Annotated in this window: 32 protein-coding genes and 9 pseudogenes; 14 read left to right on the forward strand and 27 right to left on the reverse strand. The window is 68.3% G+C overall.

Going from position 1 to position 41544, the window contains the following annotated elements:
• Positions 1–164: 164 nt before the first annotated feature.
• The 5 genes from ACFYZJ_RS10905 to ACFYZJ_RS10925 all read right to left on the reverse strand — a co-directional run bounded on the left by ACFYZJ_RS10905 (position 165) and on the right by ACFYZJ_RS10925 (position 5460).
• Positions 165–1166: an SIS domain-containing protein gene (locus ACFYZJ_RS10905; RefSeq protein ID WP_388565414.1), complete on the reverse strand. Its 1002-nt coding sequence runs from the start codon at positions 1164–1166 to the stop codon at positions 165–167.
• A 95-nt stretch (positions 1167–1261) separates the two neighbouring features.
• Positions 1262–2107, reverse strand: coding sequence for an ABC transporter permease (locus tag ACFYZJ_RS10910; protein ID WP_388565417.1), 846 nt, complete (start codon positions 2105–2107; stop codon positions 1262–1264).
• Positions 2104–3015, reverse strand: a complete 912-nt coding sequence (locus ACFYZJ_RS10915; RefSeq protein WP_388565419.1) for an ABC transporter permease — start codon at positions 3013–3015, stop codon at positions 2104–2106. Before ACFYZJ_RS10915 ends, ACFYZJ_RS10910 begins: the two co-directional genes overlap by 4 nt.
• Positions 2979–4250, reverse strand: a complete 1272-nt coding sequence (locus tag ACFYZJ_RS10920; RefSeq protein WP_388565422.1) for a spermidine/putrescine ABC transporter substrate-binding protein — start codon at positions 4248–4250, stop codon at positions 2979–2981. Before ACFYZJ_RS10920 ends, ACFYZJ_RS10915 begins: the two co-directional genes overlap by 37 nt.
• Before the next feature lie 16 nt (positions 4251–4266).
• Complete coding sequence (locus ACFYZJ_RS10925) at positions 4267–5460, reverse strand: ABC transporter ATP-binding protein (RefSeq protein ID WP_388565425.1); 1194 nt, start codon at positions 5458–5460, stop codon at positions 4267–4269.
• Positions 5461–5692: 232 nt separating this feature from the next.
• Here ACFYZJ_RS10925 and ACFYZJ_RS10930 point away from each other — a divergent pair, with 232 nt between their 5' ends.
• Complete coding sequence (locus ACFYZJ_RS10930; RefSeq protein ID WP_388565427.1) at positions 5693–6796, forward strand: LacI family DNA-binding transcriptional regulator; 1104 nt, start codon at positions 5693–5695, stop codon at positions 6794–6796.
• Between the two features lie 169 nt (positions 6797–6965).
• On the opposite strand, the pseudogene ACFYZJ_RS10935 reads toward ACFYZJ_RS10930, so the two are convergent.
• A pseudogene (locus ACFYZJ_RS10935) lies at positions 6966–8058 on the reverse strand (integrase core domain-containing protein).
• Between the two features lie 378 nt (positions 8059–8436).
• Here ACFYZJ_RS10935 and ACFYZJ_RS10940 point away from each other — a divergent pair.
• Positions 8437–9225, forward strand: coding sequence for an SAVMC3_10250 family protein (locus ACFYZJ_RS10940; RefSeq protein ID WP_388565430.1), 789 nt, complete (start codon positions 8437–8439; stop codon positions 9223–9225).
• A 3-nt stretch (positions 9226–9228) separates the two neighbouring features.
• Here ACFYZJ_RS10940 and ACFYZJ_RS10945 read toward each other — a convergent pair whose 3' ends face one another.
• From ACFYZJ_RS10945 to ACFYZJ_RS10965, 5 genes and pseudogenes are all read right to left on the reverse strand, one after another.
• Positions 9229–9861 (reverse strand): hypothetical protein, encoded by a 633-nt coding sequence (locus tag ACFYZJ_RS10945; protein WP_388565432.1) that lies wholly within the window; start codon positions 9859–9861, stop codon positions 9229–9231.
• A 233-nt stretch (positions 9862–10094) separates the two neighbouring features.
• Positions 10095–10421 carry a hypothetical protein gene (locus ACFYZJ_RS10950; protein ID WP_388565435.1) on the reverse strand — a complete coding sequence of 109 codons (327 nt, stop codon included), beginning with the start codon at positions 10419–10421 and terminating at the stop codon, positions 10095–10097.
• Positions 10422–10431: 10 nt separating this feature from the next.
• Positions 10432–10950 (reverse strand): annotated as a pseudogene (locus tag ACFYZJ_RS10955) (transposase); the annotation flags it as partial.
• Positions 10951–11078: 128 nt separating this feature from the next.
• The gene (locus ACFYZJ_RS10960; RefSeq protein WP_388565594.1) at positions 11079–11531 is read right to left on the reverse strand and encodes a transposase domain-containing protein; all 453 of its coding nucleotides are present in this window, start codon (positions 11529–11531) and stop codon (positions 11079–11081) included.
• A pseudogene (locus tag ACFYZJ_RS10965) lies at positions 11517–11844 on the reverse strand (IS110 family transposase); the annotation flags it as partial. The gene ACFYZJ_RS10960 and the pseudogene ACFYZJ_RS10965, both read right to left, overlap by 15 nt.
• A 200-nt stretch (positions 11845–12044) precedes the next feature.
• Here ACFYZJ_RS10965 and ACFYZJ_RS10970 point away from each other — a divergent pair.
• Positions 12045–13661, forward strand: a complete 1617-nt coding sequence (locus tag ACFYZJ_RS10970) for a flavin monoamine oxidase family protein (protein WP_388565438.1) — start codon at positions 12045–12047, stop codon at positions 13659–13661.
• Positions 13662–13861: 200 nt separating this feature from the next.
• On the opposite strand, the gene ACFYZJ_RS10975 is transcribed toward ACFYZJ_RS10970, so the two are convergent.
• The 3 genes from ACFYZJ_RS10975 to ACFYZJ_RS10985 form a co-directional block, all read right to left on the reverse strand.
• Positions 13862–14233, reverse strand: coding sequence for a hypothetical protein (locus ACFYZJ_RS10975; RefSeq protein ID WP_388565440.1), 372 nt, complete (start codon positions 14231–14233; stop codon positions 13862–13864).
• 603 nt (positions 14234–14836) lie between these two features.
• Positions 14837–16780 (reverse strand): ATP-binding cassette domain-containing protein, encoded by a 1944-nt coding sequence (locus ACFYZJ_RS10980; RefSeq protein ID WP_388565442.1) that lies wholly within the window; start codon positions 16778–16780, stop codon positions 14837–14839.
• A complete protein-coding gene (locus ACFYZJ_RS10985) occupies positions 16777–17670 on the reverse strand; it encodes a phosphotransferase enzyme family protein (protein ID WP_388565445.1) in 894 nt (297 codons plus the stop codon). The genes ACFYZJ_RS10980 and ACFYZJ_RS10985 overlap by 4 nt, the downstream gene beginning before the upstream one ends.
• Before the next feature lie 878 nt (positions 17671–18548).
• On the opposite strand from ACFYZJ_RS10985, the pseudogene ACFYZJ_RS10990 reads away from it, so the two are divergent.
• Positions 18549–19211: pseudogene (locus tag ACFYZJ_RS10990) on the forward strand (IS256 family transposase); the annotation flags it as partial.
• Between the two features lie 132 nt (positions 19212–19343).
• Here the strand turns inward: ACFYZJ_RS10990 and ACFYZJ_RS10995 are convergent.
• Positions 19344–19811 (reverse strand): SRPBCC family protein, encoded by a 468-nt coding sequence (locus ACFYZJ_RS10995; RefSeq protein WP_388565448.1) that lies wholly within the window; start codon positions 19809–19811, stop codon positions 19344–19346.
• 124 nt (positions 19812–19935) lie between these two features.
• Between ACFYZJ_RS10995 and ACFYZJ_RS11000 the strand changes: the two are divergent.
• Together ACFYZJ_RS11000 and ACFYZJ_RS11005 are read left to right on the forward strand one after the other, a co-directional pair.
• Positions 19936–21137: pseudogene (locus ACFYZJ_RS11000) on the forward strand (IS3 family transposase).
• Positions 21138–21252: 115 nt separating this feature from the next.
• Positions 21253–21669, forward strand: coding sequence for a hypothetical protein (locus tag ACFYZJ_RS11005; RefSeq protein WP_388565451.1), 417 nt, complete (start codon positions 21253–21255; stop codon positions 21667–21669).
• A 16-nt stretch (positions 21670–21685) separates the two neighbouring features.
• On the opposite strand, the gene ACFYZJ_RS11010 is transcribed toward ACFYZJ_RS11005, so the two are convergent.
• A complete protein-coding gene (locus tag ACFYZJ_RS11010; protein WP_388565454.1) occupies positions 21686–22318 on the reverse strand; it encodes a M15 family metallopeptidase in 633 nt (210 codons plus the stop codon).
• Positions 22319–22475: 157 nt separating this feature from the next.
• A complete protein-coding gene (locus ACFYZJ_RS11015) occupies positions 22476–23366 on the reverse strand; it encodes an aminoglycoside phosphotransferase family protein (RefSeq protein ID WP_388565456.1) in 891 nt (296 codons plus the stop codon).
• A 221-nt stretch (positions 23367–23587) separates the two neighbouring features.
• Between ACFYZJ_RS11015 and ACFYZJ_RS11020 the strand changes: the two genes are divergently transcribed.
• The gene (locus ACFYZJ_RS11020) at positions 23588–23992 is read left to right on the forward strand and encodes a nuclear transport factor 2 family protein (RefSeq protein ID WP_388565459.1); all 405 of its coding nucleotides are present in this window, start codon (positions 23588–23590) and stop codon (positions 23990–23992) included.
• Positions 23993–24056: 64 nt separating this feature from the next.
• Here ACFYZJ_RS11020 and ACFYZJ_RS11025 read toward each other — a convergent pair.
• The 7 genes and pseudogenes from ACFYZJ_RS11025 to ACFYZJ_RS11055 form a co-directional block, all read right to left on the reverse strand.
• A protein-coding gene (locus tag ACFYZJ_RS11025) for an IS5 family transposase (RefSeq protein WP_388565462.1) occupies positions 24057–24891 on the reverse strand; the annotation gives its coding sequence in 2 pieces (ribosomal slippage) (positions 24057–24545 and positions 24547–24891; 834 coding nt in all).
• Between the two features lie 145 nt (positions 24892–25036).
• Positions 25037–26317, reverse strand: a complete 1281-nt coding sequence (locus ACFYZJ_RS11030; protein ID WP_388565464.1) for an IS701 family transposase — start codon at positions 26315–26317, stop codon at positions 25037–25039.
• Positions 26302–26948 (reverse strand): annotated as a pseudogene (locus tag ACFYZJ_RS11035) (transposase family protein); the annotation flags it as partial. The pseudogene ACFYZJ_RS11035 and the gene ACFYZJ_RS11030, both read right to left, overlap by 16 nt.
• A 352-nt stretch (positions 26949–27300) precedes the next feature.
• Positions 27301–27636, reverse strand: a pseudogene (locus tag ACFYZJ_RS11040) (transposase); the annotation flags it as partial.
• A gap of 143 nt (positions 27637–27779) precedes the next feature.
• The gene (locus tag ACFYZJ_RS11045) at positions 27780–29096 is read right to left on the reverse strand and encodes a chaplin (RefSeq protein WP_388565467.1); all 1317 of its coding nucleotides are present in this window, start codon (positions 29094–29096) and stop codon (positions 27780–27782) included.
• Positions 29097–29366: 270 nt separating this feature from the next.
• Positions 29367–30542 carry an integrase core domain-containing protein gene (locus ACFYZJ_RS11050; protein WP_388565470.1) on the reverse strand — a complete coding sequence of 392 codons (1176 nt, stop codon included), beginning with the start codon at positions 30540–30542 and terminating at the stop codon, positions 29367–29369.
• 88 nt (positions 30543–30630) lie between these two features.
• A complete protein-coding gene (locus ACFYZJ_RS11055; RefSeq protein ID WP_388565472.1) occupies positions 30631–31488 on the reverse strand; it encodes an NAD(P)H-binding protein in 858 nt (285 codons plus the stop codon).
• Between the two features lie 281 nt (positions 31489–31769).
• On the opposite strand from ACFYZJ_RS11055, the gene ACFYZJ_RS11060 reads away from it, so the two are divergent.
• On the forward strand, positions 31770–32087 hold the full coding sequence (locus ACFYZJ_RS11060; protein ID WP_388565604.1) for a hypothetical protein: 318 nt from the start codon (positions 31770–31772) through the stop codon (positions 32085–32087).
• Between the two features lie 139 nt (positions 32088–32226).
• Positions 32227–34938 carry a PKD domain-containing protein gene (locus ACFYZJ_RS11065; protein WP_388565475.1) on the forward strand — a complete coding sequence of 904 codons (2712 nt, stop codon included), beginning with the start codon at positions 32227–32229 and terminating at the stop codon, positions 34936–34938.
• 73 nt (positions 34939–35011) lie between these two features.
• Here the strand turns inward: ACFYZJ_RS11065 and ACFYZJ_RS11070 are convergent.
• Positions 35012–35595, reverse strand: a pseudogene (locus ACFYZJ_RS11070) (transposase); the annotation flags it as partial.
• 335 nt (positions 35596–35930) lie between these two features.
• Complete coding sequence (locus tag ACFYZJ_RS11075) at positions 35931–36602, reverse strand: MBL fold metallo-hydrolase (protein ID WP_388565479.1); 672 nt, start codon at positions 36600–36602, stop codon at positions 35931–35933.
• Positions 36603–36678: 76 nt separating this feature from the next.
• On the opposite strand from ACFYZJ_RS11075, the gene ACFYZJ_RS11080 reads away from it, so the two are divergent.
• From ACFYZJ_RS11080 to ACFYZJ_RS11090, 3 genes and pseudogenes are all read left to right on the forward strand, one after another.
• Positions 36679–37104: a MarR family winged helix-turn-helix transcriptional regulator gene (locus tag ACFYZJ_RS11080; RefSeq protein ID WP_388565481.1), complete on the forward strand. Its 426-nt coding sequence runs from the start codon at positions 36679–36681 to the stop codon at positions 37102–37104.
• A gap of 93 nt (positions 37105–37197) precedes the next feature.
• On the forward strand, positions 37198–38271 hold the full coding sequence (locus tag ACFYZJ_RS11085; protein ID WP_388565484.1) for a sensor histidine kinase: 1074 nt from the start codon (positions 37198–37200) through the stop codon (positions 38269–38271).
• A pseudogene (locus tag ACFYZJ_RS11090) lies at positions 38268–38912 on the forward strand (response regulator); the annotation flags it as partial. The gene ACFYZJ_RS11085 and the pseudogene ACFYZJ_RS11090, both read left to right, overlap by 4 nt.
• Positions 38913–39289: 377 nt before the next feature.
• Here ACFYZJ_RS11090 and ACFYZJ_RS11095 read toward each other — a convergent pair.
• Entirely contained in the window at positions 39290–39829 is a 540-nt protein-coding gene (locus ACFYZJ_RS11095; RefSeq protein ID WP_388565487.1) for a CGNR zinc finger domain-containing protein, read from the reverse strand.
• Positions 39830–40013: 184 nt separating this feature from the next.
• Between ACFYZJ_RS11095 and ACFYZJ_RS11100 the strand changes: the two genes are divergently transcribed.
• Positions 40014–40457, forward strand: coding sequence for a VOC family protein (locus ACFYZJ_RS11100; protein WP_388565489.1), 444 nt, complete (start codon positions 40014–40016; stop codon positions 40455–40457).
• Between the two features lie 2 nt (positions 40458–40459).
• Positions 40460–41347, forward strand: coding sequence for a pyridoxamine 5'-phosphate oxidase family protein (locus ACFYZJ_RS11105; protein ID WP_388565491.1), 888 nt, complete (start codon positions 40460–40462; stop codon positions 41345–41347).
• Positions 41348–41544: the final 197 nt, after the last annotated feature.

Raw genomic sequence — 41544 nt, forward strand, 5'->3', positions numbered from 1 at the left:
CACCCCACCCCCGCCCCTGTCGGGCCCCCCCAACCGCGTTATTAAAAACATCCCCCCCGGGGGGGGGCGGGGCGGGGGGGGCCCCCCCCCCCGCGGGGGGGGGGGGGCGGGGCCCGGCCCCCCGCCACGTCGGGGCGGATGGACGGCGGTGGGACGGCGGGCGGTCAGTAGTCCATGACGCGGTAGTAGCGGCGCAGGTCCAGGGAATGGTCGCGCACCCGCGCCAGGTGCTTGCTGACTCGGTCCATCACGGTGTCCATGACCAACGGTGCCAGCAGACCGCGGAACTCGGGGCTGATGCCGTCCAAGGGGTGGTCGCGGGTGTCGAAGACGGTGACGTCCTTGGAGACGCGGCGGGCGAACGCCTCGGCCCGGTCGGTGAGCGCGCGGGTCTCGTCCTCGCCCTGGAAGACGATCACGCTGGTGTCCTCCTCCAGCAGTTCCAGCGAGCCGTGGAAGAACTCGGCGCTGTGCACCCGGGTGGTGCGCAGCCACTGCATCTCCTCGAGGATGCACATGGAGTACAGGTAGGTGAATCCCCAAAGGTTGCCGCCGCCGATGAGGAAGTGGTAGTCGGTGTCCTTGTGGGCCTCGGCGAAGTCGGACGCCGCGGGCTCGGCCCGGCGGGCGACCTCAACCAGGATGCGGGGCAGGCCTGCGAGTTCGTCGGCGAGGCGGTCATAGCCCTCGAACTCGTTCCGCCTGGACAGCAGTCGGCCCATGAACAGCAGCATCTGGACGTCGAACGGCCAGGCCTTGGGTGCGGAGACCAGCGCGGTGTCGACCCGCTGGGCGATGGGGGAATCGGGGTGGCCGGTGAAGCCGATCGTGTGAGCGCCCCGTTCCTTGCAGTAGTCGATGGCCTTGATGCTGTCCTCGGTGGTGCCGGAGACCGAGGTGAAGACGGCGGCAGTGCGCTCGCCCAGGCGGGCGTCGCCGGAGACGACCAGCTCTGCGGCGACGGCCGCTCGCACCGGCAGCACCGAGGTGCGCCGGGCCAGGTGCTCGTAGGGCCACATCTGCGCGTAGGTGCCGCCGGCGCCCACGAGGAGGACGTTGTCGTAGCCCTCGTCCACGAGACGGTCGACGACCTCCTCGATCCGGGGGCGCAGCGCCAGGAGGCTTTCGGTCCGGGCGACGAACTCGGCTTCGTTGAAAGAGAGCACGGTGATGGTTTCCTTTGAAGGGGGCGGTGTCCGCACCGGCCGCGGCGGGCCGGTGTGCTGAGGGGCGCGGGTGCGCGGGAGGCGGGGGTGCGGGGTCAGGCCGCGCGGCGCCGGGAGAACAGGACGTTCGCGCCGGCGACGATCAGGCCACCGACGAAGATCAGTGTTCCCATGACGTTGACCTGCGGGGGCACACCGGTACGGCTGGCGCTGTACACCCACAGCGGGAAGGTGACCGTCCGGCCGGCGTTGAAGCTGGTGACGACGTAGTCGTCGATGGACAGGGCGAAGCACAGCAGGGCGCCCGAAGCCACACCAGGCAGCAGCATCGGCAGGGTGACCAGCCGGAACGCCGTCCACGGCCCGGCCCCCAGGTCCCGGGCCGCCTCCTCCAGAGTCGGGTCGTGCCCCGCCATGCGGGCCCGTACGGTGATGGCCACGTACGGGATGCAGAACGCCACGTGGGCGAGGAGGATGGTCCAGTATCCACGGGGCACGCCGAGGACGATGAACAGCGACAAGAGGGCTGCGCCCAGGGCTATTTCGGGGGCGGCGATGGCGGCGAACAGCAGCAGGTCCACGGAGCCGCGGCCGCGGAAGCGGTGGCGGCCCAGGGCCAGGCCGATCGGGGTGCCCAGCAGGGTGGCGACGACCGTGACGACCAGCGCGAGGGTGAGGCTGTTGACCAGCGCCGAGGTCAGGTTGGGGATGGCGAACAGGTGGCGGTACCAGGTGAGGGTGAAGCCCTGCCAGGTGAAGTTCACCTTGCTGTGGGTGTCGTTGAAGCCGAACAGGACCATGACGGCGATCGGCAGCAGCAGCCAGGCCAGCACCAGCCAGGTGTACACGGTGAGCGTGGGGCGGCGGCGCGGGCTCCGGCCGGCGCGGGGTTGGGGCGCCGCGGCCGTGTCCTGGGCGGGGGTGACGGTTTGCGTGGTCATCGCGCGGCCACCTCCAGCACGTCCTCGGTGCCCAGGGCGCGGGCGTAGGCGAACACGGCCAGCAGCAGGGCGCCCATGAGCACGAAGGACAGGGCGGCGGCGGCCGGGTAGTCGAGGTTGGTGAAGTACTCGGTCTGGATGATGTTCCCGATCATGGTGGTCGAGGGGCCGCCGAGGATGCCGGCGTTGACGTAGTCGGCGGAGGCGGGCACGAAGGTCAGCAGCACGCCCGCGAACACCCCGGGCAGGGACAGCGGCAGCACCACGCGCCAGAAGGTCTGCGCCCGGGAGGCGTACAGGTCGGTGGAGGCCTCGATCACCTTGGCGTCCATCCGCTCCAGGGCCACGTACACGGGCAGCACCATGAAAGGGAGGAAGTTGTAGGTCAGTCCGCCGATCACCGCGTACGGGGTGGCCAGGACGTGGAAGCCGGCGGGCAGCAGCCCCAGGTGCTTGAGCGGGCCGAGCAGGACGCCGTTGTCGGCGAGCACCACGTTCCAGGACTGGGTGCGGATGACGAAGGAGACGAAGAAGGGCAGCAGGAGCAGGAAGAGGAACACCGACTTGTGCCGGCCGGCCCGGAAGGCGATCCAGTAGGCCACCGGGTAGCCCACGAGGGCGCAGGCGGCGGTGGCCGCTGCGCCGTAGAGGAGGGAGCGGACGAGCTGCACGTGGTAGGTCTGCACCACGGTCGCGTAGGTGTGGAAGTGGAAGGTCTGGCGGAAGCCGTCGATGAAGTCGCCGGTCTGCAGGGACAGCGACACCATGACGATCACGGGCGTCACGAAGAAGGCGGCCAGCCACAGCCAGCCGGGCAGCACCATCAGATACGGGGCCAGCGCCGCGCGGGGCCGGCGCCGTCGGCGGCGGGTCAGGACTGGTAGATCGGTTCGAACAGCGCGTTCCACTGCTTCTCCTCCGCTTCGTCGAGCACCCGCAGGTGGCGCAGCTTGGATTCGTCGTCCTTGGTCGGGAAGACCAGGGGGCTGGTGCTCAGGGAGGCGAGCAGAGTTCGGCGCTTGCCGGTGGCGGCGGCCGCGTCGTGCGCGATGGCCGACCGGGCGGCGGGGACGGGGCAGACGAACTGCACCGCCTCGCTGATCCTCGCGGCGACCTCGGGCCGGTAGACGTAGTCCATGTAGGTCAGGGCGTCGACGGGGTGGGCGGCAGTCGAGGGGATGCAGAGGTTGTCGGTCCACAGCAGTCCGCCTTCGTCGGGGATGACGAACTCCAGGTGTGAACCGCTCTGGTTGGCCTGGAAGATGTCACCGGAGTACACCAGCGAGGCGTACAGGTCACCGCGTTGGAGGGAGGACTGGTAGGTGGTGGTGCTGTAGGAGCGCACCAGGCCGGCGTCGCGCTGCTTGCGCAGCCAGGCGGCGGCTTTGCGCCAGTCGGCGTGGGTGGACTTCTCCGGGTCGACGCCGATGGCGAGCAGGGCGATGTTGCCCATCTGCACCGCGTCGTTCCACATGCCGATCTTGCCGCTGAGCTTCGGGTCGAGCAGGTCCTGCCAACTGGTGATCCTCCGGCCCACCTTGGCCGGGTCGTAGCCGATGCCGGTCATGCCGGACTGCCAGGGCACGGTGTAGACGTTGCCGCGGTCGAAGGAGGAGTTCTTGAACGCGGCCCCGCCGTACCTGGCGAAGTGGGGCAGGCGGCTGTGGTCGAGTGGGGCGAGGTAGCCCAGTTCGATGTACTTGGTCAGGTAGCTGTCGCCGCCGACCACCATCAGGTCGTAGCCGATGTCCTGTCCGGAGGCGAACTCCGGCTGGATCTTGCCGAACCAGGAGGCGCTGTCGTCGATCACCTCCTCGTAGGTGACCTTGATGCCGGTCGCGTGGGTGAACGCCGCCAGGGTGGGGTGCCGGCTCTGGTCGGCGGGGTCGGTATCGATGTACTGGGTGTAGTTGGCGAAGCTGAGCCGGTCCTTCTTCTTCCGGCCGGTCCAGAAGTCGCTGACGGCGGCGGCGATCTCGGTGGGCGTGCGGGGCACGGGCTTGCGGGCGCCCGGCACGCTGCACGCGGCGAGCGGGGCCAGGGCGGCGGCGCCGAGTGCGGCGCGCAACAGACCGCGCCGGGAGCAGCGGCGCTCGGTCAGTCCGCGCAGCCAGGGCGCGGGAGGTGTGGGCTGCAGGGGCATGGTGGTCGACCTGTCGTCAGCTCGGGGTGAGGGAACCGGAGTCGGGGGCGATCCGGCCGGCGGCGGACGTGGCCGGTACGGTGGGTGGGGCGCCCAGGGGGTAGGAGTGGGCGGTCGCCCAGGACAGCCAGACGGTGTCGCCGCGGGCCGGTACGACGGACGCCGTGCCGTCGTTGGGCTGGAAGACGGTCATCTCCGCACCGGCGCTCGTGGCCACCGTGTAACTGGTGGAGGTGCCCAGGTAGACCACCTCGCGCACGGTCCCGCGGACGCGGCTGGCGGCGCCTGTCGGGCCGGTGGTCATGGTGATCTTCTCCGGCCGTACCGTGAGCCGGACGTCCGCTCCGGCGCCGGGCGCGGCGGACACCGGGACGGTGATGCGCTGTCCGTCGTCGAGGTCGATCACCCCGCCCTCGGGTCCGGTGCTGGTCAGACGCCCGCTGATCAGGTTCGAGGTGCCGATGAAGCCGGCGACGAACGCGGTGGCGGGCCGCTCGTAGACCTCCTGCGGGGGAGCGACCTGCTCGATCAGCCCGCCGTTCATCACCGCGATCCGGTCCGACATGGTCAGCGCCTCGGCCTGGTCGTGGGTGACGTAGATGAAGGTGAGGCCCACCTCGCGCTGGATCCGCTTGAGCTCCAGCTGCATGGACTGGCGCAGCTTCAGGTCGAGCGCGCCCAGCGGTTCGTCCAGGAGCAGGGCGCGCGGGCGGTTGACCAGAGCCCGCGCCAGGGCCACGCGCTGCTGCTGGCCGCCGGAGAGCTCCCGGGGGCGCCGGTCGGCCTTGTCGGCGAGTTCGACGGTGTTCAGGATGCGGTCGACCCGGTCGTGGATCTCGTCCTTGGGCACACGTCGGCGGCGGAGCCCGAACGCCACGTTGTCCGCGACGCTCAGGTGCGGGAAGAGCGCATAGGACTGGAACACCATATTGATGTCCCGCCTGTTGGCCGCGACACCGACCATGTCCCGGCCGTGCAGCAGGATCTGCCCGCTGCTCGGCTCCTCGAACCCGGCGATCATCCGCAGGGTGGTGGTCTTGCCGCAGCCGGACGGCCCGAGCAGGGAGAAGAACTCTCCGTCGCCGATGGTGAGGTTCACCCCTCGTACCGCCGCTGTGTCGCCCACGCCGCCGAAGTCCTTGACGACGTCGACGAGGGTGATGGCCGGGCCTGCGGTGGCCGGTGGTGGCGAAAGAGTGTCGGTTGCCATCGCGGAGACCTCCGGAGTTCGGATGGGGGAGAAGCGGGCGGCCGTCGGGCGGGGCGCGGGGACGGCCGTCCGGAAGGCGGCGGGCGGATGCGTTCCGGCGAAGATTGATAACGTTACCAACGCGGTCGTACCTTACCCACGGCCCGACGCCTCGCGTCAATGGTTGAATGGCGCTGAATTCCACCGTCCCCTTCCCCCGGAGTTCGCCGGGCCGACATGGAGAGAGCCGGGCATGCCCCCAGAAGCGCACCCGCGGCGACGCGTGACCATCCCGGACGTCGCCCGGCACGCCGGTGTGGGACAGGCGACGGCCGCACGCGTCCTCGGTGGGTACGGATCGGCGAGCGCGGCCACCCGGGAACGGGTGCTGGCCGCCGCCGCCGAGCTCGGCTACAGCACCAACGCCGTGGCCCGCAGCATGATCAGCGGCCGCACCGACACCCTCGGAGTGGTCGTCGCCGACGTGGAGAACGCCTACTTCGCCCGCGCGGTGCGCGGCATCGCCGACGTCGCGGCAAAGGCGGGACTGCAAGCCATCCTCGCCAACAGCGACGAGGACAGCGAGAAGGAGAAGGCCGCGGTCCAGCTGTTCATCGAGCGCCGCGTGGACGGACTCGTGGTGGCACCGGCCGCCACCGACGACGAACACCTCGCCCGGGCCGTCTCCGCCGGCATCCCGGTGGTGCTCCTCGACCGTGTCCTCACCGGAGCCGCACTGGACACCGTGGTCGTCGACAACCGGGGAGCGGTCAAGGCGGCGGTGACCCGGTTCACCGACGCCGGACACACCCGCATCGCGGTGATCACCTCGGCCATGCCCGGCGACGACGGCGCGCGGCTCGCGCCAGGCGCCGACATCTGGACGACCACGGAACGCGTCGCCGGCTACCGCCAGGCCCTGCGCGCGGCCGGCATCCCGCGCTCCGCGGAACTGATCCGGCACACCGGCTACGAGCGAGCCTGGGCACGCTCGGCCGTACTGGAACTGATGACCTCCGACAACCGCCCCACCGCGCTGTTCACCACCGACAACGTGGCCACGCTCGGCACCCTGGACGCCCTGCTCGACCTCGACGCCCGCATCCCCGGCGACGTCTCGGTCATCGGCTTCGACGACGCGGAGTGGACCACCCTCATCCGGCCGCGGCTGAGCGTGGTCAGCCAGCCCGTGCAGGAACTGGGCGGACTGGCCGCGGACATCCTGATCCGCCGCATCAACGGAGCCACCGCCCGCCCCCGCCGACACACCCTGCACACCACCTACATCGACCGCGAGTCGACAGGCGCTGCCCCCACCCACGTACGACGCCTCCGCGCCCCGGCGAACCACCCGTAGAACGACGACGGCGCCCACCGCGCCCGCCGATCGGCCCGCTCTCCCGCGGCCGGCGTCACGCCGCGGGGACGCCCGGTGCGCGGCTCTTTGTACGGGCTGGGTCGGCCTGCCGGTTGGCCGATCGTGGCCATCGGCACAACTGCGGGTGCCGATTAATCATCCGGCCTGGTCAAGCCGCATGTTCGTACTCGCGTAGGGTTCCACCCGGGCCGGTCCCGTCGGCGCACCTCCAAGTGCCCGCTCGTCTCCGGCACGCTGATCGATTCGGGTAGCGGGCGGAGCGGAGCGGCTTGCTTCAGCGTTCGGTGTGGCCGGTGCTGGTTGTAGTGGGCCTCGAACTCCCGGAGTGCGTGCAGCCGGTGGCCCCGGTTCCAGATCAAGGTGCGGTCGAGGAGCTCCCTGCGGCAGGTCTTCATCCACCGCTGAGTGAGCGAGTTCATTCTAGGTATCCGGATGCCGGTGGTGACGACCTTCAGTCCCACGTCGGCGAGCAGGGCGTCGAAGGCGGCCGTGACCTTTGAGTCGCGGTCGCGGATGAGGAGCTCAGCCTTGCTGCCCGCGTCCTCGAGGTCCATGAGGAGATTGCGTCCGAGCTGGACGATCCACTGCGCGGTCGGGTGTGCCGTGGCGCCCAGGATCCGGATGCGCCTCGTGGCGTGCTCGATGACCGCGAAGACGTACAGGCGCGCGCCGGTCAAGGTGCGAATCTCGAAGAGATCGCAGGCGAGCAGTGCGTCGGCCTGGCTGCGGAGGAAGTCGGCCCAGGTCGTGTGCTGTCGTTCGGGTGCGGGCGGGATGCCGTGCTCGCGGAGGATCTCCCAAACAGTGGATGCGGCGACCTTGATGCCGAGAGCCGTGAGTTCACCGTGGATCCGGCGATATCCCCATGAGGGATTCTCCCGGGCGAGGCGCAGGACGAGAATGCGGATCGAGCGGACGGTGGGCGGGCGGCCGCGGCGCTTGGGCACGCAGGCCGCAGCGTGGCGTCGCTTGAGAAGGTCACGGTGCCATCGCAGGATCGTGCCTGGACGTACCAGCAGCAGGAGGTGCCGCAGCTTGTCCATCGGGAGGTGGTGGAGCAGGCCGGCGAGGACGGCGCGGTCGGCGGCGGTGAACGTGGGCTTGCCGACCTGACGCTGCAGGACCAGCAGTTGGTGGCGCAGCGCCAGGATCTCGATGTCCTGGTAGCGGTCGCTCAACGACAGAAGGCGCAGGAGTGCCAGGGTGTTGGTCGCGGCGAGATAGGCCAAGCGCAGCAGCACGAAAGAATCATGATGGTGTACGCGCCTGTGCATGTGAAGAGACCGGGGTTGGCTGGGGCACGGCCACAGACCGGCGGTCAAGGCCGCGATCTGGGCGGATGATTTATCGGCACCCGCAGAGCCCATGGCGTTCCGCCTGGACCTCACCGACGCACTGCGGCCGTCGTCCTGACCGGCCCTGACCCGGCCTCACTGGCCGGCGTACGCGGCCCCGCCCCGGACCGGGGCGTCACCGTCCTGCTGCGAGCATTTTCGAACCGCGTACGGCCGCTACCACGGCAGAGTTCATGGGATGCTCATGCTCTGGCGACCTTGACCGGCGGGGCTCGAAGCCGAGGGGTCCACAGAGCCGCCGGGGCGGAGTGATGGAGGAGTGCTGTGGATCTGGTCTATGTGTCGGAGCGCAAACTCTACGGGCGCCTTGGCCTGCGGCCGCCGACAGTGCAGAAGGGCCTGCAGGCCTCGCTGAAGGTTCCGCCGCTGATCGAGGTATCGGGAAGCCGGAGCTGGGAAGGGGCAGCTGAACCCATCGCCTCGCATGCACTGGTGGAGAAGGCGCAGCGGATCATCGAGCGACGGTTCACCCCGGTGCCGTTCACCACCGAGAACTTGCAGGTGAATCAGTGGGTCAGTTTCGACCTGGACATGGCCCAGGTAGCCGTTCACGAAGACAGTGGTGCACCTCCAGAGGATGTTGCCCTGTTTGTCGGGCAGGTCCCTGCAGGGACGGCCGGCCAACCGCGCGATCTGGGGCTCATACTGTGTGGTTCGGTGCAGCATCTGCGTACGCGGGTGTGTGCACATGGCCGGATGGGCTCGGACACCACATGGCTGCACGATCTGATTCTCGAGGTCGAGCGTCGCGAGGAGAGCGGGCTGAACGTGATCCCGGAGTTCCTCAATGATCTGATGCCGCACCGCCGCAGCGAAGCGCTCATCGAAGACGCAGCGTTCGGGGTGCATGGCTGGATCCAGAGAAAGTACCCGCCGTCCACCCGGGGACGTCTGCAAGGACACGCAATCGTGTTGATGGACATTGACCGTCCGCGGCTGGTTCACCGGCTGGTGGTGGCGACCCCCTTGTACGTGCGGGCCGTGCACGAGTCGGCACCACAGGGGCGCAGGCGGATCCTTCCCAGGATCCGCAGAGGCACCCGTACTCCCTGACCCTCACGAGGATTCGTTCACAGCCGGCGGCGGGGCCATCAGGTCCTTGCGTACCTGGCCCTTAATGTCCGCGACGAGGGAGTGCAGTTCCTGCCAATGCTGCCAGCACCCTTGATCGGACCGGGAAGGCGTCGGGACGACACCGGAATCGCCCTGCAGCATCGTCAGCCGGTGATGTGTAACGAACTGGGCGTATGGCCCGTGCAGTTCGCGGATCTTCCGCAACACATCCGGGCTCCAGTAGAACTCGGCTGCGGCTGTGCCGGCGGGCGGCGAGACGACTTCCCAGGGCCGGACACTGATGAGTGCTTCGGCCTTGTCCCGCATCGGCTGCTTGTCCGACATGGCCCCGAAGTAGATCTCGTCGAGGGTCTGGCCCAGGCGGTGAAGCCAGATGCCAAGCGCTTCGTAGCTGCTCTTCAGCTCCTCGCGCGACCGCCTGTGCGCATCGATCTCCCGCTGAACCTCCTGTTGACGTTCGAAGAGCCGTCGACTGTTCTCGAAGTGCCGGTCCATCAGTTCCAAATGGTGCGTTGCACCTCGAGCAGCGACGATGTAGCCGATACGGGTGCCCATCGCCAAAGCGAGGAACACGGTGATCAGGTTGGCTATCAAAGACACGGAGTGGTCAGTCACTCGGACAGTGTCCACAGCACCTGTGGCGCGCGCAGGAACAATAATAAAGCAGGCGGAATACAGCGCTGTTCTTGCGGCGGGTGGAGGCGGGGGAGCGCCTATCGGGCTGCTGATCTGGGTCAGCGGGTCGCTGTGTGTGCCATAGCGCAGCCGCAACGCGTCGGTGTTAGCGATCCGATGGACCTCTCCCTCGTGGCATGGAATAATTGTCAATACCTGTGGATCAGCGGCTCTCAGCATCGAGATGATCTGAGCCGGGTGAGTCCTTCGACCGCCGAGAGCTCAGTGTTGAGGGGTTCGGTGGAATCCGGTGATGTGACGAGGAGGAGTACGGACGCCTCGGGATACTCGTCCTCGTAGAGATCGTCTTCGCCGTCGTCTCCGGGAACGGCGTTCGGCTGGACGTAGATGCGGGTGGTGTCGGCGAGGGTGGCGAGGAAGTAGATGCCGAGGTAGTCGCTCTCGCGTTCGGTGAAGGCCACCGTGAGTCGGCCGGCGAGCAGGTCGGACAGCTCCCGGGCCGTGTAGGTGTTGGTGCCGTAGATGTCGAAGGCGGTCATCACATTCTCCTCAGGCCGCGGTGCGTTCGAGCAGCTGGCCGTTCTCGAAACGGGCGCCTGCGCGGACGAGTGGCACGAGGTGGGCGCCGGTGATCGCACGCCAGCGCGTCTGGGCAGACTCGACGAGCTTGAACACCATCGCCAGGGCGGCGGCCGGGCTGCCGGAACCACGGGTGACCTTGGTGCGGAGCTTGACCGTGGAGAACGTCGACTCGATCGGGTTCGTGGTCCGCAGATGGATCCGGTGCTCGGCCGGGAAGTCGTAGAACGCCAGAAGCTCCTCCTGATCGTCGGTGATCTTCGCGACGGCCTTGGGCCACTTCGCGCCGTAGGTCTTCGCGAACGCCTCGATCGCCTTCTCGGCCTGCACGCGGTCCTCGGCGTTGTAGATCTCCTGCATCGCCTTCGCCGCGCCCGGCTGTGCGGACTTCGGAAGGCAGTTCGTGACATTGCGGGCCTTGTGGACCCAGCACCGCTGGTGCCGGGCAGCCGGGAACACCTCGGCCAGCGCATTCCACAGCCCCATCGCTGGAAGCAGGTGATCTCGTTGGTCTTCTCGCCCACGTCGAGCTGGGCCAGCGTCACCAGCCTCACCGCCGAACAGACCACCCCCGCCGACCTCGCGAACCTGATCCGCGACCACTTCCGTGAAGACGATCAGTTCCGCGATGCCCAGCAGCAGCCCCAACAGCTGTCCCTGTTCGGCGCGGCCGAGGAACTCACGGACGACCAGATTGACCACAAGAGTTCCGTGCTCCGGCCCAGCGGCCGGGCCACAGCCCGAAACAGCTCTCGCATCACCGGCCAGGCCAGCCGCTGCCTCGCCCGTGTCAGAGAGGACTTGTTCACCCCGGCCCACGGCCGAAGCGTCGGCTCGCCGGCCCTCACCAACCGCAAGACCTCCAGGTAGTCGGCCTGCGGAAACAGGCACAGTGCGAGCACGAAGTACACCGTGAACCGGGCCGACAGCACACGCCGGCGCTTCTCCGCACACCCGACCTCGGCAACGACCCGATCCACCAGCTCAGCAGGACACGACCGAGTCAGGATGCCTAACCCCAGCCGCTCCAGACGCGACACCGACACCGCATGGCCCAACACCACGCACACCGCAAAAGCAACGGCCATTGTCGAGGTCAGGACTGGGAGGGAGGGTGAGGCTCCAGCAACTGTTCCGATCTGTGTTTCCGGGGCTCGTCGCTGATTCTGGACGGCCGCGAGCGAGCGGGCCAGGGACGGGATCACGGCGTCGAGTGTGCCGGTGCCCGGGACCACGACGGTTTGCTCGTCGACCGTGTCGAAGACGTCGTCGATCAGCCGTTGGGCCCTGCGTGGCGCCTGGGCGGGATCACCTCAACCAGCTTGCGGCGCCCGGCTTTACGCAGGGCGGCCGGTGACCGTAGCGTTCCAGCAGGCGGGTCACGAGTGCGCGTTGTCCGTTGTGTGTGCCTTGGTTGTGGTTGCTCGTGCCCACGCGACGGAGTCGCATATCGATACGGCCCCGCGTCTCTTCGGGGCGCGAGCTGGTAGAAACGTGTGGGTTACATCAATAATCCATGGACCGTAACCGGCCATTGGGAGGCTTCCTCGGTCTTCATTCAAGATCGAAAGGGAGGCCCCGTCATGGCACAGTCTCAGGTCGGGCCCGGAACGAGTCGCCGAGCGTTCCTGCGCCGCGTCGGTGTCGCCGGTGGCGCCGGAGCCATGTTCGCTACCATGGGGGCCCTCGGCCTCGCGCCCACGGCCGCCTACGCGGCGGAGAAGGAGGCGTCCTTCCAGGCGCCGCGCCGCAGCGACTTCACCCTTCAGGGACGCGGCGGCAAGCCCGCCAGAGTGGTTGTCATCGGAGGCGGCATCGCGGGTCTCACCTCCGCTTACGAGCTGGGGAAGGCCGGCTACGACTGTACGATCCTCGAGGCTCGGGACCGCGTCGGCGGCCGAAACCTCACCATCCGCGGCGGCGACAGCCTCACGGACATCAACGGCGTCAGCCAGACGGCCCGCTTCAGCGAGGGCCAGTACATGAACGCGGGGCCGGCGCGCCTCGCCCAGTGGATGGTCACCCTCGACTACTGCCGCGAACTCGGCGTACCGATCGAGGTCTTCACCAACACCAATGCCAGCGCGTTCATCTACAACCCGGGCAGGGGCATGACGAAGCCGGTCCGGTACCGGACCGCGAAGGCCGACGTGTACGGCTACGTCTCCGAGCTGCTCTCCAAGGCGACCAACGCGGGTGCCCTCGACGACGAGTTGACGGCCGACGACAAGGAGCGGCTGCTAACCTTCCTCAAGAGCTACGGCTCCCTCGGCGCCGACTACACGTACACCGGCACCGAACACCGCGGATTCACCGTCGACCCCGGCGCCGCCGGCACGCCCGGCGAGGAACTCGGCGGTGTTCCGTCGCTGTCGGACGTCTTCGCCTCCAACGTGGGCCGCTACTTCTCCTTCGAGTTCGGTTACGACCAGGCGATGCTGATGTTCCAGCCGGTCGGCGGCATGGACCAGATACCCAAGGCTTTCGCGCGCGCCATCGGGCACGAGAAGATCCGCACCGGCGCGGCCGTGACCGACATCAAGAACACCACGGAAGGTGTGGTCGTCACCTACACCCAGGACGGCCGTACCCGGGTGGTCGAGGCCGACTACTGCATTGCCACCCTGGCACCGCACATCCTTGCGAAGACCCCGCACAACCTCGGCACCGAGGTGCAGACCGCGCTCCTCGCCGTGAAGCCCTCCAACGCCTCCAAGATCGGCCTCGAGTACAAGAGCCGCTGGTGGGAGAAGGACTTCAAGATCTTCGGCGGTATCACCGAGACCGACATGGACCTGGACCACATCTGGTACCCGTCCTATGGCCACCTCGGCGACCGTGGCCTGATCATCGGCTACTACAACACTGGTGCCCACTCGGACGCGTACTCGGCGCTCACCCCGGTCGAACGGCTGGAGCGTGCCGTCGCGCAGGGCGTCATGATCCACGGCGACAAGTACCGTACCGAGCTGGCTGCTTCCTTCTCCCATCAGTGGAAGCTAGCCCCGTACCTCGAGGGGGCCTGGCACTCGATGCCCGGGGGCCCCGATGCTCCGGCGTACGCACCGCTCAACACGGCGCAGGGCAACGTGTACTTCGCCGGTGACTACCTGAGCTACCTGGACGCCTGGCAGCACGGAGCGATCTCCTCGGCACGCAAGATCGTCACGGAACTCCACGCGCGCGTGCTGGCCTCCTGACACCGCGTGTGACTCCGCCGGTTCACTCCCGCCCGAGTCACACCCGGGCGGTGCCGTGGACGGCCCCCGGGGGAGTGGGAATGACCCGCTCCCCGGGGGGTGATCGAGGGGAACACGAGGAGGAGCGGTCACAGTGCTTGAGCCGCAGCGTGCGCAGGGCGTGTCCCGCGGACCGAGCCCCGGTGGCGTCTGCGCCGCGGTCAGCCGGAGCAGCGGTGGCTGCTCGGCGGAGCGCATGGCGAAGCAGGACGCTCCAGCAGGTCGGCGACCGCCTGGGAGGACTTCCACTCGCGCAGCGACAGCTCGGCGTGCCGCCAGATCTCGTCGCTCAGCTCGGTGATCGAACGGCTGTTGGAGGTGATCCACGTGTCGGCGGTGGACTTCGCGGCGGTTTCGCCCGCGAGACCGGTGGGCGCCTGGTAGTCGACGGGTGAGACACCGGTGCGCTCGTCATGGCCCAGCGTCGCGGCGAGCACGGGGTCGGCCTGCAACACCACGGCCGTCGTCGCGGTCGCGCCGAGACCGAACATCTTCAGCAGGCGCCGACGGCCGACAAGGTTCGGTTCGTTCACCGCCCAGCACCGGGACGCACGCTTCCGTATTTGGTCGATTTCCCTGCCGGGCGGCAGAGTTGACGGGGCATGTGTGGCCTCTGTCCACGCCCGGAGGCATCACTGGCATACATGAGACACGGTGGGGGCTAGACCCCAGTAGGTAAAGTGATCATTAGCGAGGTGGTTCACAAGTGATGTCAGTACGACTGACTCTACAACTCACCTCTCACCCTCGGCTCCTGGGTGACCGCTCCTCTGCGAGCCTTTGCCCGGCGGGTGCGGACCGGCGTCCGATTGCAGCCGCCTCGACGGCGTCGACCACCGCACCGTGCTCGCGTACCAGATAGGCGGCGTGCCTACCCAGGCCAGAGCACAGATCGAGGACCCGCCGGCCGGACAGGTCGCCCAGGACCTCGACGCCGGGGCCACTTGGCCAGAAGCCCCAGGCGATGCGGTCCGCTTCGGGGACGTCGGTGCCTCGCTGGAGATGGTGGTGGCCGTACGCGGTCCATGCCCTGCTGTTCGCTACTTCGTGCTTTGAGCCGTGCATGATGCTCCTGATCAGACGGGAGGGAACGAGGGGCCGTGCCGAGCCGCAGCACGGCCCCGTGGTGCGGACTGTCAGCGGTCTTGTGCGAGCGCGTGCAGCTCGCCGAGCAGACTGCCCTCGGTGGCGATGAGGTCCTCGAATCGACCCTGCTCGCGGATCCGGCCCCGGTCGAGAACAACGACCCGGTCAGTCATTTTCACGTTGTCAAGCCGGTGTGTGACCACGATCGTGATGCGGCCCGGCGCCATCGCGCGCAGCTCATGGAAGATCGCGTGCTCGCCACGGGCGTCCATCTCGCTGGTCGGTTCATCCAGGACCAGAACAGCCGGCTCACGGTACATCGCCCGACCGCACGCCAGGCGCTGCCACTGCCCGCCGGACAGTTCGTGCCCGCCCCACACCGATCGGGCCAGCAGAGTGTCGAGTTGGCCGGGTAGCGCGCGTAGCGCATCACCCATGCCGACCCGCTCCGCAACCGCCCAGACCCGGTCGTCGCTGTGCTCCTGAGGCTGGCCTAAGGTGATGTTCTCCCGTGCCGCCAATGGCCAGTGACCGTTCTTCTGTGGGACGAGACCGACATGCCGCCACACGGATTCCGCGTCCGCGGTGGCCAGATCGGTGTCGTCCCACAGGACCGCTCCCTCGCTGGCCGTGGTCAGCCCGGTAAGCAGCCGGATCAGCGTCGACTTGCCAGCGCCGTTCTCGCCGACCAAGGCGACGACTTCGCCCCGGTTGAGGGTAAGCGTGACCGGATGCAGCGCCGGGGCGTCCTTGGACGGGTAGGTGTAGCCGGCGCCCCGGAGACGGATCTGCTGGGGCGCCTTCACCTGAGCGGCGCCCCGATCCGAGGTCATGGACCGGACCTCGTCGACGAACTCGTAGTAGTCGCTGAGGCAGAGCCCGTGATGGAACATGACCGCGCCATACCGGACGATCGAGTTGAGCGCGCGCCCCGCGGTCTGCGCAGCGACAACAGCGGTGCCCGCGATCGCGGCCGACATTGCGCCCTCCAGGACCAGCGCGGTAAGCGAAGCCCACATGCCGAGCGTGAACAAGCCGGCCAGCGAGGCGGCGAACAGGGTCACGAGCAGGTAGGGGCGAGCGCCCTCGAGTTCCCGTCCCTCCACCCGCTCGCACATCGTCCGGTACCAGAAGTGCAGATACGGCCTCATGGTGTTGGCGCGCAGTTCGTCGGCCAGATCCGCGGTGGTCAGCCACCAGCGCATCATGCCTCTCACATTGCGGGCGGAGATGGTCCGGTCGTGGACGCGGTAGTCGATGCGAGCGGCGATCACCCCGCCCAGGCCCCGCGGGATCACGGAGAGCAGGAGCACGCCCAGGAGCAGCGGATGCAGGGAGGTGAGGACCGTCGCGGCGGAAACCAGCTGAACAAGGCCGTTGGTGAGCGTTTTCGCGTCGTCGGCGAGGTCGACGGCGCGCAAAGCACCGATCTCCGCGGCCTGGCTGCGGTCGGTGAAGCCTTCAGTGTCGTAAGCGGAGAGCTCGGCGCGCATGTGCAGGTCGACCAGGGTGAGGTCGGCGGCCGAGGCGATCTTCGGGTTCAGACGTCGGGTCGCCCAGTCCGCGAGGATCCACATGGTCGCCCCCATAGCCATCGCCACCACCGCGACGGTCAGCGCCGGCAATGCCTGCTCCAGCCCCTTGTGCGGATCGGATGAGGTCAGCTTCGGCAAGGCCCTGGCGACCGCGGTCAGCATCACCGCCGTTCCCACGCCGGACAACAGCTGGCAGACGACGATGGTGATCGCCATTCTCCTGTCGACGGACCAGGCAAGCCGGGCTGTCTGTGCCAGTGCCATGGGGATCCGCCGAGCCATATCCCACAACGTCGCGTCGTCCATGGCCCGCCGGTGCTTGCGCCCGTTGTAGTCCAGTTCCGGAGGCGCGGCCGGCTGCGGAGACCCGGCCCGGGCCGCTGGGACGGCCACCGTCTCACCGGCGTCGGGATCCGCCTCGACCACAGGTGTCACCTCGTTGTCCCGGGGCGACGTCATGCGAACACCCCCGCCATGAGCCGATCCAGGGTGCGCCGTCCACGCGCGGTGACAACGGGATCGTTGTGCGCGGAGCCCCAAGCCATGCAGCTCACCGCGTCCAGCGCCGCCAGCCCCTTCAGCGCGTGCCGCTCCTCGGGCAGCAGGTCACGCCCATAGCCTTGGATCCACGCAGCGCGCAGGGCGGGCCGATCCGCCCAGATCCCGCAGCTCATCAGGACGAAGTCCTGCACCGCCGTCGCGAACCGCGACCGCTCGAAGTCGATCCACCCGGCATGCCCCAGGTGCTGGGACCATAGGAGATTGCGGGGCCAGGCGTCGCCGTGAATGAAAGCCAGCGGCAATGGTGGCAGATCGTGCAGCTGCTCGGCGAGGCCACGCACCAGCTTGTGCTCCGCCGACGTCAGCCGGTCACCGACCTGTCGCAGGTGTTCGTCGGCGCCGTCGGCGGCGGACGGCAGCGCCTGCTCGGCCTCAACGCGACGGGGGCCGGAGAGGTCGCCAGCCGCGTGCAGCAGAGCCAGTAGAGCCCCGCCTTGCCGGTGAGCGCGGAGTTCCTCGGCGGTCGACATGCTCAGCTGCTTGAGCGGAGTTCCGGGGACGGCGGTCAGCAGCAGGGCTAGGTGCTCGGCGCTCGAGGCGCGCAGCTGTGGTGCGCGGCCGGCGCCGAGTGCAGGAACGGCGTGACGCAGGGCGAAGGTCTCCCGCTCGTACATCCGAGGATTCGGCGAGACCTTCAGGTAGAACCGCAGGCCCCCAGCGCGGCTAAGGGCCCAGACACGGGAGTTCTCGCGCTGGTGTGGGGCGTCCTGGGCAACGGACACCTCTGCGCCGAGTTCCTTGGCGGCCCAGGCGAGCAGGGCCGGGGAGGGCATGGTCGAGTCGGTCATGCACCCCACCTCGTAGACGGTCGTGATGCGGATGCGAACAGGGCGCGTCGGGCAGCAACCAGGCGTCGGAGTGCGGTCGGGGAGGCTGCCTGAGCCGGAGGGTTTTCGAACGCAGGCTGAAGGGCGGTGAGTACGAGCACGGGATTCACGGGTTCTCCTCGGTAGGGGAATCGGGCAGAGCACACCGGACAACGTCCCTGATCACGGGACCGATACGGGTGGCATCGAGCGAACGGTCGATTGAAAGTTCGACGCATGACGCGACGGGCAGGCGCTGCGGGCTTGCGTGCATGGCACCGGCGCGTTCGATTCACTCGTCAAGGGGACGGTGGCTGAGTGGTAGCCCGAGCGGGGGATTGCATGACGGCGTCGGCTGCACCGGTCTCCTTCGGCAAGGGGTGGACGTGGACTGCGGACGGCACCCTCGTGCACGCCACTGACAATCAGCGGGGAACGGGACTGTGATCCGGACAATCCGAGCGGGCACTCCGCCGACGGACCGACGGAGGTTGCCCCGTCGCTGGCCTGGGCCGAAGCCGGAAGAAAGGATTCTCGGAGCGCAGGACAGCGTCCCTTAGTTGAGCGGGAGACGAGATGGCTTGATCTGAGCCCACTTGGCCGCGACTTCGTTGCAGACCCGGGTGCCGAGACTGCGCATGGGCGGGCCGGCGGCTAGCATCAGCACCTCCGCCGCCGGACGTCGACGCTTCGGCGGACGCCCTGAGGGCCGCTGCCCGGGCCGCAGCCCTCGGGTCGGGAGGAGCAGCACGACCCATTCCCGCCCCACAGACTCGGCTCGAGGTCAACCGCAGTCCGCGGCCCGCTCCTGGCAGAACCGGCGGGGGCGGTCCCCACCGCCCGCCCGACCACGGCGAGCTGTCCGGCCCATGCGGGAGAAAGTGCTGATCGCCATGAACGACGGCTACCGCGAATCGGCCGACTCCTGGGCCGACCTGCTGCGCGACTGCCAACGCCGCGGGATGCGCTCCCCCGTCCTGGCGGTCGGCGACGGGGCCCTCGGCTTCTGGAACGCCGTGGCCGAGGTGTTCCCCGAAACCCGGCATCAGAGGTGCTGGGTCCACAAGATCGCCAACACTTTCGACGCGCTGCCGAAGTCCGCGTAGCCCGGGGCGAAGAAGGCCCTGGAGGAGATCTACAACGTCGAGGACCGCACCCACGCCCTCAAGGCCGTCGCAGCGTTCGACAAGAGCTACGGCGCAAAGTGGCCCAAGGCGGTCAAGAAGATCACCGACGACGTGGACGAACTGCTGGCGTTCTACGACTTCCCCGCCGAGCACTGGATCCACCTGCGCACCACAAACCCCATCGAGTCGACCTTCGGCACCGTCCGGCTCCGCACGAAGGTCACCAAGGGCGCCGGAAGCGCGGCCGCGGCCTTGGCGATGGTCTTCAAGCTCGTCGAGTGCGCCCAGGCACGCTGGCGGGCCGTGAACGCACCCCTCGTCGTCGCTCTCGTCCGCGCCGGAGCCCGCTTCGAACGCGGCCACCTCGTCGAACGCCCCGAAGCCCACGCAGCCTGAACAACCTCAGCAGTTCCGTCGATTTTGGCAATTACTCAGCCATCGTCTGACGGGATGCGCGCGATGACGGGTGTGAGTGCTCGACCGCTTCCTCTGACGACGTGGCCGGGCCCGGGGCACAGCCGCCCCGAGTCAGTCCACCGCTTCGACGTACGACGCCAGGTTGTCCAGCGAGGAGGCAATCCCGGCCTCGTGGACCGCTTGGTCGATGCCGGGCGGCACGTCCGTGGCGGTAACGGCCACCTCGGTCCCCTCACCAGTGGCAGCGAGGTGCCACGTCATCGTCATGGTGCCCGCGTACGACGGGTCGTCAGCCTGGAACACTGCCCGCTGCACGATACGCTCCGGCGGCACCAGGGCGGCGAACCCGACGTCGACGACATCGGTCGCATCTGACGTCTTGCCGGGGCTGTCAGCGGGGTCGAGGTACGTGAGGACCATCCGGAACCCGCCACCAGGCCGGGGATCCCACCGCTCGACCCGCCCGCGCATGCCATCCGGCGGCAGCCAGACCTCGAGGGACTCCCGGTCGAGGAGGGCGCCGTAGACGGTCTCCGGTGGTGCCGCGATCACCCGGCTGGCGCGGTCTGTCCTACCCATGTCCAGATTCTAGGACTGAGGTTCCGCCAGGCCCATCCTCATCAACCGACCCACTTAGGGGCCTTGACCCTTGATCCTGGACACACGAGACACTGGATCCTGAGGATCAGAGAACGGACATCTCGTGGTCATGAAGAACTATCCGCCGCAGTTCAAGGCGGACGCGGTCGCGCTGTACCAGTCGCGGCCCGAGGCGACGATCAGGCAGGTCGCCGCCGACCTGGGAATCAATCCCGAGACCATTGCGGAACTGGGTCCGGGCAGCCGGCGCGAGCCGGCCGCGGGGACGCCGGGCGGAGGTGCCGACCGAGCCGCCGACGCCGTTGGAGGCGGAGAACGCGGCTCTGCGGAAGAAGGTCCGCGAGCTGGAGGAGGAACGCGAGATCCTGCGGAAGGCGGCGAAGTATTTCGCCGGGGAGACGCGCTGGTGAACCGCTTCCAGTTCGTCGCCGACCATCAGCGCCGTTACGGCGTGAAGCGGCTGTGCACCGTCGTGGGCATCGCCCGCTCCAGCTTCTATTACTGGCGGGCGACGGCCGCGGATCGGGCCGCCCGGCAGGCGGCCGACGCTCGCCTCGCCACCCGGATACAGGCCGTGCACCGCGAATCGGACGGCACCTACGGTGTCCCGAGGATCACCGCCGAGCTCCGCGAGGACGGCGAGCGCGTCCATCACAAGCGGATCGCCCGCGTGATGCGGAGCATCGGCCTGGCGGGCGTGCGACTGCGCGCAGACACCGCACCACGATTCCGGACCCGGCCGCGGCAAAGGCCCCGGATCTGATCGGCCGCGATTTCATCGCCACCGAGCCGAACACGAAGTACGTCGGTGACATCACCTATCTCCCCGTGGACGGCGGGAAGTTCCTCTGTCTGGCCACCGTCATCGACCTTGCCTCACGCCGTCTGGCCGGCTGGGCGATCGCGGACCACATGCGAACCGGTCTCGTCATCGACGCCCTGGCCGCCGCCGAGCGCACTCGCGGCAGCCTCGCCGGAGCAGTCCTGCACACCGATCATGGCGCCCAGTACACCAGCCGGGCCTTCGCCGACGCCTGTCGCAGGGCTGGTGTCCGCCAGTCCATGAGCGCGATCGGCAGCTCGGCGGACAACGCGCTCGCCGAGTTGTTCAACGCGACGTTCAAACGCGAGACTCTTCAGGGCCGAAAGCACTGGTCCAGCGAACGCGAGGCCCGTCTCGACGCGTTCCGCTGGCTCAACCGCTACAACACCCGACGCCGTCATTCCCACCTCGGACAACGGAGTCCCATCGCCTACGAGACAGCACTCGACACGACATCAACTACCCTGCCCCAAGCCGCATAGCTCGTGTCCAAGATTCCGGGTTAAGGCCCCGCCCTTCTGGCAAGGGGGTAAACCGCGGCTCGACCGACTGGCGATCCTGGCCGGGCACTCCAAAGTGCACCTCGCACGATCCCTGGTGGACCCGACGAGCCTGCTGGTCAAGGTCCGGCCCGCCGGCCACGATGAAAACGAAGATCCCCAAGCACAGCTGTTCCTTCAGATCCGACGCTTCGCAGAGGGAAGAGGGCGCCCGCTACGCAGAGTGGCAGCACGCTTTAACGCCTCCCGAGCAACGGTCCGACGCGCCCTCAACGCGCCAGAGCCGTCCCCGGAGAATGTGATCCGGCGCCGACCTCCCACGGTCATCGAACCGATCAAAGTCCTGATCGATCCCATGATCGACGCCGGTCTTCTGCCCAAACAGATCTGGGACCGTCTCTACGACGAACACGGCATAGCGGTGACCACACTGATGCCGATCAGCCGCTACGTCCACAGCCGGAAAGCGTCGGTGTCTGAGGTTCGCGATCACCCGGGGATCATGAGCGAGTGACGTGGCATGGTGGGAGTCAAATGGGTCCGTAGACGGCGGCAGGAGCACCGGTCATGAGGGCCCAATAGCGGTCCCCATATGACCAGTGCCACCACTCGCTCGGATAGTTGACGAAACCCTCCTCGCGCAGGCACTGGGCCAGCAGGTTGCGGTTGTCCCGCGCGGTCGGCGACAGACCCGGAGCGTCGAAGGGACACCACCTCTCATCGCCCGTGCGGTGTCCGTTTACCGCACCGCCCATGTCCAGTTCCACGCCATCCGTGTCGATGAGCGTCAGGTCCACGGCCGCTCCGGCGCAGTGCGGGGCCACCTCGACTGGGGAGACAAAAGCGCTGGCCTGGCGCCGAAGCTCTGCCGGGTCACTGATGCCCGCACGGCGAAGGCGATCCTCATACAGTGCGAACCGACGGGCCTGCTCGGCCGGGCTGCGATGGCCCTCGATCAAAAGAAGCCTGATGCCGGCGGGGAGCCTCTCAGAAGCTGAGCGCAGGCGTTCGAGCACGCCGGTCCTGACTCGTCCGTATGCTCCGCGCTCGTCCCGTTCTCGCGGGTCCAGTGTGACGGCCGGAACGGCGGCGATGTCCGCAAGGGGTTCACCGCAGTCTGCCACCGGGGTGTCGATCACTCGTGGATCACTCAGCAAGATCATGTTGAGCGAGCCTAGCGCCTCGGACCACAGCTACGCGGGCAAATGAGTCGGGCCCCGGACAAAGCCGCGGCATCGCGGTGCGCGCAGCCCCCGCGACGCGCGAGACCGGACGGATGGGAGTCGGTTGGACCACTGAGGCTCACCGCTTCGCGCCACATCAGCCTCTCAGAACACGATCGAGCGCTGCCCGGCCAGCGGGTCCCCACGTCGGCTTGCCGCCAGGAAGGCCCCGGTCTCCGGCCTGGCCCATCAGCATGAGGAACAGGCTCTTCAGGGCGGCCAGCCCGCGGGCGCGCCGGATCGTCCCCGCGTCCGCCTGCGCATATACGTCGAAGAAGCGTGAGGCGGAGCCAGCCGGAAGGATGACCCATGCGGCAGCGAGGTCCCACGCCGGATCGCCAGCGAACATGTCACCGAAATCGATCACGCCCGAGAGTGTCCCGCCCGAGACGACGACGTTGGCCGGATGCAGGTCGCCGTGCACCCAGAGCCGCGGCCCCTCCCACTCGGGCGCCGCGACGGCGTCGTCCCAGACGGCCCGGACATCGTCGGCGAGGTCGTCGGGGACGACGGGGAAGAAGTGGTCGAAGCCGTCCGTGCACTTCTTGGGGTGGTCGCCGCGGTCCTCACTGATCGGCGCGTCAGCGGGCGCCTCCACGTGGAGTGCCTTGAGGAAGCCCGCCAGGGTGTCGGCCGCGTGGTCGCCGCGACTGATCGAGGAGTAGTCCAACGGCTCACCGGGAACCCACGTCATCACGGTCCAGTGCTTGGGGAAGCGCGCGGACGGTTCGCCGAACCGAACCGGGGTCGGCACCGGGAGCGGCAGGCGCGGGGCCAGCACGGGCAGCCACCGCCGCTCCTTGAGCTGGAGCTCCGGGGTGGGGTCCATGCGCTGCATACGCACGGCCAACTCGTCCCCGAGGCGCCACATTTGGTTGCCCCAGCCGCCCGCCACCTCACGGATGGCGAGCCCTGCAAGGTCTGGATGCTGCTCCTGCAGCAGGTCCCGGACCAGGTCTGCGGTGATTTCGATCTCAGCGTCGGTCATGCGAGGCCACAGTACTGGGGCAGGGGGAGCGGCCACTCAACCTTCGCTGAGAATGCTCAACCTTCGGTGCGACAGGTCATCACTCGACGCCGTTGCCACGGTGGACGGCTGCCGCCCTCCGATCCGGCCAAAGGGAGGACCTGGCTGCCCAGGCCCGGCTTGCCCTCAGTCGGCTGTGGCCCGGAGCGCCTAGGCTGTCACCGCTACGGAAGGGCGGTGCCATGGATGTTGACTCCCGGACCAGGGCCGCGGTCGAGGAGCATTGGCGGGCCTCGGAACGCGGGGACACCGAAGCGGAGCACGCCATCTACGTCACGGACGCGATCCTGGACTACCCGCAGTCAGGCGAGCGGTTCCGGGGCCGAGCGGCGATCTCGGCGCAACGAGGCGGGCACCCGGCCGACCGACACTTCACCGTCCAGCGGATCACCGGCCATGCGAATCTGTGGGTGAGCGAATGCCTCATCACCTACGACGGTGTGCCTTCGTACTCGGTGAGCATCATGGAATTCGCTGACCAACACGTGATGCACGAGACGCAGTACTTCGCCGACCCCTTCGGCGCGCCGGCCTGGCGGGCCGCGCTCGCGGAGCGGATGCCGGGCCGGACCATCGCCGGAGCCTGATTCTTGGCCTTGCTCGGGTCGGCCGGGTGACGAGCCTGTCACTTTGTTGAAGTTCCAAGAACTCCTATTGCAAGGGCTTCAAGCGCCTCCAGCAGATGAGCGCGCATGCGAGGGTGAGGAAGGCTTCGTGGATGTCGTCGCGGATCTCCCAGCGGATCCGCAGGCGACGGAACCAGTGCAGGTGGGCGAACGCACGCTCCACAACCCAGCGTTGAGTGCCGAGTCCGGAACCGAGCTCGGTGCCGCGCCGGGCGATCAGTGGTTTCACGCTGAGGTCCCAAACCAGCCGGCGGTACTTGTCGTGGTCGTAGCCGCGGTCACCCAACACCACGTCTGGGCGACGCTTGGGCCGACCTCGCTTGCCACGCACGGGCGGCACGGCTTGGAGGAGCGGGATGAGCTGAGTGACGTCGTTGCGATTGCACCCGGTCAGGGTGACGGCGAGCGGAATACCAGTCGCGTCGGTGATCAGGTGGTGTTTGCTGCCCGTCCTGCCCCGGTCGACGCGGTTTCGTCCGGTCTTGGGGCCCCCTTTGCGCGCGGATGTGGGAGCCGTCGACGGCAGCTCGGGAGAAGTCCAAGGCATTCGCGTTGCGGAGCTTGGCGAGGAGGACCTCGTGCAGCCGAGGCCAGACGTGGGCTTCGGTCCATTCGGCCAGGCGGCGCCAGCAGGTCATGCCCGAGCCGAAGCCGAGTTCCTGCAGCAGGTGTTCCCAGGCGATCCCGGTGTGCAGGACGAACGGGATGCCCTGGAACACCAAACGGTCTGGATGCCGCTTGCGGCCGGCGTGCCGCATCCGACGTTCGACCTTGGGCAGCAGCGGCTCAATCACCGCCCAGAGCTCGTCGTCGACTTCCCACGGCTTTGGCCGAGCCACCCTGCACCACCCCCGGATCATCAGTCCCGGAGTGATCCAACCACCTTGAAGATCATTTCGTTAGGAGTTCGAATAGGACTCCGTTAGGTCTGTCTCGGTCTTGATGTTGTGTGCGGCCTGCTGGGCAGGGGCTGCTGGCAGGTGGTGCAGATGCCGGTCCAGCACCTCAGGATGTCCTGGAGGGCGTCGAGGATCTGGTAGAGAGTGAGTGCTGCTCGGGTGCTTTTGGGGCCAGGCGTTGTTCGGTGAGGAACGCGTGAGCGGCGGTCACGAGGGTGACGTGGTGGTGCCAGCCGGGCCAGGAACGGCCTTCGAAGTGGTCCAGGCCCAGACCGTGCTTGAGTTCGCGGTAGTCGTGCTCGATGCGCCAGCGGACCTTGGCCAGACGGACCAGGTCTGCGATCGGGGTGTCGGCCGGCAGGTTGGACAACCAGTAGTCGGTGGGCGCCTCGGCATCTTCGGGCCACTCGACCAGCAGCCAGCAGTCGGGCAGGGTGCCGTCCCACCAGGCCTGCTCGGCCGAGGCGGCAGCCCGGACGGGACGCTCGACGGCGTTGCCGGCCGGGCGGACACGCACGGCAGCAAAGCGGGACCGTAACTCGTCGCGCGCGCCCTGCCGCCAGGTGAGGGAGGTGAACGCTTCCTGTCCGAGACCGGCGGCAAGGGCTGCCACCGAGGGTGCGGGCTGACGGTAGCGGGGCTGGGGCCAGCAGCCGACGCGGCCCTTGCGGTCCGGGGCCTCGGGCTTCGCGTCGAACGGGTGGGCGGTCACGTCCGCGCGGACGGCAAGCATGTAGTGGATTTCGCGGTCTGCCAGTGCGGACCGCAGGTGTGCGTTGGTGCCGTAGGCGGCATCGGCCACGACAACCGGCGGCCTCATGCCCCAGCCGGCCAGCGTGTCGAGCATGTCCAACGCCAGCCGCCACTTCTCGCGGTGCGTGACCTCGGGCGGGATGCGAGTGACGGCCCTGCGGCCGGTGTCCGCCGCCCACTCCTTGGGCAGGAACAGCCGCCACTGCAGGGGGCAGGAGGCGGTATCGGTGGCGGCGTGGACACTGACCGCGACCTGGCAGTTGGCGCGTTTGCCCAAGGCCCCGCAGTACTGCGGGGCCACGGCGACCGACATTCTTCCGTCCTTGGGTACCGACACATCGTCGATCACCCACGCCGTCGGGTCGATCAGCGGCAGCATCCGCTCACAGATGCGCCGCTGCACCGGCACCGGATCCCACGTGGACTGGTTCACGAACTGCTGCAGGTTCTGCTCATTGCCGTCCGGCAGCCACGAGGCCATCGCCTGGATCGACTTGCGACGGCCGTCCAGCTTCAGTCCCCGCAGGTAACAGTCGCCCTTGGCCCGCTGATCCTTGCGCGGCACCGAGGCGAACACATCCGCCACGAATAACGCCAACTTCGCCCGGAACCGGTTCACTTCATGCGCGTCCACACACTCATCATGCTCCTGCACTGCTCCTGCTTCCAGTCAGGCAGCTCGCCGCCGGCGGGACGCCGGTGCGGGATGACCCATCCGGTGCCCTGGTAGCCGCCGTCGGCGATGGTGGTCGTCTTGCCGACCGCGGTGGCGGCACCCGACTCAGTCCACGCCTTGCAGTCTTGCGGTTACCTGGAACGGGCCGCCCGACCACGACGACCAGGCGAGTGTCGGCGTCGACGACCACCTGGTGATTGGTCGAGTAGCGATAGTTCTTCGACCGCTCCGCCACAGGGTGGTCGTGGGTCGGCACCAGAGTGCCGTCCACAATGAGCACAGCGTCACGGCGGAACCGCTTGCGCTGATTCAGCGCGAGCAGCGGTCCGGTGTGGTCGGCTATCCGGTTCGCCGCCGACTTGGACACCCCGAACAGTGGCGCAAGTTGTCCCAACGTCAGGTTGGTACGCCAATACGCCGCGACCAGCAGTACCCGATCCTCCAAAGGTAGCGACCAGGGGCCGCCCGGCCGCGCTGCATCGGCTCCCTCGCGTCGCAGTTCGGTGAGCAGCTTCCGGAACGCTCGTGGGCTCAGCCCGGTGAACGGGGTTATCCAGGACGGCTCCGACGCGGTGATGACACGAGGCACCGCGAGATCGTCCCAGACACAGCGCGCTGACCTGAACCCGGCGGAGGTGACCACTCAGGGGATGATGCTGTCCGCGGAGAGCACTGGCTCGGCCCACGCGGCGAAGCCGAAAACCGGGCGCTGAGCGAGCCTTCCCTCGGAGTCATCGAAGAGGGTCCGGCGCACCCTTCGGCCCTGGCGTACCAGGTACCGGAGGCCCTCCACCTCTACGAAGCCGCACTCTCCAGCGTCTGCGCCATTGCCCCCGGCGGGCTTCCCGCATACGCGGTGATGCTGGTGGGCGTCTGCTCGGCGCCCGGAGAGGATGTGGAGGGAATCAGGCGGCAGGAGGGTGCCACAGCAGCAGGGTCACATTCTCGATGCGTCCCGCGGTGCCGGTGTACTGGCGTTGCACTCCCGCCGAGGCGTGGCCCTTCTTCTCGTCCACGATGAGGACACCACCGTCGGTGCCGAGGTGTTCGACGGCGTAGGCGGGGATGTCGTTGCGGACGGCATCGGCGTCCCAGCGGGCGTAGCGCAGCAGCCGTTGCATCGGTCCCGGCCGCGCGTGACCAGCCTGTTCGGCCAGCTGCCAGCAGTTCTTCCGCTCGACACACGACAGCAGCCCGACCAGGTAGGCGCGGGCACTCGCCCTCGGCTCAACTCGGCCGAACCGGCCCGCGATCCGGGACATGGCCTGGTCGAACATCGCCCGCCGGCGGGCGGGGTTACGCTATGGCCAGCGGCCACCGCACGATCTTCGTCTGTCCACACGCCAACCGATGATCACGCGGTGGCCGTACCCGTTCTCGGCCGGGTACGGCCACAAGATCGCGAAACCAGACTGGAGCGCTAACCGTTGACGCAGGCGTTTCCCGCCGTCGGGTTGAGCAGTCCGATGACATTCACGGTGTTTCCGCAGGCGTTGACAGGGATGTCCACCGGTACCTGTACGACATTGCCGGACAGCAGACCGCCCGAGCCCGTCGCGGTGCCCACGGCTGGGGCCTTCCTCCTGACGGTCAGGGTCGCGGGGTCCGGGAGGTCGAGGCCGACCGCGGTGATCGCTTCAGGGCGGTTGACGTAGGTACCCGCCTTGTCGGCGGTGACATCCAACGTGACCGTGCAGGACTTCTGCCCGGCGGCCAGGTCGCCGCCGACCAGACCGACGGACGAACCTCCCGCCGCCGCGGAGACCGTTCCGTTGCCACAGGTCGTCGATGCCTTCGCGCTCGAGGCCACCCTCACCCCGGCGGGCAGGCGGTCGGTGAAGCCGAAGTCGTCCTTCGCCGCCAGTTCACTGGTGTTCGTCACCGTCATGGTGAGCGTCGAGATGCCCCGCTGATCGATCGTGGCGGGGCTGAACGCCTTGTCCAGCCGGGGAGTCGCATCCAGGATCCGGATGTTGTCGAAGGCATGGTCGTTACCGAACGAGGCGCCCTGCCCGTTGAGCAGCTTGATACCCAACTCGGTGCCGTTGAACAGTACAGCCCTGTCGCCGGCGAACGACCCGGCCTTGAGCCCTCTCATTCCTCCGGGATAGGGCTTGGCTTTGGGGTCGGTACAGGGATTGATGGGCGTGGTGAAGGTCGGGATGTCCGGGCCGCTGCCGGTCAGATAGAACTTCAGCAGCGGATTCGCGAGTTGGCAATTGTCCGCAGCCACGTCCACCGCGAAGGTGATGTAGCGATTCGGCTTGGCGATCGGGATCGGCTGCTCGGTCCGGAACTCCACGCGGTCAGCGCCAGGGCTCACGGTGTCGCTGTACGCCGACACCGCGTGGTTGGTCGGCGGATTCGTCCCGCCGACCTGCCCCAGTGCGTTGGCCATGTCCTTCAGATACCGCACCCACCGGCAGGCAGGCTGGTCGGCACCGGCCTGGTCCAGGATGATGCCGTTGCACTGTCCGTGGTCAAGCCACGGTGGGTCGGCCGTGTACCTCTCGTCGAGCGGCGGAGCCCCGACGTAGTCCTCCAGGAAAGTCGGGGTGGCGCCCGTGTTGTGTTCGAAGTCCTCGACGAACACCGTGACCGGGGCCTGCGGGATGCCCGGATTGCCCAAGGCTTGGGCTTGAGCGGTCGGTAGAGCGCTCGTGATGGCAAGCGCCACCACGGAAAATGATGCAGTGCGCGTACACCGAGAGAGCTTCACTGCGGAAATCGCCGCCACGTATTCTCCAGTCGCTGATTTCTTATGCACTCCGAAAGGCAGTTCGTCCACATTCAAGCACGCACGCCAAAAGAAAGGTGGCCGGCGAGCTTGTCGATTTCATCTTTCACCGCGTTGGTCGAACCAGGATTAAGTTCACGAATGCTTATCGATAAATACGTGTTGCTATTGCGTTCGGGCCCCATCGGCTCCTCCAGCCAGGTGGCGCATCACGCGGGAAATCGAGTCTGCAAGTTCAAGCCTGCCGGCGTCGGCCGTGTACAGAGGCGTTCACCTGTGTTCCTGGGTGTGAGGCAACCAATGCGGGGACGGCTGGGCACCTCGCCTCAACGCCCGCGAAGGGGGCTGCATGGACCGGAATTGAGATGACGGCGATGAAACGGCACCTGATTGCGGGCGGGGCCAAAAGAGCACCGACGCGCGGTCGGCGGGCATCGCGGCAATGGCTACGGTCGGTCCATGCAGTGGATTTTGGTTCATCGCTTGATGGGGCCGGTGGGCGTTGTGGTGCGCCTCGAACTGGCGGAGGGCGTGGCGTAGGTGGCGCTCGTTCCAGATGAGGGTGCGGTCCAGGAGTTCGTGGCGGCAGGTCTGGACCCAGCGCTCCATGATGGAGTTCATGCGAGGCATTCGGACGCCGGTGAGCACGGTCTGGACGCCGGCGGCTGCCAGGATCTGGTCGAAGAGCGCAGGGAACTTCGGGTCCCCATCCCGGATGAGGTACGTGACGGTGGCTGCGGCGTCCTCGAGGTCCATGACGAGGTTTCGTGCGGCCTGGCTTACCCACTGCGCAGTGGGGTGCGATGTGGTGCCGAGGATCCGAATGCGGCGGGTGGCGTGCTCGATGACCGCGAGGATGTACTGGCGCCGGCCGGTCACGGTGACGGTCTCGATGAAGTCGCAGGCCGGGAGTGCGTCGGCCTGGGAGCGCAGGAAGTCGGCCCAGGTCGTGGCGGCCCGGTCGGGTGCGGGGTCGATGCCCTCGGTCTTGAGGATCTCCCAGACGGTGGACGCGGCGACCTTGATGCCGAGGGTGGCGATTTCGCCGTGCACCCTGCGGTAGCCCCATGACGGGTTCTCCCGGGCCAGGCGCAGGATCAGGATGCGGATCGAGCGAACGGTGGGCGGGCGCCCCGGCCTCTTCGGTCGGCAGGTTCGGGCGTGGTGCTGCTTGATCAGGTCGCGGTGCCATCGCAGTACCGTGTCGGGCTGGACCAGCAACCGGAGCCGACGCAGAAGGCGCGGCAGCGGGACCAGCAGAGCCGCGAGGAAGGCTCGCTCTTCCGAGGCGAACTTCACCCGGTTCTCCCCGAGCTGCCGCTCGAGGACCATGATCTGGTGGCGCAGGGCGAGAATCTCCGCGTCCTTGTCGCGGTCGCTCATCGGTAGCAGCCGCAGCGCGGCGAACGCGTTGGTGATGGTCAGGTAGGAGAGACGAAGCAACACGAGTGCTCATCCTGCCTCAGCACCGAACAAGCCCCTGAGCTGCATGGATGACATTCTCGGCAGGCGCAGGTTCAGCCGCCGCGGGTTTTCAGCCGAAGTCCTTTGCGTGGTCGCGGGCCCACTGCGCGAAGCTGTGGCCGGGCCGGCCCAGCACACGCCGCACGGTCGGTGTACACGGCGACCCGCCGGTCGCTGCCAGGGAAAGGAACTGCAAGATCGCCTCGACGGCTGCTGGGTCGGAATAGCGGCCGTAGTGCTCGCGGGCCTGGTCCGGGGACAGTTCCTCGATACGCAGAGTCCTGCCGATCGCCTGCCCGATCTGTTCCACCTGGCGGCGCTGCGAGATCAGTTCGGGTCCGGTCAGCATGGCCGCGCTCGACGGATCGGTCGCCACCGCATCCTCGGCGCCGACACCCAGTGCGGTGACCGCGACGGCGGCGACGTCGCGTTCGTGGACCGGTGCCGTGACGGCGTCGGGGTGGACCAGCCGTACCGTGCCGCTCGACCTGATCGACTCCGCCCAGCGCAGGCTGTTACTTGCCAGGACCAGGGGCCGCACCGGCGTCCAGGGCAGGCCGGCGGCTGACAGTGCGTCCTCGACCGCACGGTGCTCCTGGGCGATGGCGTTGTGCTCCATGCCCGGCAGCAGAACACTGCCGGAGGAGAGCAGCACGACGCGTTCAAGGCCCGCCTCGGCGGCCACCGTGGCAAAGCCTTCGGCGCTGGCCGGCGGGGCGTAGAGAAACACCCTGCGCACGCCGCCGAGTGCTGGGCGCAGCGTGTCGAGCCGGGTAAGGTCGGCCGTCACGACTTCGGCCGCGGCCGGCAGGTCGGCTCCAGCCCGAGGGTCGCGCACCGAGGCACGAACGGGTTCACCGACAGCGATCAGCCGGTCGACAACATGGCGACCGACGCCACCTCGGGCTCCGATGACCAAAGTGGTCATGATGTGCTTCCTCTCGCGAGATCAGCCCCGGCGAGGGTGAGCACAGGCAAGTTGGTGATCCGCGAGACGACCAGGAGCCGGATACAGCCCGGCTGACGTGCAACGCGATGCCACAGGGCGCTCAACCTCCACCGGATGAGTTCCGGTACTCGCGCCTCAGGGCCACCGCAGTGACTGGCGAAGCGTTCCGACGCCGCACTTCGCCTACCGGGATCGTAGCACTGCCCGCGCCGCGAGCATGGCCCCACGGCGAACCGAACGATCAGCGCCTGTCCTGTGCGGTGCCAGGGCCCCAGGGGTTCGGCGCCGGGCTACGGCTGCGCCACGGACCGGTGGCCTGCAGCGGCGACAGGCGCGGAGCGCAACTGATCGCCGACGACCGTGACTTCGCCAAGGTCGTCCGTGACGAGCTGCGCGTCCTGCCCTGGCCGTCGGCGGCCGCCATCGGACTGGTCCTGCTCGACACACTCGGCCTGTACGACGTCGTCCGCGACCGGCTCCAGGCAGGCGAGCAAGCAAGCGGCGGCCCTATCAGCGCAAGGGGAGGGCGCGGTCAGGTCGATTGGCGCCGCCGACAACCGTGGACGAACGCGGGATGACTGCCTCGACAAGAGCACAGTGGATCAATCCAGCCTTCTTGCCGTGGACCTGGCGTGTCGTCACAATCCCGTAGTGACTGTGACTCATCGCGCGTAGATCGCGACTCGATACGGGAGTGCCGATGAAGAAGTCCAGACGATGAAGAAGTCCAGACTATGGATGGCGGGCATGGCCGGCCTGGCCCTTCTGCTCGGTGGGATCCAAGGCTCGGCGCAAGGCGCAGGGTCGAGCAGCGGCACACACCCCGCGACCGGGGTGGGCTCGTGCACGCTGAAGAACTGGAACGTCGACCAGGACCCTGAGGACGCCAAGAACCTGCCCGAGGGGAAGCGTCCTCAGTCCTACAAGCCCGACGACTACAACTGCACAGGCGCCCACTTCGCCGCGCCGGGCGTTGAGTTCGCCAAGTTCCCGCAGCCGCACAACTATTCGGCCAAGGCGGCCACCGGCGGCCGGATGACCACCGCCACCGCCACGGCGACGAACCCGCTCGCTCCCTACTTCCCGCCGTTCACGCACTTCGTGATGCTGACCCGGGAGAACCACACCTTCGACGACTACCTCGGTGACTGCGCCACTACGGTGCAGTCCGGGTGCAACGGCGTCGTGCAGAGCACGAACCACATCAACTCGGTGCCGAACCTGCACACACTCGCCAAGACCTACTCGCTGCTGGACTCCTACAGCACCGGCACGCAGCCCCCGAGTGGACCCAACCACTGGTGGCTGTTCTCCGGGCAGTCGTCCTCCAGCTCGCAGCAGCAGTCCTACCCCGCGGCCACCGGCACCCAATTCGACCGCTTCCTCAAGGGCGCTTCGGGCCCGTCGGGCGAGGGAACCAACCCCTGCGTGGCGCAGACCGGCATCGGGACCGGAACCGCCCAGCTGTCGATGGTGACCGAAGGCGACTTCTACTGGATGCTCAGCACCGGCAGTGGCTACTGGCGCAACCCCGCCACCAACGCCGTCGAGGTACTGCCGGTCAACCGGCCGGGAACGACGATCCCGGAGGAGCTCGACTACAACAACTACACGTGCAAGGCGCAAAACGATGACGACCAGGTCATCGGGAACAACTACATGAACTTCGTGGCGGCCCATGGCCTGCCCGCGTACTCCTACGTCGAGCTGTTCAACGACCACCCCGGCACCTACCAGGACATCCCGAAGAACGACTCGGTCACCAAGCAGATCGTCGACTCCATCATGAACAACGCGTCCTACAAGGACAACACGGTCATCGTGGTGACCGAGGACGACACGCAGAACGGCAGCAACGGCCCGGACCACGTCAGCAATACCTACCGGGTGCCGACCGTCGTCATCGCCTCGCCCACGTACATGAAGCAGGCCTATGTCAGCCACGTCGCCTACTCCACGAACAACGTGCTGGCGGCGATGGAGCGCGTCATGCAGAACGTCCACCCGGGCGTCATAGACCCGAACGACAACATCGGGCTGAGCACCTTCCCGATGACCGCCAACGACCAGGCAGGCCTCGGCGACCCACTGGAGGACCTGTGGATCCAGGGCGCCACTCCGCTCTCTGCCTCCGCAGGCGCCTCGCCGACCACAGGCAACGCGCCGCTGGCGGTCAACTTCACCGGCTCGGCCTCGGGCGGGACCGGGCCCTACAGCTACAGCTGGGACTTCGGTGACGGCTCCGCGGCGGGCACGGCGCAGAACCCGACCCACACCTACAGCACCGCCGGCAGCTACACGGCAACGCTCACGGTCACCGACAGCGCCTCCCCGGCCCACACGGCCACCTCAACGGTCGCGCTGAACGTGAGCGCGGTCGGCAACCCGCTGGCGGCCAGCGCCTCGGCCGCGCCGACCTCCGGGCAGGTACCGTTGAACGTGTCCTTCACCGGCACGGCCACGGGCGGGACACCGGCGTACTCCTACAGCTGGGACTTCGGTGACGGCTCCGCGGCCGGCACGGCGCAGAACCCGAGCCACACCTACAGCACCGCCGGCAGCTACACGGCGACGCTCACGGTCACCGACAGCTCCACTCCCGCCAAGACAGCCACGTCGACCGTGACGATCACGGCCTCGCCCATCGCCGGCGCGCCCCCGGGCGCCCCGACGGGTCTCACCGCCACGCCAGGCAGCGGGCAGGTCACGCTGAACTGGCAGGCCCCCTCCAGCAACGGCGGCGTCAACATCACTTCCTACAAGGTCTACCGCGGCACGTCCAGCGGCTCGGAGACCCAGCTCACCTCGGGCGGCTGCAACAACCTGGCCGTTGTGCTCTCCTGCACGGACACCGGGCTCACCAACGGACAGCCCTACTACTACAAGGTCACCGCCGTGAACGCGATCGGCGAGAGCGCCCAGAGCAACGAGGCGAGCGCCACGCCCGGCGGCTGCACCCCGCAGCAACTCCTGGGCAATCCGGGCTTCGAAACCGGCACCGCCTTGCCCTGGTCCACGACCACCGGCGTGATCACCAAGTCCTCCACCGAGCCGCCGCACTCCGGCAGCTGGGACGCCTGGCTGGACGGCTACGGCACCACCCACACCGACACCCTGTCGCAGACGGTGACCCTGCCGACCGGCTGCTCCTCGGAGCAGTTGAGCTTCTGGCTGCACATCGACACGGCGGAGACCTCCACGACCACCGCCTACGACACCCTCAAGGTGCAGGTCCTCAACAGCTCCGGCACCGTATTATCGACCCTGCACACGTACTCCAACCTCGACCACCTCACCGGCTACGCCCAGCACACCTTCGACCTGTCGGCCTACGCCGGCCAGACGGTGACGCTGAAGTTCACCGGGAGCGAGGACTACACCAAGCAGACCTCGTTCGTGATCGACGACACCGCCATCAACACCACCTGATCCCACAGCGGGAACAGTGAGGGCCGGCCGGGTGACGATTTCCGGCCGGCCGTCCGCGCGTCGGACTGGGCTGTCAAACGAGCGGCCCTGTCTCGCATTCGGGTGGTGACGGAGCGTGCCGCCATCCGAGGAGGATTCGGTGGCGAAGAGGGGCGAAGCCTGTTCGTCCGTGCATCTGGCGCGCGATCCGCTTCGTCTTGGTGTTGACGCCCTCGGTGGGGCCGTTACTGTACGGAAGCGTGAGCCGGCGATCACGGCGTCGTGGTCCCGCTCCAGGCCCCGGGTGAAGGCAGCAGTTGAGGCAGATCGGCTGCGCGGACCTGGATGATCCAGCGCGAGAGCCCATCGGGCATTTCCTGCACGAGGTGTCAGGAGTTCGGCGAAGTCCCTAACAACAGCGGTTATTTGCGTCATCTCGGGGCAGGCGGCGGTAAGTCGGGCCAGCGGGTCGTGATGTCCAGCCTTGAGGTTGTCAGGCCTGGTGAGGATCATCCGGGCGAGCCGGCGCGGGGAGATGTGGCTGCGGTCGGCGTCCGCGCGACCTTGGTTGATGTACTTGTGCAGGAGGTTCAGGCAGCCGGTGAACCCGAGGGCTTTGATCTCTTCGAAGAGGTGACTTACGGGGAGGGCGGGGTCCTCGGTCCGGCGTTTGCGCAGCAGGCGGAGTGCGGGCGTCCTTCCTCACGCCGGCCGCACGGAGCCGCTGCAGGATCCTGGGACTTTTTGCCGCAGCCGCACTTGTCCTCGGCTCCTTTGTCGTTCTCTACCGCTGGCCGACGGGCGAGATTCCGTGCGGCACCGTCCCGATACGCGCACACAGATCTGCCGGAGACGACTGGCGGGCAAGGCCGAGGCGACCCTGAACAGGCCTGCCTGTCAGTTGGCGGTCTCGCAGCCGTTACAGACAGGGCAGGCCCCGTTCCATGGACTTATCGTGCATCCCTGCTGCCTCCCGGGCCGGGGCATCTACTCCGCCTCGGCCCGGTCGGCTGTCAGGTCTGAGGAATCGCCTGGCTCGAGGAACCGCCGGCTCCGGGCAGGCCGCCTTTGTCCTCTGCGGACCAGGTGCGGACGGCCGGGCCGTGCGGTCCGCCGACCAAGCTGCTCAGGATCTGAGTGTGGGCGCTCAGCGCCGGGGGGCTCAGCACCGCATCGTGAACGAGGAAGACCTCGCCGGGTCCGACCTCCCTGACATAGTCGACGACCTCGGCCAGCTTCACCCACGGCGCACCGGCCGGCGCGAGGAGCGTGCGCACCTCCTCCTCGGGGACAGTGAGCGCGTCGCCCGGGTGGAAGACTCCGTCGACCAGGAAGCCGACGTTGTCGAACTCGGCGAAGTCGCGGTGGATGGTGGCGTGCTTTTCCCCGTAGACGTGGAATTCCAGAGGGCCGACGTCGAAAGCGTCGCCGTGCCGGACGGTGTGAACGCGCCCGCCGAGGTCAGTGAGGTGGCGGGCGACCGCCGGGTTGGTCCAGATGTCGATGTCGCCGCCGGCCTCCCGCAGCCGGTCGGGGACAAAGTGGTCTACGTGCTCATGCGTGACAAGCACCGCGTCGGCTCCCTCCAGTGCGTCCGGATCGCTGAAGCAGCCGGGGTCGATGACGACGGTGTAGCCCTGGTGCTGCAGTCGTATGCAGGAATGCCCCAGTGAGGTGATCTGCATGACTGGTCTCCCTTCTATTTGTACAGCATGACTGTACAGCATTGCTGTACACCTACCCTGCGGGTACGGTGATGCCGTGAACGAGCAAGAGATCGCGAGCGACCTGCGAGCCGCCGTCGGAAACCTGGTGCGGCGCGCACGCGCCACCGATGCCATGCCGCAGGCGCAGGCCGTGGTACTGGGCTACCTCGACCGCGAAGGGCCCATGACCACCAGCGAGCTCGCGGCCCGGCAGCAGGTCCGCCACCAGTCGGCGGCGCGGGTCGTCGGCCAACTCGTCGAACTAGGCCTCGTCCGCCAGAAGCCCCACCCGGAGGACAGGCGCAAGGTCCTCGTCATGCTGACCGATCCGGGCCTGCAGGCACTCCAGGCACGTCGGGGCCGCCGAGCCGACTGGCTCGCCGAAGCCATCAGGGCAGAGCTGTCCCCCGCCGAACAGCAACAGCTCGCGGAGTCCGTCGTCCTCCTCAAGCGGCTGGCCCGGCACGGCGATCGCAGCTGACCGTCTCCTGTCTCCGGCGGAAGCACCTCAGAGGGGTTCCCGCAATACGCGCAGGCTTTTCGCCCCCCTCAACCGGGGCTGTACGGGGCCGTGGTGGCGGTGATCGCGGTGGCGGACGCCGCGCTGGCCACCGCCCCCCGGCTGTCGGGGGCGGTCGCCGTGGCCCAGACCGTCGTCACGGTGGGCTGCGCGGCCGTGCTCCCCGGGCGGGTACCCATCGCCAACGACGCCGGCGTGCTCGTCGCCGGCTACCGGGCCGGTGCCTGGCTGGAGCGGCGTTCCGCTGTCGCTTCGCTGGTCTGTCTGGCGCTCGGGGTCATCACCCCCAGGCTCCTGACCGCACCCGGCTCCTCCACGCTCTACCAGCTCGCGCTGGTCGTGCTGAAGAACGCCCTGCTGCCCTGGCTGGTCGGGCGGTACACCACCGCTCGCCGCGCGTACATCGCCGAGTTGGAACAGCGCTCGGATCGCGAACGGCGCGAAGCCCGGCAGGCCATGGCCGAGGCGATGGCGGAGGAGCGCAGCGCCATGGCACGCGATCTGCACGACGTGATCGCCCACCACGTCAGTGCCATCGGCATGCACGCCGGCGCCGCCCGCCTCGCGATCGCGGGTATCTCCGAGGAGTCCACCGGCGCCACGGAGCTGGCCCGCTCACTGACCGCCGTGGAGACATCCAGCCGAGCCGCCATGCTCGACCTGCGACGCCTGCTCGACTTCCTGCACGGCAACAGCCCGGACGGGGCACGCCAACCGGGCCTGGCCAACCTTGAGGTGCTCCTCGACGCGGTTCGCTCGGCCGGGCTGACGGTACGCCTCACCACCGACGGCGTCCCGCCCTTCCTCCCCGAATCCCTGGACCTTGCCGTCTACCGCGTCGTACAGGAAATGCTCACCTACGCACTGCGTCACGGTGATGGCAACAGGGTTGACGTCGAACTGCGCTGCGACGGCTCCGCGCTCACCGTGACCTCTGCCAATCCCGTCGGCACCGAAGGACCCGAAGGCCCGTTGAACTCAGCCCACCGCGGTCTTCAAGGCATTCGCAGCCGTACCGCCATGTTCCACGGCTCCGCCGGCCATGGACCGACGCCCGACAAAACGACCTGGATCACCATCGCGTCCTTCCCGCTGGACCAGCCCCTGGACCATGTGGAGAGCTCATGAGCGTACGGGTGCTCCTCGCCGACGACCACGCGATGTTCCGTACCGGGCTGAGTGCCGTGTTGACGACCCAGCCCGACCTCGACTGCGTCGCGGAGGTCGCCGACGGCCAGGCCGCGGTGCACGAGGTGGTCAGGGTGCGGCCGGACGTCGCCATCCTCGACATCCGCACACCCAGGCTGGATGGCCTGCGCGCGACCGAGGAGATCCTGGCACGCGCGGACAATCGGACGAAGGTGGTCGTGCTCACCACCTACGACGACGATGCGTACGTCTACCGCGCCCTTCGGGCGGGGGCCAGCGGCTTCCTCCTCAAGAGCCTCCCGCCGGAGGAGCTCATTGCCGCCGTCCGCGTCGCCGCACGCGGCGACGCCCTCATAGACCCCTCCGTTACCCGGCGCCTGATTGCCCGTTTCACCGACAGAATCGCCCCGCCCACGGCCCCGACGGACCTCGACCAACTCACCGCGCGCGAGCGCCAGGTGTTCCGGCTCCTCGCGGTAGCCCACAGCAACGCCGAGATCGCCGCCCTTCTCGGCATCGGCGACGAAACGGTGAAGACCCATGTCTCCCGGATCCTCACCAAACTGAACCTCCGCGACCGCGTCCACGCGGTCGTCTACGCACGCCTCCACGGCCTCATCTGGCTTGACCGGGTCGGGCAGCCTGTCCTACGCCTCGTGGGCGAACCCGATCAAGGCTCCCACCCCGCACAAATCCGGGCTCTGCACGCTTACCTTCGATGGCGCAACAACAACACCCGCCACCCCGACGTACTCGCCGCCCAGTGCAAGGAACGCTCCCGCATCCGCAGTGCGAAAGGCATCGGATGGAGCGGACGCCCCCTTGACGCGGCAGCTTGATCACTCCGGGTACCTTCGTGCTCAGCCGCGACAGGCAGCCACAGGGTGCAATCGGTTAGCCCTGCCTCGGCGATCCGCTCGAGGTCGTCGGCGACGCTCGATGCGGTGGGCGCTGCGCCCCCGAGTGATCGCCCCGGTGGCGGAAGTAGCCGGGCGGCTCAGCCCTCGCGGGTGCGCGCGTAGTGACGGGACGCTTTCGCGCGGTTGCCGCAGGTCGCCATGGAGCACCAGCGGCGGGTGCCGTTGCGTGAGGTGTCGAAGAAGTGCAGCACGCAGGTGTCGTGGGCGCAGCCGCGGATGCGGTCCGGGGCGGTGGCCAGCAGGCGGAGATAGTCGCGCGCGGCGAGCCAGGCGGGGCCCCAGGCCGGGTCCTGGAACTCCGGGCGCTCGCCAGGGCCTTCAGGGGTCAGGGTGGGCCGGATCCGCCCGTGCCCGAGCACGGCGTCCACGAGCGCGGCCCCTTCCCGGGGCGGGCCGTCCACCGCGGCCTTCAGCGCGTCGCGCGCCCGGAGCGTGTGCCGGAGGGTGGCGTCGTCGGCTGCGAACGAGTCGAGCCCGTTGGCGGTCAGCCACACCGCGAGCCCGCCGGTGTCGGTGAGCAAGTCGTGAATGGCGCCCTCGCGATGCCATCGGGTGTTGAGGAGGTCCAGCGCAAGCGGCTCCCCGGTGAGCGGGCGTGGATCGCGGATGGCGGACATCGTCGTGCTCCTCGGCTGCGCCCTGCACTAACCGCTCAAGTATATGTGACCGGTTGACGCCTTTCGATTCTAACCTCTAATGTTTATTTCATCGGTTAGGACCCGCTCGTCGGGCCGCCGTCGACCCGTTCTCCGCGCGGCCCTCGTTCCCGTCTGAGAGCCGCCACCGACTGAGAGGACCGCCATGTCACTGCGCGCGGGCCACACCGGCCTGAACGTCACCGACCTCGACCGCTCGCTCGCCTTCTACCGGGACGTCCTCGGACTACCGGTGATCACCGAGGGCAAGGAGGGCGACCGGAGGTACGCGTTCCTGGGGGAGGGGCCCCGCCCGCTGCTCACGCTGTGGCAGCAGGCGCAGGACTCGTACGACACCGAGCGCGCCGGACTGCACCACCTGGCGCTGGAGGTGGACACGATCGAGAAGGTCAGGGAGTACGAGACCGCGTTGCGGGCGTACGGCGTCGAGTTCGCCCACCAGGGGGTGGTCGCCCACCGCGAGGGTGGGGCGTCCGGCGGGATCTTCTTCCACGACCCCGACGGGACGCGGCTGGAGATCACCGCGCCGACCGGCGCCGACGGCGCATCCGCGCCGCACGGCTCCGCTCCGACCTGCGGTTTCTTCTGACCATGGGCGTGTACCACGCGGGCTCACGTGCAGTGCAGGACCGGGTCGGCGTCCGCGGACGGGCGGACCAGGTGGGCCGGGCGGTCGGCGAGACCCTCAAGCCGGTGGCCGCGGCCTTTCTGGAACTCCAGCCGCTGCTGGTTGTGGGCGCGGCCGACCCGGTCGGCGGCGCCGTGTGGGCGTCGCCGCTGACGGGCGAGCCGGGCTTCGTCCGGGCCGTGACCCCGCGCCGGATCGCGGTCGCCGACGGCCCCGCGGCCGGCGACCCGCTGGCGGGGGCCCTGGCCGTGGAGGGTCTGCGCGTCGGGACGATCGTGCTCGACCCGCGTACCCGCCGCCGTATGCGCCTCAACGGCCGGACCCGCCCGGACCGCGGCGGTCTTGCGATCGAGGCGGACCAGGTCTTCTCCAACTGTCCCAAATACCTGCAGAAGAGGGGGGCGTACGAGCGGCTGCCCGACAGGAGGCCGGAACGACCCCGGCGCGGCACCGAACTGACTTCCCAGCAGCGGGAGTTCATCGACGCGGCCGACACCTTCTTCGTCGCCACCGTCCACGAGCACGGAGCCGACGCGAGCCACCGCGGCGGCAACCCCGGCTTCGTTCGCGCCACTTCACCACGCGAGCTGGTGTGGCGCGACTACCCGGGCAACACCATGTTCCTCACCCTCGGCAACCTGCTCGGGGACCCGCGCGCGGGTCTGCTGTTCCTGGACTGGACGACGGGCAGGGCGCTGCAGCTCACCGGAGAGGCACGGACGGAGTTCGGCGCCGACGGCGAACGCAGAACCTCTTTTACGGTCCGGGAGGCCGTCGACACCCCGTCGGCGGTACCGCTGCGCTGGTCCGCGCCCGAATACTCCCCCGTCAACCCGGACCCGGCGCACTGACGCACCAGCGGGCGGGCGCCCGTCACCCCTCCTCCAGGTCCTTCCGGGACAGGACCTAGCTAGTCAACGTGCTCCCTCGTGCCTGTCGTCGGCCGCCCCCGGCGGGCGGCCGGCGACAGCGGAGTGGGCGGCCCCCCCCCGGAATGACACCACGCGCTCAACAGGGACGCGGGGGAGCAGCTTAAGAGCATACACGA

The organism is Streptomyces sp. NPDC001848, assembly GCF_042891915.1.
In the GTDB taxonomy this organism is placed as follows: Bacteria; Actinomycetota; Actinomycetes; order Streptomycetales; family Streptomycetaceae; genus Streptomyces.

Bases quoted from the DNA above. Each gene is read 5' to 3' on its own strand.
- ACFYZJ_RS11010 (WP_388565454.1), bottom strand. From the start codon at position 22,318: ATGATCTTGCTGAGTGATCCACGAGTGATCGACACCCCGGTGGCAGAC.
- ACFYZJ_RS10920 (WP_388565422.1), bottom strand. From the start codon at position 4,250: ATGCCCCTGCAGCCCACACCTCCCGCGCCCTGGCTGCGCGGACTGACC.
- ACFYZJ_RS10980 (WP_388565442.1), bottom strand. From the start codon at position 16,780: ATGACGTCGCCCCGGGACAACGAGGTGACACCTGTGGTCGAGGCGGAT.
- ACFYZJ_RS10950 (WP_388565435.1), bottom strand. From the start codon at position 10,421: ATGACCGCCTTCGACATCTACGGCACCAACACCTACACGGCCCGGGAG.
- ACFYZJ_RS11020 (WP_388565459.1), top strand. From the start codon at position 23,588: ATGGATGTTGACTCCCGGACCAGGGCCGCGGTCGAGGAGCATTGGCGG.
- ACFYZJ_RS10970 (WP_388565438.1), top strand. From the start codon at position 12,045: ATGGCACAGTCTCAGGTCGGGCCCGGAACGAGTCGCCGAGCGTTCCTG.
- ACFYZJ_RS10910 (WP_388565417.1), bottom strand. From the start codon at position 2,107: ATGACCACGCAAACCGTCACCCCCGCCCAGGACACGGCCGCGGCGCCC.
- ACFYZJ_RS10930 (WP_388565427.1), top strand. From the start codon at position 5,693: ATGCCCCCAGAAGCGCACCCGCGGCGACGCGTGACCATCCCGGACGTC.
- ACFYZJ_RS11105 (WP_388565491.1), top strand. From the start codon at position 40,460: ATGGGCGTGTACCACGCGGGCTCACGTGCAGTGCAGGACCGGGTCGGC.
- ACFYZJ_RS11015 (WP_388565456.1), bottom strand. From the start codon at position 23,366: ATGACCGACGCTGAGATCGAAATCACCGCAGACCTGGTCCGGGACCTG.
- ACFYZJ_RS11075 (WP_388565479.1), bottom strand. From the start codon at position 36,602: ATGCAGATCACCTCACTGGGGCATTCCTGCATACGACTGCAGCACCAG.
- ACFYZJ_RS11100 (WP_388565489.1), top strand. From the start codon at position 40,014: ATGTCACTGCGCGCGGGCCACACCGGCCTGAACGTCACCGACCTCGAC.
- ACFYZJ_RS11095 (WP_388565487.1), bottom strand. From the start codon at position 39,829: ATGTCCGCCATCCGCGATCCACGCCCGCTCACCGGGGAGCCGCTTGCG.
- ACFYZJ_RS10995 (WP_388565448.1), bottom strand. From the start codon at position 19,811: ATGGGTAGGACAGACCGCGCCAGCCGGGTGATCGCGGCACCACCGGAG.
- ACFYZJ_RS11055 (WP_388565472.1), bottom strand. From the start codon at position 31,488: ATGACCACTTTGGTCATCGGAGCCCGAGGTGGCGTCGGTCGCCATGTT.
- ACFYZJ_RS11065 (WP_388565475.1), top strand. From the start codon at position 32,227: ATGAAGAAGTCCAGACTATGGATGGCGGGCATGGCCGGCCTGGCCCTT.
- ACFYZJ_RS10925 (WP_388565425.1), bottom strand. From the start codon at position 5,460: ATGGCAACCGACACTCTTTCGCCACCACCGGCCACCGCAGGCCCGGCC.
- ACFYZJ_RS10985 (WP_388565445.1), bottom strand. From the start codon at position 17,670: ATGACCGACTCGACCATGCCCTCCCCGGCCCTGCTCGCCTGGGCCGCC.